Annotated in this window: 56 protein-coding genes and 1 riboswitch (2 of these 57 running past the window's edge); of the genes, 30 read left to right on the top strand and 26 right to left on the bottom strand. The window is 71.3% G+C overall.

The annotated features are described in order from the left end of the window. Together ACWH95_RS05785 and ACWH95_RS05780 are read right to left on the bottom strand one after the other, a co-directional pair. Window positions 1–809: the 5' portion of a hypothetical protein gene (locus tag ACWH95_RS05785; RefSeq protein WP_454120338.1), read on the bottom strand. 187 nt of this gene lie to the left of the window's left edge; the window shows 809 of its 996 coding nt (coding positions 1–809); the start codon lies at window positions 807–809; its stop codon lies off the left edge, out of view. A 115-nt stretch (window positions 810–924) separates the two neighbouring features. After that, window positions 925–1,893: an alpha/beta hydrolase gene (locus ACWH95_RS05780; protein WP_378803130.1), complete on the bottom strand. Its 969-nt coding sequence runs from the start codon at window positions 1,891–1,893 to the stop codon at window positions 925–927. Between the two features lie 139 nt (window positions 1,894–2,032). Here ACWH95_RS05780 and ACWH95_RS05775 point away from each other — a divergent pair, with 139 nt between their 5' ends. Continuing rightward, the gene (locus ACWH95_RS05775; protein WP_378803129.1) at window positions 2,033–2,731 is read left to right on the top strand and encodes a phosphotransferase family protein; all 699 of its coding nucleotides are present in this window, start codon (window positions 2,033–2,035) and stop codon (window positions 2,729–2,731) included. A 103-nt stretch (window positions 2,732–2,834) separates the two neighbouring features. After that, a complete protein-coding gene (locus ACWH95_RS05770; protein ID WP_136029637.1) occupies window positions 2,835–3,242 on the top strand; it encodes a pyridoxamine 5'-phosphate oxidase family protein in 408 nt (135 codons plus the stop codon). A gap of 7 nt (window positions 3,243–3,249) precedes the next feature. On the opposite strand, the gene ACWH95_RS05765 is transcribed toward ACWH95_RS05770, so the two are convergent. Then, window positions 3,250–3,957, bottom strand: a complete 708-nt coding sequence (locus ACWH95_RS05765; RefSeq protein ID WP_136029639.1) for a ZIP family metal transporter — start codon at window positions 3,955–3,957, stop codon at window positions 3,250–3,252. 209 nt (window positions 3,958–4,166) lie between these two features. Between ACWH95_RS05765 and argG the strand changes: the two genes are divergently transcribed. Then, window positions 4,167–5,612 carry an argininosuccinate synthase gene (gene argG / locus ACWH95_RS05760; protein ID WP_206252100.1) on the top strand — a complete coding sequence of 482 codons (1,446 nt, stop codon included), beginning with the start codon at window positions 4,167–4,169 and terminating at the stop codon, window positions 5,610–5,612. A gap of 49 nt (window positions 5,613–5,661) precedes the next feature. Here the strand turns inward: argG and ACWH95_RS05755 are convergent, their stop codons facing one another. Then, window positions 5,662–6,321, bottom strand: coding sequence for a GntR family transcriptional regulator (locus tag ACWH95_RS05755; RefSeq protein ID WP_136029643.1), 660 nt, complete (start codon window positions 6,319–6,321; stop codon window positions 5,662–5,664). Window positions 6,322–6,577: 256 nt separating this feature from the next. Between ACWH95_RS05755 and ACWH95_RS05750 the strand changes: the two genes are divergently transcribed. The 5 genes from ACWH95_RS05750 to ACWH95_RS05730 all read left to right on the top strand — a co-directional run bounded on the left by ACWH95_RS05750 (window position 6,578) and on the right by ACWH95_RS05730 (window position 13,474). Then, window positions 6,578–7,204: a TetR/AcrR family transcriptional regulator gene (locus ACWH95_RS05750; RefSeq protein WP_136029645.1), complete on the top strand. Its 627-nt coding sequence runs from the start codon at window positions 6,578–6,580 to the stop codon at window positions 7,202–7,204. Continuing rightward, entirely contained in the window at window positions 7,201–8,070 is an 870-nt protein-coding gene (locus tag ACWH95_RS05745) for a hypothetical protein (protein ID WP_454120337.1), read from the top strand. The genes ACWH95_RS05750 and ACWH95_RS05745 overlap by 4 nt, the downstream gene beginning before the upstream one ends. Beyond that, complete coding sequence (locus tag ACWH95_RS05740) at window positions 8,067–9,902, top strand: YhgE/Pip family protein (protein WP_378803125.1); 1,836 nt, start codon at window positions 8,067–8,069, stop codon at window positions 9,900–9,902. The genes ACWH95_RS05745 and ACWH95_RS05740 overlap by 4 nt, the downstream gene beginning before the upstream one ends. Window positions 9,903–10,034: 132 nt before the next feature. After that, window positions 10,035–12,677, top strand: coding sequence for a penicillin acylase family protein (locus tag ACWH95_RS05735; RefSeq protein WP_378803847.1), 2,643 nt, complete (start codon window positions 10,035–10,037; stop codon window positions 12,675–12,677). 35 nt (window positions 12,678–12,712) lie between these two features. Then, window positions 12,713–13,474 (top strand): alpha/beta fold hydrolase, encoded by a 762-nt coding sequence (locus tag ACWH95_RS05730; RefSeq protein WP_136033106.1) that lies wholly within the window; start codon window positions 12,713–12,715, stop codon window positions 13,472–13,474. Window positions 13,475–13,487: 13 nt separating this feature from the next. On the opposite strand, the gene mnhG is transcribed toward ACWH95_RS05730, so the two are convergent. From mnhG to ACWH95_RS05700, 6 genes are read right to left on the bottom strand one after another with little or no spacing between them, the layout of a single operon-like run. Continuing rightward, complete coding sequence (mnhG, locus tag ACWH95_RS05725) at window positions 13,488–13,877, bottom strand: monovalent cation/H(+) antiporter subunit G (protein ID WP_136036515.1); 390 nt, start codon at window positions 13,875–13,877, stop codon at window positions 13,488–13,490. Next, window positions 13,874–14,143 carry a monovalent cation/H+ antiporter complex subunit F gene (locus ACWH95_RS05720; RefSeq protein ID WP_136033102.1) on the bottom strand — a complete coding sequence of 90 codons (270 nt, stop codon included), beginning with the start codon at window positions 14,141–14,143 and terminating at the stop codon, window positions 13,874–13,876. The genes mnhG and ACWH95_RS05720 overlap by 4 nt, the downstream gene beginning before the upstream one ends. Next, complete coding sequence (locus ACWH95_RS05715; RefSeq protein WP_136033099.1) at window positions 14,140–14,733, bottom strand: Na+/H+ antiporter subunit E; 594 nt, start codon at window positions 14,731–14,733, stop codon at window positions 14,140–14,142. Before ACWH95_RS05715 ends, ACWH95_RS05720 begins: the two co-directional genes overlap by 4 nt. Beyond that, complete coding sequence (locus tag ACWH95_RS05710; protein WP_136033097.1) at window positions 14,730–16,283, bottom strand: Na+/H+ antiporter subunit D; 1,554 nt, start codon at window positions 16,281–16,283, stop codon at window positions 14,730–14,732. The genes ACWH95_RS05715 and ACWH95_RS05710 overlap by 4 nt, the downstream gene beginning before the upstream one ends. Next, window positions 16,280–16,867 carry a Na(+)/H(+) antiporter subunit C gene (locus tag ACWH95_RS05705; protein WP_206252106.1) on the bottom strand — a complete coding sequence of 196 codons (588 nt, stop codon included), beginning with the start codon at window positions 16,865–16,867 and terminating at the stop codon, window positions 16,280–16,282. Before ACWH95_RS05705 ends, ACWH95_RS05710 begins: the two co-directional genes overlap by 4 nt. Next, window positions 16,867–19,839: a Na+/H+ antiporter subunit A gene (locus ACWH95_RS05700; RefSeq protein ID WP_378803846.1), complete on the bottom strand. Its 2,973-nt coding sequence runs from the start codon at window positions 19,837–19,839 to the stop codon at window positions 16,867–16,869. Before ACWH95_RS05700 ends, ACWH95_RS05705 begins: the two co-directional genes overlap by 1 nt. A 118-nt stretch (window positions 19,840–19,957) precedes the next feature. Here ACWH95_RS05700 and ACWH95_RS05695 point away from each other — a divergent pair, with 118 nt between their 5' ends. Beyond that, window positions 19,958–21,460: a hypothetical protein gene (locus tag ACWH95_RS05695; RefSeq protein ID WP_454120336.1), complete on the top strand. Its 1,503-nt coding sequence runs from the start codon at window positions 19,958–19,960 to the stop codon at window positions 21,458–21,460. Between the two features lie 11 nt (window positions 21,461–21,471). Here ACWH95_RS05695 and ACWH95_RS05690 read toward each other — a convergent pair whose 3' ends face one another. Next, a complete protein-coding gene (locus ACWH95_RS05690) occupies window positions 21,472–22,536 on the bottom strand; it encodes a LacI family DNA-binding transcriptional regulator (RefSeq protein ID WP_136033091.1) in 1,065 nt (354 codons plus the stop codon). Between the two features lie 62 nt (window positions 22,537–22,598). On the opposite strand from ACWH95_RS05690, the gene ACWH95_RS05685 reads away from it, so the two are divergent. Then, complete coding sequence (locus tag ACWH95_RS05685; protein WP_454120335.1) at window positions 22,599–23,837, top strand: MFS transporter; 1,239 nt, start codon at window positions 22,599–22,601, stop codon at window positions 23,835–23,837. Between the two features lie 3 nt (window positions 23,838–23,840). On the opposite strand, the gene ACWH95_RS05680 is transcribed toward ACWH95_RS05685, so the two are convergent. Further along, entirely contained in the window at window positions 23,841–24,488 is a 648-nt protein-coding gene (locus ACWH95_RS05680; protein ID WP_240744621.1) for a response regulator, read from the bottom strand. After that, window positions 24,485–25,693 (bottom strand): sensor histidine kinase, encoded by a 1,209-nt coding sequence (locus ACWH95_RS05675; RefSeq protein WP_454120334.1) that lies wholly within the window; start codon window positions 25,691–25,693, stop codon window positions 24,485–24,487. The genes ACWH95_RS05680 and ACWH95_RS05675 overlap by 4 nt, the downstream gene beginning before the upstream one ends. 115 nt (window positions 25,694–25,808) lie before the next feature. Between ACWH95_RS05675 and ACWH95_RS05670 the strand changes: the two genes are divergently transcribed. Beyond that, the gene (locus tag ACWH95_RS05670) at window positions 25,809–26,768 is read left to right on the top strand and encodes a GAP family protein (protein WP_454120333.1); all 960 of its coding nucleotides are present in this window, start codon (window positions 25,809–25,811) and stop codon (window positions 26,766–26,768) included. A 40-nt stretch (window positions 26,769–26,808) separates the two neighbouring features. After that, the gene (nucS, locus tag ACWH95_RS05665; RefSeq protein WP_136030957.1) at window positions 26,809–27,504 is read left to right on the top strand and encodes an endonuclease NucS; all 696 of its coding nucleotides are present in this window, start codon (window positions 26,809–26,811) and stop codon (window positions 27,502–27,504) included. Window positions 27,505–27,519: 15 nt separating this feature from the next. On the opposite strand, the gene ACWH95_RS05660 is transcribed toward nucS, so the two are convergent. Further along, the gene (locus ACWH95_RS05660; RefSeq protein ID WP_454120332.1) at window positions 27,520–27,972 is read right to left on the bottom strand and encodes a response regulator; all 453 of its coding nucleotides are present in this window, start codon (window positions 27,970–27,972) and stop codon (window positions 27,520–27,522) included. Between the two features lie 156 nt (window positions 27,973–28,128). On the opposite strand from ACWH95_RS05660, the gene ACWH95_RS05655 reads away from it, so the two are divergent. After that, window positions 28,129–28,794 carry an HAD hydrolase-like protein gene (locus tag ACWH95_RS05655; protein ID WP_136034353.1) on the top strand — a complete coding sequence of 222 codons (666 nt, stop codon included), beginning with the start codon at window positions 28,129–28,131 and terminating at the stop codon, window positions 28,792–28,794. Between the two features lie 90 nt (window positions 28,795–28,884). On the opposite strand, the gene ACWH95_RS05650 is transcribed toward ACWH95_RS05655, so the two are convergent. After that, a complete protein-coding gene (locus ACWH95_RS05650) occupies window positions 28,885–29,091 on the bottom strand; it encodes a cold-shock protein (RefSeq protein ID WP_136034351.1) in 207 nt (68 codons plus the stop codon). Between the two features lie 504 nt (window positions 29,092–29,595). On the opposite strand from ACWH95_RS05650, the gene ACWH95_RS05645 reads away from it, so the two are divergent. Beyond that, window positions 29,596–30,417, top strand: coding sequence for a shikimate 5-dehydrogenase (locus ACWH95_RS05645; protein WP_454120331.1), 822 nt, complete (start codon window positions 29,596–29,598; stop codon window positions 30,415–30,417). A 16-nt stretch (window positions 30,418–30,433) separates the two neighbouring features. Here the strand turns inward: ACWH95_RS05645 and ACWH95_RS05640 are convergent, their stop codons facing one another. Beyond that, window positions 30,434–30,871 carry an SRPBCC family protein gene (locus tag ACWH95_RS05640; protein ID WP_136036882.1) on the bottom strand — a complete coding sequence of 146 codons (438 nt, stop codon included), beginning with the start codon at window positions 30,869–30,871 and terminating at the stop codon, window positions 30,434–30,436. A 145-nt stretch (window positions 30,872–31,016) separates the two neighbouring features. On the opposite strand from ACWH95_RS05640, the gene ACWH95_RS05635 reads away from it, so the two are divergent. Together ACWH95_RS05635 and ACWH95_RS05630 are read left to right on the top strand one after the other, a co-directional pair. After that, window positions 31,017–32,345 (top strand): cytochrome P450, encoded by a 1,329-nt coding sequence (locus tag ACWH95_RS05635; RefSeq protein ID WP_454120330.1) that lies wholly within the window; start codon window positions 31,017–31,019, stop codon window positions 32,343–32,345. A gap of 101 nt (window positions 32,346–32,446) precedes the next feature. Continuing rightward, window positions 32,447–33,631 (top strand): zinc-dependent alcohol dehydrogenase, encoded by a 1,185-nt coding sequence (locus tag ACWH95_RS05630; RefSeq protein WP_454120329.1) that lies wholly within the window; start codon window positions 32,447–32,449, stop codon window positions 33,629–33,631. Window positions 33,632–33,642: 11 nt separating this feature from the next. On the opposite strand, the gene ACWH95_RS05625 is transcribed toward ACWH95_RS05630, so the two are convergent. Together ACWH95_RS05625 and ACWH95_RS05620 are read right to left on the bottom strand one after the other, a co-directional pair. Next, window positions 33,643–33,975: a hypothetical protein gene (locus tag ACWH95_RS05625; protein ID WP_136036885.1), complete on the bottom strand. Its 333-nt coding sequence runs from the start codon at window positions 33,973–33,975 to the stop codon at window positions 33,643–33,645. 152 nt (window positions 33,976–34,127) lie between these two features. Continuing rightward, window positions 34,128–34,262: a hypothetical protein gene (locus ACWH95_RS05620; protein ID WP_275089379.1), complete on the bottom strand. Its 135-nt coding sequence runs from the start codon at window positions 34,260–34,262 to the stop codon at window positions 34,128–34,130. A gap of 186 nt (window positions 34,263–34,448) precedes the next feature. Here ACWH95_RS05620 and ACWH95_RS05615 point away from each other — a divergent pair, with 186 nt between their 5' ends. From ACWH95_RS05615 to ACWH95_RS05585, 7 genes are all read left to right on the top strand, one after another. Beyond that, window positions 34,449–35,561: an aminotransferase class V-fold PLP-dependent enzyme gene (locus ACWH95_RS05615; protein WP_454120328.1), complete on the top strand. Its 1,113-nt coding sequence runs from the start codon at window positions 34,449–34,451 to the stop codon at window positions 35,559–35,561. A gap of 66 nt (window positions 35,562–35,627) precedes the next feature. Beyond that, window positions 35,628–37,142 carry a glycoside hydrolase family 3 N-terminal domain-containing protein gene (locus ACWH95_RS05610; protein WP_454120327.1) on the top strand — a complete coding sequence of 505 codons (1,515 nt, stop codon included), beginning with the start codon at window positions 35,628–35,630 and terminating at the stop codon, window positions 37,140–37,142. A 240-nt stretch (window positions 37,143–37,382) separates the two neighbouring features. Continuing rightward, on the top strand, window positions 37,383–37,649 hold the full coding sequence (locus ACWH95_RS05605; protein ID WP_378822250.1) for a hypothetical protein: 267 nt from the start codon (window positions 37,383–37,385) through the stop codon (window positions 37,647–37,649). Next, the gene (locus tag ACWH95_RS05600; protein ID WP_136036217.1) at window positions 37,646–37,993 is read left to right on the top strand and encodes a hypothetical protein; all 348 of its coding nucleotides are present in this window, start codon (window positions 37,646–37,648) and stop codon (window positions 37,991–37,993) included. The genes ACWH95_RS05605 and ACWH95_RS05600 overlap by 4 nt, the downstream gene beginning before the upstream one ends. A 9-nt stretch (window positions 37,994–38,002) precedes the next feature. After that, complete coding sequence (locus tag ACWH95_RS05595) at window positions 38,003–38,476, top strand: MarR family winged helix-turn-helix transcriptional regulator (RefSeq protein ID WP_454120326.1); 474 nt, start codon at window positions 38,003–38,005, stop codon at window positions 38,474–38,476. Beyond that, window positions 38,473–39,276 (top strand): SDR family oxidoreductase, encoded by an 804-nt coding sequence (locus tag ACWH95_RS05590; RefSeq protein ID WP_136044313.1) that lies wholly within the window; start codon window positions 38,473–38,475, stop codon window positions 39,274–39,276. Before ACWH95_RS05595 ends, ACWH95_RS05590 begins: the two co-directional genes overlap by 4 nt. Window positions 39,277–39,321: 45 nt before the next feature. Further along, window positions 39,322–40,251, top strand: coding sequence for a methyltransferase family protein (locus ACWH95_RS05585; RefSeq protein ID WP_240744660.1), 930 nt, complete (start codon window positions 39,322–39,324; stop codon window positions 40,249–40,251). Here ACWH95_RS05585 and ACWH95_RS05580 read toward each other — a convergent pair. From ACWH95_RS05580 to ACWH95_RS05570, 3 genes are all read right to left on the bottom strand, one after another. Then, window positions 40,241–40,861 carry a hypothetical protein gene (locus ACWH95_RS05580; protein WP_136034329.1) on the bottom strand — a complete coding sequence of 207 codons (621 nt, stop codon included), beginning with the start codon at window positions 40,859–40,861 and terminating at the stop codon, window positions 40,241–40,243. The two genes, ACWH95_RS05585 and ACWH95_RS05580, sit on opposite strands and share 11 nt — an antisense overlap. Beyond that, a complete protein-coding gene (gene qcrB, locus ACWH95_RS05575; RefSeq protein WP_454120325.1) occupies window positions 40,839–42,548 on the bottom strand; it encodes a cytochrome bc1 complex cytochrome b subunit in 1,710 nt (569 codons plus the stop codon). The genes ACWH95_RS05580 and qcrB overlap by 23 nt, the downstream gene beginning before the upstream one ends. 62 nt (window positions 42,549–42,610) lie before the next feature. Continuing rightward, a complete protein-coding gene (locus ACWH95_RS05570) occupies window positions 42,611–42,868 on the bottom strand; it encodes a hypothetical protein (protein WP_136033285.1) in 258 nt (85 codons plus the stop codon). Between the two features lie 127 nt (window positions 42,869–42,995). Next, window positions 42,996–43,060: riboswitch (guanidine-III (ykkC-III) riboswitch) on the bottom strand. A 195-nt stretch (window positions 43,061–43,255) separates the two neighbouring features. On the opposite strand from ACWH95_RS05570, the gene ACWH95_RS05565 reads away from it, so the two are divergent. From ACWH95_RS05565 to ACWH95_RS05535, 7 genes are all read left to right on the top strand, one after another. Beyond that, window positions 43,256–44,398 (top strand): calcium:proton antiporter, encoded by a 1,143-nt coding sequence (locus ACWH95_RS05565; protein WP_136033284.1) that lies wholly within the window; start codon window positions 43,256–43,258, stop codon window positions 44,396–44,398. Window positions 44,399–44,534: 136 nt separating this feature from the next. Continuing rightward, a complete protein-coding gene (locus ACWH95_RS05560; protein WP_454120324.1) occupies window positions 44,535–44,990 on the top strand; it encodes a hypothetical protein in 456 nt (151 codons plus the stop codon). Between the two features lie 49 nt (window positions 44,991–45,039). Next, entirely contained in the window at window positions 45,040–45,663 is a 624-nt protein-coding gene (locus tag ACWH95_RS05555) for an RNA polymerase sigma factor (protein WP_454120323.1), read from the top strand. After that, window positions 45,660–46,649, top strand: a complete 990-nt coding sequence (locus ACWH95_RS05550; protein WP_136035613.1) for a hypothetical protein — start codon at window positions 45,660–45,662, stop codon at window positions 46,647–46,649. Before ACWH95_RS05555 ends, ACWH95_RS05550 begins: the two co-directional genes overlap by 4 nt. A gap of 228 nt (window positions 46,650–46,877) precedes the next feature. After that, on the top strand, window positions 46,878–47,780 hold the full coding sequence (locus ACWH95_RS05545) for a hypothetical protein (protein ID WP_168387128.1): 903 nt from the start codon (window positions 46,878–46,880) through the stop codon (window positions 47,778–47,780). A 7-nt stretch (window positions 47,781–47,787) separates the two neighbouring features. Beyond that, window positions 47,788–48,957, top strand: a complete 1,170-nt coding sequence (locus tag ACWH95_RS05540; RefSeq protein ID WP_168443065.1) for a peptidoglycan-binding domain-containing protein — start codon at window positions 47,788–47,790, stop codon at window positions 48,955–48,957. Further along, entirely contained in the window at window positions 48,957–50,861 is a 1,905-nt protein-coding gene (locus ACWH95_RS05535; RefSeq protein ID WP_136035617.1) for an ABC transporter ATP-binding protein/permease, read from the top strand. The genes ACWH95_RS05540 and ACWH95_RS05535 overlap by 1 nt, the downstream gene beginning before the upstream one ends. 286 nt (window positions 50,862–51,147) lie before the next feature. Here ACWH95_RS05535 and ACWH95_RS05530 read toward each other — a convergent pair whose 3' ends face one another. The 5 genes from ACWH95_RS05530 to ACWH95_RS05510 form a co-directional block, all read right to left on the bottom strand. Further along, window positions 51,148–52,218, bottom strand: coding sequence for a hypothetical protein (locus tag ACWH95_RS05530; protein ID WP_136035618.1), 1,071 nt, complete (start codon window positions 52,216–52,218; stop codon window positions 51,148–51,150). After that, window positions 52,215–52,835 carry an ATP-binding cassette domain-containing protein gene (locus tag ACWH95_RS05525; protein ID WP_136033269.1) on the bottom strand — a complete coding sequence of 207 codons (621 nt, stop codon included), beginning with the start codon at window positions 52,833–52,835 and terminating at the stop codon, window positions 52,215–52,217. The genes ACWH95_RS05530 and ACWH95_RS05525 overlap by 4 nt, the downstream gene beginning before the upstream one ends. After that, the gene (locus tag ACWH95_RS05520; protein WP_454120322.1) at window positions 52,826–53,842 is read right to left on the bottom strand and encodes a hypothetical protein; all 1,017 of its coding nucleotides are present in this window, start codon (window positions 53,840–53,842) and stop codon (window positions 52,826–52,828) included. The genes ACWH95_RS05525 and ACWH95_RS05520 overlap by 10 nt, the downstream gene beginning before the upstream one ends. 20 nt (window positions 53,843–53,862) lie before the next feature. Then, window positions 53,863–54,483, bottom strand: a complete 621-nt coding sequence (locus ACWH95_RS05515; RefSeq protein WP_136033265.1) for a hypothetical protein — start codon at window positions 54,481–54,483, stop codon at window positions 53,863–53,865. A 214-nt stretch (window positions 54,484–54,697) separates the two neighbouring features. After that, window positions 54,698–54,768: the end of a lactococcin 972 family bacteriocin gene (locus ACWH95_RS05510; protein ID WP_136033263.1), read on the bottom strand. It continues 283 nt past the right edge of the window; 71 of the gene's 354 nt are visible here — the last part of the coding sequence; its start codon lies off the right edge, out of view; the stop codon is at window positions 54,698–54,700.

Here is a 54,768-nt window from a genome sequence, read left to right as displayed (position 1 = left end):
CGATTGCGGGCGTCGATGCGGCTGAGGGCCACCACGTCGGGATGCCGGGAATCGCCGTCCGCGGTCTGCGCGACCAGGAGCAGGGCGCCCAGGTCGGTCGCGTCGACGAACGGTCGCTCATCGCTGGTCAGCCGGACGGCCACGAGCGCCGCCGACCAGGACGAAGGCAGGTTCTCTGCACGCGCGACCGTGCCCGCACCGAGCCGCACCGCCCCGGAGGCCTCCCATGCGGACGCCGGCTCGACGTCGGCGGGGAGAATCGTCGCGCGCGTGAGGCCGTGGCGAGTGGCGACGATCGCCGACGGGTGCGCGGGCGACGGCGACGGATCGGGCGGCGACGCCACCACCCGCAGTGCTCCCGGGGCGAGACGCAGTCGGGGCAGCACCGCCGCCCGCTCGTCGACGGCCGCGTAGGAGCTGATGGCGAGCTCGACGGCGCCGTCCTCGCCGACCCGTCGCCGAGCGCGGATGATGCCGAGCGCGAGAGCGAGGCGTTCCAGGATCATCGCGTCGTTCGTGTGCGGCTCACCCTCCCGCTCGATCCAGACCACCGCGTCCGGGCCGCTCTCGCGCGTCGGCCAGGTCGAGGACAGCACGACGGGATCGATGCGGACGCCGTCGGCGCGGACGCGCACGACCTGCGCACCATCCCTCTGGCCGACCGTCGCGCCGCTGAGCACGGCCGCACCCCTGAGCATGCTTTCCACGCCGACGGAGCGGGAGACCAGCGCGTCGAAGTACGTCACGACCTTCAGAGTCTCGCTGGCATCGGGATCGAGGGCGGTGATCCGCCCCAGCAGATCTTGCATGTCGGGCTCCATCGCGCGGGGGTTCCACCCTACTGCGGCCGCTCCCGTCGCCGTCTCCTCGCTCCCGGCGCTGGCGGGCGACGGAACGGGCGACGGGAGCGGGTCGAGCAGGGGCTCAGGCGAGCAGGCGGTTCACCCAGTTGTCGCGGGCGGCCAGCATGGCCTGCGCGACGGCGGCGTGCGGGGCGAACATGTCGAAGCCGTGGAAGCCCCCGGCCCAGACGTGCAGCTCGGCGTGCACGCCCGCTTCCCAGAGCTTCGTGGCGTAGGCGACGTCCTCGTCGCGGAAGACCTCCGCGCTGCCGCAGTCGATGAACGCGGGCGGGAGACCGCTGAGGTCGGTGGCCCTGGCCGGTGCCGCGTAGATCGAGACGTCGTCGCCGCCCCGGCGGTCACCCAGGAGCGCCGTCCATCCGGTGAGGTTGGAGCCGCGGTCCCACACCCCGATGCCGTCGATCTGCCGCGTCGAGACGGTGGCGTCGCGGTCGTCGAGCATCGGGTAGATCAGCAGCTGCCCGATCAGCTCGGGGCCGCGCCGGTCTCGGGCGAGGAGCGCCGTGCCGGCCGCCAGGCCTCCGCCGGCGCTGCCTCCGCCGATCAGCAGGCGGGTCGGGTCGATGCCGAGCTCGTCCGCGTGGTCGGCCGCCCAGCGCAGCCCCGCGTAGCAGTCCTCCACCGGGTAGGGATCCGGGAACTCGGGGGCCAGCCGGTACTCGACGGTCACGATGACGCCGTTGTAACGCTCGGCCCAGTCCAGGAAGCCGACCACGCCGAGCCAGCGGTTCCCGATGATCATGCCGCCGCCGTGGGTGTGGAAGAAGCCGGGCCCGGTGCCGGTGCGGCCCTGCTTCTCGATCACCGACACCACGATCTCTCCGTCGTCGTGGCCGGTGATCGACACGTCGCGCCAGGTGAAGCCGCGCTCCGAGAGCACCGAGAAGATCTCGTCCTCGCCGCTGACGGGGCTCTCGCGCAGGAGCGGGATCATGTCGGCGGTGAGCGTGGGGGGCAGTTGGTCGCCGACCAGGGCGAGGGCCGCCTCCAGCTCGGGGTCGAACGGGGGACGGGCGAGCGTGTCGGTCATCAGAACTCCTTTGTCCTCGCCACCGACGCGGTGGCATGCCCCCAGGATCGTGCGGGCCGCACCCGAGGGTAACCCGCCACCTGCGGCGGATACGGGCCGATCACTCCGCCGTCCGTCGGGGTGCTGCGAGGATGGCGGGATGCGGCAGGGTGCGGTCGGGACGGTGCGGCTGGTCGAGCGCGACGGGCGCCGGCTGGTCGAGAAGCGGTTGTCCGACCCGGCGCGTCACGACACCGAGGTGCGCGCGCTGCGTGCCCTCGCGGATTCGGGGCTGCCGGTGCCACAGGTCGTGGAGGAGCGCGCCGGAGTGATCCTGATGACCGAGCTGCCCGGCGCCCGACTGGACGAGGGTGATGCGGACACGCGGCTCGCCGCACTGCGGGCGTCGGCCGTCCTCCTCCGGCGGCTGCACGACCTCGTCGCCCCGGAGGACCTGCCGCCCGCGCCCGACGACGCCGCGATCATCGCCCGGTACCGCGCCGCCGACGGTCCTGCCCTTCCCCTGGCGATCCCGCCCTCGGCCGGCGTCGTCTTCTGCCACGGGGACTGGACCGACGGCAACGTGCTCGCGGCGGACGGCCGCATCACCGGTGTCGTGGACTGGGAGGCCGCGCACGCGGGCGATCCGGTGCGCGAGCTGTCCCGCGCGGCATGGGGCGCCGCGCGCAAGGATCCCCGCTCGGCCGATGCGCTGATCGAGGGGTACGGCGCCGACCCCGCGGCGGTGCGGGCGTGGTTCCCGATCCATGCCGCGGAGCTCTGGTTGTGGTTCGCCGAGGCCGGTCCACCCGAGTACTTCGCGCAGCTCACGGCCGAGTTGCGCGCCTGGCCGGGCTGAACGAAGCCGGGCCGAACGAAGGAGCCTCGTCCGGTCCGGGCGATGGCCCTCGAACATCCACCGGCCGCTGGCTACACTGGCGCCAGACGGAGGGAGCATCCGCATGATCCGAGAGCTCGAGCCCGATCAGTCCTACGAACTGCTGACCACCACCACGGTCGGCCGCATCGGCTTCCTGCACGACGGCCGCGTGCACATCCACCCGGTCAATTACGCCCTGTCCGGCCGCGACATCCTGTTGCGCACCTCGGCGGAGGGGCTGCTGGCCGCCGTGACGACGGTGCCGGCGGCGGTCGCGTTCGAGGTCGACTATCACGACCCGCTGGGCGCCACGGCGTGGAGCGTGCTGATGCACGGCACCCTGTCGCGCGCGCCCGAGGAGGATGCGGCCGGCATCTCGGCCCGCGTGCACCCGTGGGCCGGAGAGGACCGCGACCTGGCCCTGCTGCTGCACATCGAGACGATGTCGGGCCGCAGCGTGCAGCGCGACAGCCGCACCCCGAAGGTCTGACCCCGCGTCAGGACGCGAAGGCGAGCCCCGCGGCGAGCGCGAAGCCGAGCACGGTCGCGAGCCCCGTCGACTCCTTGGCCTTGGACTGCGCCTCGGGCACCATCGAGTCGACGAGCATGACCAGCAGCGCGCCGGCCGCGAAGCCGCTCGCCCCGGAGCGGAAGACATCGCCGGTCACACTGGCGAGGGCGAACCCGGCGACCGTGGCGGCGGCGCACGCCACCGCGACCCCCAGCCACAGCAGCAGCACGCGCGACTTCGCCATCCCGCCGTCGAGCAGGTCGGCGGCGGACCCGATTGACTCCGGCAGGTTCGACACCAGGATGGCGACCACGAGCGCGATGCTCACAGGCTCCCCCGAGGCCAGACCGATGCCGAGCACGAGCTGCTCGGGAATGCCGTCCAGCAGAGCGCCGACGGCGAGCTGCCCGCCCCCGGCCTGCCCCTTCGTGCGGGCGGCGCGGGCGTCGAGGATGCGGGCGGCGACGTAGTAGCTGAGGGCGCCGAGCGCGACACCGGCCACGAGAGGGAGCGGTCCGCCGCGGTCCAGCCCCTCCTCCCACAGCTCGAACGCGATGGAGGCCATGAGGGCGCCCGCACCGAAGCCAAGCACGATGCCGAGCCAGCGCGGCGGCCAGGTGCGCAGCAGGGCCAGAACCGCACCGACGAACAGCGGCGCCGCGGCGACGGCTCCCCACAGGATCGCTCCACCCATACGCACCTCCGGCCCCACTCTGGCACGGGAAGACGACTTCGGACGCCAAGCCCCGGCGTGGCCGTCCACGACCAGAACCCGGCGCACGGCGATGCGCTCGACGTCACGCGCGGGCGGGCGCTGGGACTGGCGGGCGGCACTCGGTGTGCAGATACGCCTGATCTGACGCACGGAAAGGCGACACGCCGCCCGCCGATAGACTGGAAGGCATGTCCAAGGTCCTCCAGTCCCTGCCCGTCGGCGAGCGCGTCGGCATCGCCTTCTCCGGAGGACTCGACACCTCCGTCGCCGTCGCCTGGATGCGCGACAAGGGTGCGGTGCCGTTCACCTACACGGGCGACCTGGGGCAGTACGACGAAGACGACATCGCATCGATCCCCGGCCGCGCGCTGGAGTACGGCGCCGAGGCCTCCCGGCTGATCGACTGCAAGACCGCGCTGGTCGAGGAGGGCTTCGTCGCGCTGTCGTGCGGCGCGTTCCACATCCGCTCCGGCGGCAAGACCTACTTCAACACCACGCCCCTGGGCCGCGCCGTGACGGGCACGCTCCTGGTGCGCGCGATGCGCGAGGACGGCGTCGACATCTGGGGCGACGGCTCCACCTACAAGGGCAACGACATCGAGCGGTTCTACCGCTACGGCCTGCTGGCCAACCCGCGTCTGCGCATCTACAAGCCGTGGCTCGACGCCGACTTCGTGACCGAGCTCGGCGGACGCAAGGAGATGAGCGACTGGCTCGTCGCCCACGACTTCCCGTACCGCGACTCCGCCGAGAAGGCGTACTCGACCGACGCGAACATCTGGGGCGCGACGCACGAGGCGAAGACGCTGGAGCACCTGGACGTGTCGCTGGAGACCGTCGACCCGATCATGGGCGTGAAGTTCTGGGACCCGTCCGTCGCGATCGAGTCCGAGGACGTGTCGGTCACGTTCGAGGGCGGCCGTCCCGTCGCGATCAACGGCGTCGAGTTCGCCGACCCGGTGGCGCTCGTGGTGGAGGCGAACGCGATCGGCGGACGTCACGGCCTGGGCATGAGCGACCAGATCGAGAACCGCATCATCGAGGCGAAGTCGCGCGGCATCTACGAGGCCCCGGCCATGGCGCTGCTCTTCATCGCGTACGAGCGCCTGGTCAACGGCATCCTCAACGAGGACACCCTCGCGACCTACCACGAGCAGGGCCGCCGCCTCGGCCGCCTCATGTACGAGGGCCGCTGGCTCGAGCCGCAGTCGCTCATGCTGCGCGAGTCCATCCAGCGCTGGGTCGGCTCGACGATCTCCGGCACGGTCACGATCCGCCTGCGCCGCGGCGACGACTGGACGATCCTCGACACGGTGTCGCCGAACCTGTCGTACGGCCCGGAGAAGCTGTCGATGGAGCGCGTCGGCGACGCCGCGTTCGGTCCGGTCGACCGCATCGGTCAGCTCACGATGCGCAACCTCGACATCGCCGACTCGCGCGCACGCCTCGAGCAGTACGCGGGACTCGGCCTCGTCGGCGGCGCCACGGGCGAGCTCGTCGGTCGCGTGACCGCGGGCGAGTCCGCCGAGATCACGGGCGCCGTCGAGGGTTCGGTCTCCGAGGCCGACGAGACGCTGGCCGATGCGGTGGACACGGCATCGGAGCGCGCGGCCTTCGACTCCGGCACCGACTGAGCACGGTCACGGCGAAGGGGCGCTCCACGCGGAGCGCCCCTTCGTCGTGTCAGGCGTCGGCCGGCGGCACGTCCACGTGGCGGCTGCGCTCCTCGGCGCGGTCGATGACCGCCGGGAGCACGGTGTCGAACAGGGTGATGAGAGCGGCGCGCGTGCCGACCGCGTCGCGCTGCGTCATGGCGAGACCGATCCCGGCGGTGGCCGAGCGGAGTGCCGCGAAATCGAAGTCGCCCCTCGCCTGCGCGCTGAAGCGACGGATCTGCGGGCCGAGGAACTCGATCACGTTCGAGCGCGTGGCGTTTCCCTCGATGCGCGCGTACGCCACCGCGATCGTGCGCAGGGCGGCGCTGAACGCGGCGACGTCGGACGCATCGACGGCAGACGTCATGTCCTCCAGCAGCTCCGACAGATAGGTCACGTCGTCGTCGCCCATGAGCGGGGTGGCGTGTCGCACCGAGCCGATCCAGACGTCGCCGAACAGGGCGATCGCGTCGCGCACGTCGTCGAGGTCGATCGGAGCGACCCGGGTGAAGCGATTGCGCTGCATGTCCACGAGGCCCAGCTCGGCAAGGCGGTCGAGCGCATGCCGCACGGGCGTCTTCGAGGTCCCGAGAGCGTCGGCGAGCTCGTGATCCCGCAGCCGCTCCCCCGGTCGCAGCTCGCCCGTCACGATCGCTTCGCGCAATCGGTCGTACACGTCGTCGCTCATCGTCCGCCGCTCCAGCGGACTGTCCATCCCAGGCACACCGCACCCCTCTCCGTCATGGCGGTTCCCCCCGCCTCCTCGGACACCGCTGCCGTCGGATTCGCTCCGATCCACAGGGCCCCCCTGAATCCGCGCCCGAGCGCAACGCGTAACATAACACAGTTGAAATGGGAAGGACCGACATGTCAGCGCGGCCGTAGTGACCAGCAATCCGAGAACTATCTTGCACAACCTTGTGCATGAAAAGTATCCTGGATGCATGACCACCCGTGCCCCCCGCCGCGACGCCGTGGAGAACCGCGCCGGCATCCTCGCCGCCGCCCGCGCCGCCCTCGCCCTGGACCCGCACGCCTCGATCGACGCCATCGCCCGCAGCGCCGGCCTGTCGCGCCGCACGCTCTACGGCCACTTCGACGACCGCGAGGCACTGATCCGCGAACTCGTCTCCAGCGGCGCGCAGCGCTTCAACGCCATCGCCGCCTCGGTCGACGACGCCGACCCCCGCGTCGCCCTCGCCCGCCTCGCCTCCCTGCTGTGGCGGGAGGCCGTGCACGTGCAGGTCGCCGCGGCCCTCGCCCTCGACGAGGCGCACGTCACCCACACGGCCGCGGCGCTCTCCCCGCTTCGCGACACCCTGGCGGCCCTGGTGCGGTCGGGGCAGGACGCCGGCAGCTTCCGCACCGACCTGAGCGGACCGACGCTGGCGCGGCTCATCGAAGAGATCGCCCGCACCGTCGTCTCGCGCACCGAGGCCGCCGACCCCGCCACGGGCGACCTCGCCGTGCGCGCGGTCCTGAGCATCGCCGGGCTGTCGTGGCGTGAGGTCGACGAGCTGCTCTCCGACCACCCGGAGCTCGCCGCGACCGGGCAGGAGGTCCGCGCATGAGAATCGCCCTGCACGAGGTGAGCAAGGGCCGCAACGGCCAGGCGCTCCCGGTCACGAGTCTGGAGTTCCACACGGGGGCCGTGCGCTACGCCCTCGCTGAGACCGAGCAACGGCCCACCGTGCTGGGCCTCATCGCGAGCGGGCGCATGCGCCCCGACAGCGGGCGGGTGAGCATCGACGGGGCGAGCGACGCCAAAGACCTGCGCCACCGCGTCGCCCTCGTCGACGCCCCCGACGTCAGCGACCCCCACCCCGACATCACGCTCGCGGGGGTCGTGGGCGAGGAGCTGATGTTCGCCGGGGCGGGTGCCACCCCGCTGCACGCGCGGCGCTGGCTCGCGCGACTCGGGTTCGAGGAGCTCGCGTCGGTCCCCATCGGGAACATCGACCCTGCCGCGCGCGTGCGCCTGCTGTGCGAGCTCGCAGTCCTGCGGCGCGGTGTGGAGGGCATCGTGCTCGTCGCCCCCGACCGCCACGGCGGAAGCCCGGACGGCTGGTGGCGCATCGCGGGCGAGTTCGCCGACCGCGGCTACGCGATGCTCGTGATCGTCGGGGGCTCGGCCGCCGTGGCCCTCGAGCGCATGCACGAGCTCGACGCCGTCAACGCCTCCGGCCCCGTCGAGCCGCTGGTCCTCGCCGCACCCGAGCCCACACCCGAGGCCGAGCCAGCACCCGAACCCGAACCCGAGCCCGCACCCGAGCCAGCACCCGAACCCGAAACCGAGCCGGCACCTGCACCCGAGCCAGCACCCGAGGCCGAACCCGAGGCCGAAGCCGAGCTCGAGGCCGCACCCGAACCCGAACCCGCACCCGAACCCGAACCCGCACCCGAACCCGAGGCCGAGGAGAGAGGAGACGCGCGATGAAGGTCCCGTCCATGATCGCCGCCGAGCTCCGGCGTCTCACCGCCAGCCGGATGGGCATCCTCGCCCTGGTCGCCCTGGTCTGCGTGCCCATCCTCTACGGCGGCCTGTACCTGTGGGCCAACCAGGACCCGTACGCCAAGTTCCCCGAGGTGCCCGTGGCCCTCGTGGTCGACGACGAGGGCGCCCCCGCCCCCACGACGGGCACGGAGTCCGCGACCGGCGAGACCGTGAACTACGGCGAGGAGGTGGCCGAGAACCTCCTCGACGGCAACGCGTTCGACTGGCAGCGGATGACCGCCGATGAGGCCGCCGACGCACTGCGCCACGGCACGGTCGACTTCACCGTCACCATCCCGTCGGACTTCTCCGCCGCCCTCACCTCGGCCGCGGGCACCGACCCGCACCAGGCGCGCATCGAGCTGGAGACCAACGACGCCAACAACTACCTCGCTTCCTCCATGGGCACGCAGGCGGTCGAGAAGATCCGCAGCTCCGTCGCCGAGATGGTCGGCAGCGAGGCCGCCGAACGGCTGCTCACCGGGCTGAGCGACATCCGCGACAGCCTCGTGTCGGCGACCGACGGCGCGAGCCAGCTCGCCGACGGCGCCGGAACCGCCGCGTCGGGGAGCTCCGCCCTCGCCGACGGCACCGCCCAGCTCGCCGACGGCACGGCGCAGCTCGCGAGCGGCGCCCAGACCCTCGCGAACGGCGCGCAGCAGGTCAGCGCGGGCAACCGCCAGCTCGCCGACGTGGCCGACCGTGCGGGCGCCGCCGTGCAGGAGGCCACCGCCGCCCTGCCGCAGGTGCGCTCCGACATCGCCACGGCCCTCGCCGACCAGGGCCTCACCCCCGAGGAGATCGACCGGGTGCTGGCGCGGCTCGACCCGCTCGGCACCCGCCTGGAGGAGGGCAACGCGCAGGTGCAGGCCGCGGTCGGCAAGGTCGACCAGCTCGCGGCCGGCGCCGCCGCCCTCGCCTCCGGTGCCACGGACCTCGCGAGCGGCGCGGGGACGGTCGCGACCGGCGCCGCCTCCGCGAACGCCGGCGCCGCCCAGCTGCGCGACGGTCTCGCCACCCTCTCGTCCGGCACCGTCGAACTCCGCGACGGCCTCGCCGACGGGGTGCAGCAGATCCCGGAGTCCACCCCGGAGCTTCGCAGCCAGCAGGCCGACACCATCGCCGACCCCGTGAAGGTGTCGAGCGACAAGGTGGCGTCCGCGGAGGACTACGGCGCCGGACTGGCCCCCTTCTTCGCAGCACTGTCGGCCTGGATCGGCATCTACGCGCTGTTCCTCATCGTGAAGCCCATCTCGCGCCGCGCCGTCACCGCCCTGCACTCCCCCGTGCGCATCACGCTCGCCGGCTGGCTCACACCCGCCATGCTCGGCGCCGTGCAGATGCTCGGGCTCATGGGCATCCTGGCGCTCACGCTCGGCTTCACGTTCGACCACCCCCTCGGCACGCTCGGGGTGTTGATGTTCGCTTCTGCCACGTTCGCGGCGATCATCCTGGCGCTGAACGTCTGGCTGGGCTCGGTCGGACAGTTCCTCGGCCTCGTGCTCATGGTGCTGCAGCTGGTCACCGCCGGCGGCACGTTCCCCTGGCAGACGCTGCCCACCCCGCTCGCCGCCCTGCACCACGTGCTGCCGCTCGGCTACGTGGTCGACGCGATGCGGCAGCTGATGTACGGCGGCGACTACGCCCGCGCCGGGTGGGATCTGGCCGTGCTCGGGGTGTGGCTCGTCGGTGCCCTCGTGCTCGCGGCGATCGGGGTGACGCGCATGACGCATCGCCGCACGCTGCGCGATCTGCAGCCCAGCCTGATCGGCTGACGCGGTCGCTCGCCGCGGGACGTGCCGCGGCGAGCGCGGGCGGGCTAGGATGCGAGAGCGCGGCCCTGAAACGTGCACCGGGGCTCGGTGGGACTGAGTCCCAACCGCGACCCGAAAGAGTTCTCGACGATGATGACCGTTTCGCCGGTGTCACCCGCACCCTCCCGCCAGTCGCTCGGTGTCCGCATCGGGCGCATCGCGTTCCTCGTCGTCGCCGCGATCGTGGTGATCGCGGTGGCCGCGGCGTTCTTCGTGACATGGACCATCCAGCGCTCGTTCCCGCAGACCTCGGGCACCCTGCGGCTGGACGGCCTCGCCGCCGAGGTGACCGTGCAGCGCGACGCGAGCGGGATCCCGACCATCACCGCCGACTCCTCGGAAGACCTGTTCTTCGCGCAGGGGTTCGTGCACGCGCAGGACCGCTTCTTCGAGATGGACTTCCGTCGGCACGTGACGTCGGGCCGCGTGGCCGAGCTGTTCGGTGCGTCCCAGGCCGGCACCGATGCGTTCCTGCGCACGCTCGGCTGGCGCAAGGTCGCCGAGGCCGAGGTCGAGGCGATGGACGACACGACCCGCGGCTACTACGAGGCGTACGCCGACGGTGTGAACGCCTACCTGTCGTCCCGGTCCGGAGCGGAGCTGTCGCTCGAGTACGCGGTGCTGGGCCTGCAGAACCCCGACTACGAACCGGAGCCGTGGGAGCCGGCCGACTCCGTCGCGTGGCTCAAGGCCATGGCCTGGGACCTCCGCACCAACGTCGAGGATGAGACGGAGCGCGCGCTGCTCGCGGGCGCCCTCGCCGACGGCGGCGACCCGGAGGACACGCACGCCCTGCTCGCGAAGCTGTACCCCTCCTACCCGTTCGACCGGAACCCGGTGATCGTGCCGCAGATCTCCACGGTGGAGCCGCTCGACACCACCGCAGACGCCGCCGCGTTCAGCCTGCCGCCGAAGGACGGCGAGGTGCAGCAGGCCGTCACCACGATCGAGTGGCAGGAGACGGCGAACGTGATCGAAGCCGCGAGCGTCCTGGTCGGAGACGCCGGCGAGGGCATCGGCTCCAACTCCTGGGTCGTCTCGGGAGAGCTGACCGCGTCGGGCATGCCGCTGCTGGCGAACGACCCGCACCTCGGCGCCTCCCTGCCCTCGGTCTGGTACCAGGTGCAGCTGAAGTGCTCGACGGTCGACGCCGACTGCCCGTTCGACGTGGGGGGCTTCTCGTTCTCCGGTCTCCCGGGCATCGTGATCGGCCACAACCAGCGCGTCGCATGGGGCTTCACCAACCTCACCACCGACGTGACCGACCTGTACGTCGAGCGCATCGAGGGCGACGCGTACTGGCGCGACGGCGCGCTCGTGCCGCTCGAGGAGACCACCGAGACCATCGCGGTCGCTGGTGGCGACGACATCGAGCTCACGATCCGCTCCACCGTGCACGGCCCCATCATCTCCGGCCTCACCGACGACTTCACCGCGATCGCCGACGCGCCGGACCCCGCGCTCCGGGCCGAGGGCACCGCCCCCGCTCCACCGGGAAGCGACGCCGCCGAATACGCCCTGAGCCTGCGCTGGACGGCCCTCGACCCCGGCACCACCGCGACCGCGATCTTCGCCCTCTCCACCGCGCAGGACTTCGACGACTTCCGCGCCGCCGCCGCCCTGTTCGACGTTCCGGCGCAGAACCTCATCTACGCCGACGTCGACGGCAACATCGGCTACCAGACGCCGGGGCGGCTGCCCATCCGCGGGGCCGGCGACGGGTGGATGCCGCAGCCGGGGTGGGACAGCGGCTACGACTGGACCGGCTACATCCCGTTCGAGGAGCTGCCCGTGGCGTACAACCCCGCGTCCGGCTACATCGTGACCGCGAACAACGCGATCGTCACCGACGACTACGAGTACTTCCTGTCGCGCGACTGGGACCAGGGGTACCGCGCTGCCCGCATCGCCCACCTGATCGAGCGCCGCGCGGCCGCCGCGCCGCTGACCGCGGAGGACCTGCGCGACATCCAGATGGACGGTGAGATGTGGATCGGCAAGCAGCTGGTCAGCGCCATGGGCGACGTCGAGGTCGACGGTACCGGACCGCGGACGGCCGTCGAGCTGCTCCGCACGTGGGACGCGCAGAACGACAAGACCTCCGCGGCCGCCGCGTACGCGAACGTGCTGTGGTCGCGCCTCGTGCAGAACCTCTTCGCCGAGCGCGCCGTGCCCCTGCCCACCGACGGCCAGGGACGGCTGTTCACCGTGGTCGGCGACCTGCTCGAAGACCCGTCCGACCCGCTGTGGCGCAACGACCGCATCGACGTCGACGGCATGCCCCAGATGCTGGCCCGGTCGGCCGAGGAGGCGTACGACGAGCTCGCCGCGCTGCAGGGCACCGACACGACGCGCTGGAACTGGGGCGACCTGCACGCCATCACGCTCCGTAGCGGCACGTTCGGCTCGTCCGGAATCGCCCCGATCGAGGCACTGTTCAACCGCGGACCCTACCCGGTCGGCGGCGGCGCATCGGTGGTGGACGCGACCGGCTGGACCATCGGCGAGTCGTACGCCACCACGACCGTGCCCTCCATGCGGATGGTGGTCGACCTCGACGACCTCGACGCCTCCACGTGGATCCATCTGACGGGTGCCTCCGGTCACGCCTACCACGAGCACTACGTCGACCAGACGGAGGACTGGGCCTCGGGCGTGCAGCGCCCCTGGGCGTTCACACCGGGCGCGGTCGGCCGGTCCGCGCGCGACACTTTGATCCTGGCCCCCGCCGGCTGAGAGACCCGCAGAGGTTCCTCGGCTAGCGTGGACCGGTGCCCTCCAGTTATCTCGCCCCGAAGGGGACGACCGCGACGCTGCTGGAGTTCGAGCACGGCGGCGCGACCCTCATCGCGGAGAGCTTCGGCGAGGGGCCGCACACCTACCTGCTGCTGCACGGCATCGGCATGGGCCGCAGCGTGTACCTCGACCTCACCCAGCGGCTGAACGGACGCGTGATCGCGCTCGACCTCCCCGGGTTCGGCGAAGCGCCCGAGCCCACGCGCACCCTCACCATGCAGCGCCACGCCGACCTGGTCGCCGCGTATCTGCGCCACGTCGACGCGGAACCCGTGGTGGTGATCGGGCACTCGATGGGCAGCCAGATCGCGGCCGAGCTCGCCGCCCGGCACCCCGAGCTCGTGGCGGGGGTGGTGCTCGCGGGACCGACGGTCGACAAGGCCGCGCGCAACATCGGGGCCCAGGCGCGCTACCTGCTGCAGGACCTCGTGGGCGAGCGGCCGCTCGTCATCTGGCGCGGCGCGCGCGAGTACCTCCGCGGCGGTCCGCACCTGATCCGCAAGATGCGGGCGACCATCGTGCATCAGCCCGAGAAGGCCTTCCGCCGCATCCACTGCCCCGTGCTCGTGCTGCGCGGGGAAGACGACCCGCTGGCCCCGATGAGCTGGTGTCAGGTCATCCTCGACGCCATCCCCGGCGCGGAGCTCTCCGTGATCCCCGACCACGGGCACGGCACCCTCATCAGCGACTCCGAACCCGCCGCACGCCTGATCGAGGCGTTCGCCGACCGTACCTGACGCGCGGGCGAGGTCAGCCCGCGGCGGGCGGCGTCTGCTTGGACTCGGCGAGCTCGTCCACCACGAGCCCGCGCTGCTCGATCGTGCCGTTGCGATACGCCTGCCGTCCGACCATGTGCGCGGACAGGGGCGCCGTGGCGAACTGCATCAGCACCACCGGGGCGACCAGCACCAGGCCGAACAGCACGCCGCCGATCGACCGCTGCGACAGCGCGATCGCCACGCAGATCACCAGCAGCCCGAGCACCTGCGGCTTGGTCGCGGCGTGCAACCGCGTCGGCACGTCGCGGAAGTGCAGCAGCCCCACCGCGGCGGAGAGGCACAGCAGCGCACCGATCAGGATCAGCACCAGCACCGCGACGTCGATCACGGCGTCGGGGATCATCAGGCCGAACACGTTCATGGCGTCGTGTTGTCCCTTCTCGCGACGAACCGGGCGACCGCGATCGACCCGAACACGCCGACGGCGGCGATGATCAGCAGCACCGGGATGTTGCGGGTGTGACCGTTGATCGCCATCTCCGCGCCCAGCACGCACATGACCTCGGTGAGCAGCACGTCGGCGGCGACCGCGCGGTCGAGGATCGACGGACCACGCACGATGCGGATGACGGCGAGGATCGCGGCGACACCGAACACCGCCATGATCACCAGGAGCAGCACGTTCATCGGGCACCCCCCACCCTGGCCGGATCGATGCGACCCGCGCGCTCGTCGGCCTTGAGGCGGCGGTACTGCGACGGGTCGCCCAGCGCGCGCACGACCCGCTTCTCCCAGCCGAGCACCCCCTGCCGCTGCTCCTCGACGTCTTCCTTGCTGCGCACGCCGATCACGTGCAGGTAGAGGATGCGCCGGTCGCGGTCGGCCTCCACCACGAGCGAACCGGGGATCAGCGACGACACCACCGCGACGTGCGTCATGACGAGGTCGTCCGCGTACCGCAGCGGCACGGCGACGATCGCGGTGCCCGGCTGCCGGCGGAAGTCGAACACCTGCACCGTGACCGACAGGGCGCCGCGCAGCACTGCCCAGAGGAACTGCACGATGAACAGCGCGGCGTACCAGAGGTTCACGCGGCCGGACAGCTCGACCGTCGGCAGCCGGAACACGCGCGTCACGAAGATCGCGACCACGAGCCCGGTCAGGAACGAGAGCACGGTGAACTGCGCCCACAGCAGCATCCACAGCACGATCAGCCAGGCGAGGAACGGCAGCTGCATGCCGATGTCGCGCCACAGGCGCCGCGTCTCCGGCCTCATCCCTCCACCTCGTCTTCCAGTTGGACGAGGTTGACCGGCTGCAGCAGGCCAGCCCCGATGCGATCGCACAGAGCGTACAGCGGACCGGCGAAGATCGTCAGGGCCACCGTGACCGTGACCATGCCCGCGGTGGCGACCGTCATGATCTTCGGGATGCGCCTGGTCTCCTGCTGCTCGTCGGCCGCGGGTGCGCCCGTCAGGTAGGAGATGCGTCCCTCGGTCTCGGTGGAGTCCTCCTCCTCGCGCCAGAACGCCAGGTTCCACGCCCGCATGAGCGCGTACAGCGTGAGCAGCGAGGTGATGATGCCGCCGAAGATCAGCACGATCATCAGGGGCGTGCCCACGGAGGCGGCGGCCTCGAACAGCGCGAACTTGCCGATGAACCCGGAGAACGGGGGCAGACCGCCGAGGTTGATCGCGGGGATGAAGTACAGCACCGCGATCACGGGCGCGATCTTGAGCAGCCCCTTCACCCGCAGGATCGAGGTGCTTCCCGCCCGACGCTCGATGAGTCCCACGGCGAGGAAGAGGGTGGTCTGCACCACGATGTGGTGCACGATGTAGTACACGGTGGCGCCGATCGCCGCGGGCGTCGCGATCGCCAGGCCGAAGATCATGTAGCCCACGTGGCTCACGAGGGTGAACGACAGGATCCGTTTCAGCTCCGCCTGCGCCACGGCACCCAGCACCCCGACGACCATGGTCGCCAGCGCGATGATGAGCAGCAGCGTGTCGATGCTGTTGGAGGCGAAGAGCTGCGTCTCGGTGCGGATCAGCGCGTACACGCCGACCTTCGTCAGCAGTCCGGCGAACACCGCCGTGACCGGGGCCGGCGCGGTCGGGTAGGAGTCGGGCAGCCAGAAGGAGACGGGGAAGATGGCGGCCTTGATGCCGAAGGCGACCACGAGCATCAGGTGCAGCACGAGCTGCGTGTCCTGCGGCAGCTCCGACATGCGCTCGGCGATCTGCGCCATGTTCACGGTGCCGAGGGCGCCGTAGATCATCGCGATCGAGGCGAGGAACAGGATCGACGACACGAGCGAGACGACGATGTACACCGCACCCGTGCGGATGCGCGACTCGGTGCTGCCCAGCGTGATCAGCACGTACGACGCGACGAGCAGGATCTCGAAGCCGACGTAGAGGTTGAACAGGTCGCCCGCGATGAAGGCGTTGAAGATGCCGGCCGCGAGGATCAGGTAGGAGGGGTTGAAGATCGAGATCGGGGTCTCGTCCGCGCCGTCTGCGACGCCCTGACCGATCGAGAAGAGGAGGACCGCGAGCAGCACGACGCTCGACACGAGCACGAGCAGCGCGGCGAGCCGGTCGACGTAGAGCACGATGCCGAACGGCACCGGCCACCCGCCGACCGAGACCGCGAGCGGGGATCCCGCATCGACCACGACCAGCAGCACCGCGGCGATGACCGAGACGATCGCGAGGGTGGCGACCGTGACGAGCACCTGGAGCCGGGCATTGCGCCCGAACACGAGGGTGACCGCGGCGCCCAGCAGCGGCAGGGCGACCAGGAGCGGGACGAGCGTGGTCATGACCTGCCCTCCCCGTCTGTCGTGTGGTCGTGGTCTGGATCCTCGTCGGCCTCGGGTTCGGGTTCGTCCTCCCGCTGCGCGCTGTACGGCGAGTCGTAGGGGGCGTCGTCGTGGATGTCGGGGTGGTCCCGCATGTGCAGCACCGTGATGGGCGCGGTCTGCACGCCGACGAAGTCGGTGGTCGCCTCGTCGTCGTCGGTCTCCGACTCGTCGTCCATGAGGTCTTCGTCGGCGTCGGTGCGCTCGCGCAGGGCGATGTCGGCCTCGTCGTCCTCGACCGTGTCGGCCTGGCCGAGCTGCCAGGAGCGGTAGATGAGGGCGAGCAGGAACGCCGACACCGCGAAGGTGATCACGATGGCGGTGAGGGTCAGCGCCTGCGGGAGCGGATCGCTGAGGTCGCCGTTCGTGCCGAAGAAGGGGGCGTTGCCCGGCACGCCCATCACGATCAGCAGCAGCAGGTTCGTGGCGTTGCCGAGCAGCAGGAAGCCGATCAGCACCCGGGTCAGGCTGCGCTCGAGCATCGCGTAGACGCCGCACGCGAAGAGCACGGCCATGATCGCGATGAGGGCCAGGGAGACGTCCATCAGCCGTTCCCCCCTGTCCGTGAGGTGAAGTCGATCGCGGTGCTCTGACCGGGGCGGAGCGCGGACTGCCGGTCCACCTCGGCGCCGAGGCTGCGCAGCACGTCGAGCACGAGCCCGATCACCACGAGGTACACACCCACGTCGAAGATCGTCGAGGTGACGAACTCCATGTGACCGATGCCCGGGATCTCCCACTCCCAGAAGGTGCTGGTGAGCGGCGCCATCCCGAAGAACAGCGGCACCACGGCCGTGCCGACCGCGAGGATGAGGCCCGCCCCGAGCAGGCGTCCGGCGTCGGTGGGTGCGGCGGCACCGAGCTCCCAGCGGCCGCCGGCGATGTAGCGCATCACGAGCGCCATGCCCGCGACGAGTCCGCCGGCGAAGCCGCCGCCCGGCAGGTTGTGACCCGCGAACAGCAGGAAGATCGACACCACGATGATGGTGTGGAACAGGATGCGCACGATGACCTCGAGCAGGATCGACCTGTTCTCCGGCTTCATCTTCTGTCCGCCGACCAGCCAGGCGCGCGGGGCGCTGCGGTTCTCGGACGTCTGGAAGCGCACGCCGTCGGTGGTCTCGACGAGCGGACGGCTGCGGGCGGCCTTGCGCACGGAGCGCGGCAGGGTCTTGGTCGCGGCGAGCAGATCGGCGCGGTGGGTCACGAAGACGAGGGAGGCGACACCGGTCGCCGCGAGCACGAGAACCGACAGCTCGCCCATCGTGTCCCAGCCGCGCAGGTCGACCAGGGCCACGTTCACCACGTTCTTGCCGTGGCCGATCTCGTAGGCGATCTGCGGGAAGATCTCCGAGATCGGGTCGGCGACGCGCGACTGGGTGGCCACGATCGCGACGAACGCCATGGTGAGGCCGACGCCGATGCCGAGCAGCGCCCGGGGGATGCGGCTGACCGAGGCGTTGTGCTCGCCCATCCGCGCGGGGAGCCGCCGCAGCACCAGGGCGAACGTGACCATGGTGACCGTCTCGACGAGGATCTGCGTGAGCGCGAGGTCGGGTGCGCCGCTGGTCGCGAAGAGCACGACCATGCCGAGACCCGTGACCGAGGCCAGCACGACGCCGGTGTACCGCTTCCTAGCGCGCACCGCCACCACGCCCGCGACCGCCATGATCGGCGCGACCGCGAGCTGTGCCGGGGTGTGCCAGAGCGACAGCTGGTAGCGGTCGATGTCGCTCGCGATGAGCGCGGTGACCTCGGCCGCGACGAACACCACGAAGATCGTGCCGACGTAGACGGGCAGCGAGCCGCGCTGCGTGAGGGTGGTGCTGAGCACGGACAGCCGGTCGATGCCGCGCATCACGAGGTAGTAGGCGTCGGCGGCGGTGAAGGGCAGCAGGCGCGGGCGACGGTCCCAGCCGCTGCGTCGCGTGAGCAGGAACAGCCCGATGCCCAGCAGGACCGTGAGGATCGAGATCCCGAGCGCTGGTTCGAACCCGTGCCAGAGCGCGAGGTGACCGGGGCCTTCGACGGCGGCGCCCTCGTGGTCGAGGCCGGGGTTCGCGGTGAGCGCGTAGGGCTGCAGGGCGATGTCGAGCGCGGGGGCGCCGATGCCCGCCGCGAGGGTGACCCCGGCGAGGATGATCGGCGCGGAGAGGAAGCCGACGGGCGGGTCGGGCCACGCGGTGTCGGGCAGCCGCTCGCCGCGGTCGTCGCGTTTGGTCCAGAACGCTCCCCACAGGAAGCGCACGCCATATGCCGCGGTGAGCATGGAACCGAGGACGACGCCGATCAGCGCCACGAGTCCCCAGATCGAGCCGCCCTGCGCGTCATCCAGGAGCGCCGTGAGCGTGGACTCCTTGGCGACGAAGCCGATGGTGGGCGCGATGCCCGCCATCGACGCGACCGAGATGAAGGCCGCGGTCGCCATGACCGGCGCCTGCCGTCCGACCCCGGAGAGCTCGGTGATGTCACGCGTGGAGAGCTGCCGGTCGATCACGCCGACGATCAGGAACAGCGCCGACTTGAACAGGGCGTGCCCGATCACGAGCGCGAGTCCGGCGAGGGCGGCGGCCTGCGTGCCGTAGCCGACCACGACGGCGAAGAACCCCAGCTGGCTGACGGTGCCGAAGGCGAGCACGCGCTTGAGGTCGGTCTCGCGCAGCGCCTGGATCCCGCCGAGCAGCATGGTGAGGATGCCGAGGCTGATGATGATCGGTCGCCAGGTGGCGCTCAGCGCGAAGATCGGGGCGAAGCGCGCGATGAGGTAGATGCCGGCCTTCACCATCGCGGCGGCGTGCAGGTAGGCGCTGACCGGCGTGGGGGCGGCCATCGCACCGGGGAGCCAGAAGTGGAACGGGAACAGCGCCGACTTGCTGATGGCGCCGATCAGCAGCATCACGATGGCGGCGTCGACCAGGGGCCCGGTGGGGGCGAGCGCGAGGATCTCGCGGATGCTCGACGTGCCGGCGTCTACGACGAGCAGCACGACGCCGACGAACATCACCAGGCCGCCGAGGGTCGTCACCAGCAGAGCCTGGAGCGCGGCTCGACGGCTGGCGGCGCGGCGGCGGTAGTGCCCGATCAGGAGGTACGAGAGGATGCTCGTCACCTCCCAGAACATCACGAGCATCACCAGGTCGTCGGTGAGCACGAGGCCGTACATCGCGCCGGCGAAGCCGAGCAGCACCCCGGCGAACTGGCCGATGCCGGCCGCGTCGTCGTGGAAGTACCAGCGGCAGTAGAGCAGCACGAGCGCGCCGACGCCGGTCACGATCAGGGTGAGGACCCACCCGAGCACGTCCATGTTCATGGAGAGCGAGAGCCCGAGCTGCGGGATCCACGGCACGGATTCGAACGGCACAGGGCCGTCGAGCACCTGCGGCGTGAGCACCAGCGCGTGCACGAACGCGGCGGCGGGGACGAGCGCGGCGACGGCGAAAGCCTGTGCTCCCAGCCAGCGCACCAGAACGGGCAACAGCAGCGACCCGAGGAGGAACACGGCGAGGAGCATCAGCATATACGCGGCTCCTCGGGGCTCGTCGGCCTTGCGGCTCAGGCGGGCGGTGTCCGTCCAGTTTACCGGGATGATGGGGCCGGGCGGTTCGCGGGTCTGCGCGACGTGCCAGAGTGTTCGCATGCACGGGGGCGCACGGAGGGAGCTGGCGGGGTGGCTCACGGCCCTCGCGATCGCCCTCGTCGCGGCGGGTCAGCTCGCCGCATCGCCCCGCTCCTCGCTGCTCTTCCGTGACGGGGATTCCCTGGTCGTGGGACTGATCTCGCGCGCGATCCTCGATGGCGGCGGGGTCGGCGAGTGGGCGCTGTCGAGCGTGCTGTTCCTTCCGGAGTCCGCCGTGCACGTCGCCCTCGGCGCGCTGCTGCCGCTCGACGTCGGTGGCCTGCTCGCGGTGAACGCGGTGGTCAACCTGCTCGGGTTCTACGGCGTGGCGCGGCTCGTCGCCGGTCGTCGCCGCGCGGGTGCCGCCCCGGTCGCGTGGTCGCTCGCGGCGCTCGGGGTGTTCGCGCTTCTCGTGTTCACCGAGGTGTCGCCGTCGCGCGATGCCCTCGAGCTCGCGTCGCTCTCGCTCACGACCACCTACTACGCCGCGACCACGATCGGAGCGGTCGCCGCGGTCGGTCTGGCCCGCCGCTTCCTCGACCGCCCGGGCGGCGGGGTCGTGCTGCTCTGGGCCCTCGGCGCGACGGCCGCCGTGTCCACGCTGACCAATCCGCTGTTCGCGGCCTGGGCCACGGTGCCGCTGCTGGCCGTGCTGGTCGTGCTCGGGTTCTCCGTCCGGAGCCGGCGGTCCGCGCTGCTGCTCGGCGCTGCCCTGCTCGGCGGCACGCTGCTCGGCTTCCTCTGTCGCATTCCGTTCTCGGCATGGATCGCGAACACGGGCGCCGGCTACGTGCAGCCGTGGCGCTGGCGGGAGTCGCTCGAGCTGTACGCCGGGCTGTTCGCGGGCCGGCTCTCGACGCCGCCGGGGGTGCTCGCGCTGGTCGTGGTCGCCGCCCTCCTCGCCCTCGCGGTGGTGCGCATGCGGCGGGCATCGGCGCCCGGCGCGCGGCTCGTCGCCGCGGTCGCGTGGGTTGCTCCCGCCCTGGTGCTGCTCGGGGCGGTGGCGCTCGGCACCCAGGCCGCGCGATACCTCCAGCCGCTGGCGTTCGCGCCGGTCCTGGCCCTGGTCGCCGATCCGCGCGCCGTGCTGCCGTCGTCTCGGCTCGTGCGCGGTGCGGTCGCGGCGCTGGGTGCCCTGCTGCTCCTCGCCGCCGGACTGAGCGTGCCGCGACTGGCGGCCGCCGCGCAGGCACCCGACGCCGACCTGACGTGCGTCACCGACTGGGTCGACGCATCGGGGCGCACGGGTGCCGGGCAGTTCTGGACCGTGCGGCTGCCCAAGCTGCACCTCGACGACCCGTCACGCCTGGTGCAGGTCGACCACGCGCTGAACGGCTACGCCTGGCTGGTCGACCGGCGGGACTTCGCGGTGGGCGAGGTGTCGTTCCTGGTGGAGGACGCGCAGACCGTGCCGTGGCAGCTGCCCGCCGGGGTCGAACCGGTGGCGACGATCGAGTGCGGGCGGTACCGCATCCTGGACTTCGGCGAGACGGCGCTGCGCCTCGGTCCCGCGCACTCCTGAGGGCAGGCGGCTCAGCGCGCGGGGGGCGGCGCGGTCGTGGTGCCCGCGCGGAAGCGGCACGAGAGGTCCTGCGTCTCGCCCGGCTCCCCGCGGAGCATGCGCGCCACCTGCTCCCCCGCCGCGCGACCCTTCTCGACCGCGGGCTGCACGCTCGTGGTGAGCGTGAGGTCGCCCAGGCCGTCCAGCGCGATGCCGTCGAACCCCGCCACCGACAGGTCTTCCGGCACGCGCAGCCCGAGCTCCTCCGCCGCGCGGATCACGCCGACCGCGAGCAGGTCGCTCTGCGCGAGCACGGCCGTCGGACGCTTCTCCGGGTCGGACAGCAGCATGCGGCCCACCAGGATGCCCTCGTCGATCAGGCTGCCCGACGCGGAGATCGCCGGGGCGTCGGGGAAGATCTCGCGCATGCCCCGGAGCCGGTCGACCGTGACGTCGACGGTCGCGGTGGCGAGTCGCTCCGGCGTGATGAGGGTGCGCTCGCGGTCGGCGTCGAGCGCGAGCGTGACCAGTGCGACGTCGCGGTGCCCGAGGTCGCGGACGTGCCGGGCGACGTCGGCGGAGGCGGCCACGTTGTCGAGTGTGATGCGCGGCACGTCGAGCCCGGCGTCGCCCTCGATCACGACCACGGGGAGGCCGCGCCCCCGCACGATCTCGAGTGAGGCCCGCGTGCGCCCGGAGCACCCGATCAGCACGACCGCGTCGACCGGGGCGCTCGCGATCGCGGACCCGTCCTCGCCCGGCTCGTCGCGCATCAGCAGGATCCCGGCGCTGAGGTCGGCGAGTCCATCGGTGAGGCCGTCCATCATCGCGGTCGTCACCGGGTCGAGGAACGCGGCGCGCAGGTGGCCCTCCAGCACGACCGCGACGATGCCGCTGCGGCCGCGACGGAGCGAGGCGGCGCGGGGGTCGGGTCCGGTGTAGCCGAGCTCGGTCGCCGCGGCGAGAACGCGGTCGCGCGTGGCGGGGGCGACCTTGGCCTTGCCGCTGAAGACCACGGACGCGGTGGAGGTCGCGACCCCCGCCTCGCGCGCGACATCCGCGATCGTGGGTCGGCGCGGGGTCTCCCTGCTGCTCATACTCCGAGGATAGCCGGGATCTGTACTCCGGCGTCGAATCGATTCGATATAGGCTGTGGGTCATGGACACCGCCCTCACCCGTTCGCAGTTCGTGCGCTGGCGCACCGCGATCTTCGCTATCTTCCTCGCCAGCGGCCTCTCGATCGCGACCTGGGCATCGCGCGTGCCGGGTATCAAGGAGGCCCTCGGTCTCGACAACGCGCAGGTCGGACTGATCCTGCTCGACATGGGCATCGCCTCCATCCTCGGCATCTCCACGAGCCCCGCGGTCATGGCGCGTACGGGTGCGCGTCGCGGCATGCTCCTGTCGATGCTCACGTTCGCCGCCGGCATCGCGCTCGTCGGACTCGGAGCCACCGTGTTCGCCTCTGTCCCCCTGGTGCTGGTCGGCATGGTGCTGTTCGGCTTCGGCAACGGCTGCGTCGACGTGATGATGAACGTCGAGGCCACCGCGATCGAACAGCAGATGGGCCGCACGATCCTTCCCGTCTTCCACGCGTTCTTCAGCTTCGGCACCGTCCTGGGCGCCGGTATCGGTGCGCTCGCGGCGCACCTTCGCATCGACGTCGGCACGCACGCGATCTCCGTCGGGGTCTTGATCGCCGTGATCGCGGTGATCTGCTTCTTCCAGGTGCCGGTGCGAGAGGCGGCCCTCGACCCGGAGGAGCACGAGAAGCCGCCGTTCCGCCAGCGCCTGCACACCGCGCTGGAGGCGTGGCGCGAACCGCGCACCTACCTGCTCGGCACCGTCATGCTCGGCATGTCGTTCGCCGAGGGCGGCGCGAACGACTGGATCGCTCTCGGCACCGAGCAGGGACACGGTCTCGCCGAGGGTTCCGGTGCCGTCGCCCTCGCCGTGTTCTCGACCGGCATGACCGTCGTGCGCCTGTTCGGCGGCCCCCTGGTCGACCGCTTCGGCCGGGTGCTGGTGCTGCGCATCCTCGCCGCGACGGCCGCCAGCGGCATCCTGCTGTTCATCCTCGCGCCGACGCTGCCGCTCGTGCTGCTCGGCGCCGCGCTCTGGGGTGTCGGCGCCTCGCTCGGGTTCCCGCTCGGAATGTCGGCCGCGGCCGACGACCCGGCCAAGGCCGCCGCCCGCGTGAGCGCCGCGGCCACGATCGGCTACGTCGCGTTCCTCGGCGGCCCGCCCGTGCTCGGCGTGATCAGCGAGCACATCGGCCTGCTCAACACGCTGTTCATCCTCGTCGCGCTGGTCGTGGTCTCCGGGCTGTTCTCCGGGGCCGCCCGCCCGCTGCGCGACGACGAGAAGACCCCCGCCACGACCGCCGCCCGGAGCTGAGGCTCAGCCGCCGCGCGCCCGGACGAGTGCCGCCGCGTGCGAGCGGCTGCGCGCGCCCAGCTTCGCGAGCACGTTCGACACGTGCGTCTTCACCGTGGGCACCGAGATGCGCAGCCGGGCGGCGAGCTGCGCGTTCGACCAGCCCTGCAGGATCCCGTCGAGCACCTCCTGCTCCCGCGCGGTGAGCTCGCCCAGGGCGGGGGTGGCGGCGGCGGGCGGACCGTCGACCGCGGACTCCGCCACCGCGGCGAGCGCACGCCGGGTCACGCGCGGGTCGAGGGCGCCCTCGCCCGCCGCGACCCCGCGCACCGCCTGCACCAGCGTCGGCGCATCCACGGTCTTGAGCAGGAACCCCACGGCCCCGGCGCGGATCGCCGCGAGCACGAGCTCGTCCTCGTCGAAGCTGGTGAGCACCAGCACGTCCGCCAGACCCCGGTCGACGATCTCCCTCGTGGCCGAGACGCCGTCGCGCCCCGGCATGCGCAGATCCATCAGCACCACGTCGGGGCGCAGGGCGGCGGCGTTGCGCACGGCCACCTCGCCATCGGCCGCTTCGCCCGCCACCACGATGTCGTGCGTCTCGAGCATGATGCGCAGTCCCGCGCGGATCGCGCCGTGGTCGTCCGCCAGCAGCACCGTCGGGGCGCTCACGACCGCGCTCCCGCCGGCAGCCGCGCCTCCACGGTCCAGCCGTCGCCGTCGGGCCCCGCCTGGAACGCGCCCCCCAGCGCCGCCACCCGCTCCCGCAGCATCTGCAACCCCCACCCCTCGCTGTCGTGCCGCATCGGGGCGACCGCTGCCGTCCCGCCGAGCGACCGCACCCGCACCAGCGCCTCGTCGCCGGAGCGTGCGATCCGCACCTCGACCTGCGCACCCCGCGCGTGCCGCACGCAGTTGCCGAGCGCCTCCCGCACCACCCGCACGACCGCCTGCTCGCCGCCCCCGCCGAGATCGCCGAGGTCGCCGAGCTCCGCCGCGTCGAGGCGGACCGTCAGCCCCGACCGCTGCGCCTCCTGCACGATGCCGTCGAGGTCGGCCCAGCTCGGCGTGGGCATGAGCGGGCCGCCGCCGCGGCGCAGCACCGAGATCATCGACCGCAACGCACCGTGCGCGTCGAGGCCCGCGTCGCGCACGGCCCGCAGCGCCGCCCGGTCGTCGGAGCGGTCCGGACGCGTCGCGAGCGCCGCCTCGGCCCGGATCGCCATCGCCAGCACGTGCCCGGCCACCACATCGTGCAGCTCGCGCGCCATGGCCTCCCGCTCCCGCTGCACGGCCTCGGTGCGGTCGCGTTCCGCGGCGGCGGCAGCGTCCTCGGCGCGTTGACGATGCAGCTCCGCCAGCTCGTGCGCCTGCGAGACCGCGACCGCCCACCAGTAGTCGGTTCCGAATATGGCCCCGAACTGCACGCCGAACAGCACGGCCACCGGCACGTCGACGTCGGCGAACAGCAGTGCGGCGAAGAACAGCGCCGCGGTCGCCGTGCCCAGAGAGATCAGGAGCACGCGGCGGCCGCGCGGTCCGGCGCGGAACGCCGCCATCCACAGCACGTCCAGCAGCACGACCAGGGTGCCGACGCCCCCCACGGTGAGCAGGTCGGCGAGGAACAGCACCGTCACGAGCACCAGCACTGTCCACGGCCGTCGTGCCTTGCCGAGCGAGAGCACGCATGCCGGAACCGCGAGCACCAGCGCCCACCACGGCGACACGTCGTCCGACAGCAGCGAGAACGGACCCCAGAGCCCGTGGAAGCCGAAGGCGGCCATGACCACGGAGAGCACCAGCGCCCCGAGCGGATCTGCCCACCAGCGGTGGCGCCGATACCAGGCGCCGAGACCGCCCTCGCCCGGTTCGTGCATGACCTCATGCAACCACGGTGACCGCGGGGTCGCATCCGACGAAGGGATGAGGGTCGTGCGGCAGACGGTACTTTCGCCCGATCCGCCCGGCCGCGCCGGCCGTGACGGTGGAGGCATGGAACTCTTCGGCGGACTCCCCCTCCCCCTGTCGCTCGCGGTACTGGCGCTCATCGACGGGCTCAGCGTGGGCACCCTGCTGATCCCCGTCTTCCTGCTGCTGCACCCGGGGCGCGTGCGCGCCGGTCGCATCGTGCTGTATCTGGTGACGATCGCGGGGTTCTACCTGGCGGTCGGGCTGCTGTTCCTGTGGGGACTGGTGAACCTGGCGGACGTCGCCTCCGACTTCCTCGCGTCCCCGGCGGGGATGATCACGCGGCTGCTGGTGGGCGTCGCGCTGCTGATCACCGCGTTCGCGATGCCCACCTCGAAGCCCGCAGCGGTCGGCGATGGGGAGCGGCAGCCTCCGCGGGTGTCGCCGTGGACCGGCAGGCCGTCCGCCTCCGGTCGCGCCTCCGCGGCGACACCCGACCCGGCCCCGCTGTTTCGAGCGGCCGCCTCCGACCCGGAGCCCGAACCGCGATGGACCGGCGCGTCGTCCGATTCGCCCGTCGCCGCCACGGGTTCCGCTCTCGAACGCCCCGAGTCCGCGACCACGGGGCACGCACCCGCGCGCCCTGGACGCCTCATGCGGTGGCGCGAACGCCTGCTCGACCCGCGCACGCGAGGGTTCGCGGTGATGGCGGTCGCGATCGCCGCGGGGCTCGTCGAGGTCGCCACGATGCTCCCCTACCTCGTGGCCATGGCGATGCTCGCCGACGCGGGTGTCGACACCCCGTTCCGCGTGCTCGCGCTGGTCGGCTATTGCGCGCTCATGATCGCGCCCGCCCTCGTCCTCCTGGTGCTGCGGCTCGTGGCGGCGCCGCTCGTGCAGCGCCCGCTGGAGCGCTTCGCGGCGTGGATGGAGCGCACGGGCGCCGAGAACACGGCATGGATCATCGGCATCATCGGGTTCCTGATCACGCGGTCGGCCGCCACCGAGCTCGGGCTGTTCGACGCGCTCGGCGCGATCCTCTGAGCCGGTCGGCGCAGCGTCGGCGACGAAGTAGGCTCGTCGGGTGCGTCTCGTCATCGCCCGCTGCTCGGTGGACTACTCCGGCCGGCTCAACGCCCATCTCCCGCTCGCCACGCGCCTGCTCGTGCACAAGGGCGACGGGAGCCTGCTCGTGCACTCCGATGGGGGAAGCTACAAGCCCCTCAACTGGATGAGCCCGCCCTGCTCCCTCGCCACGGAGGTCCCGGGCGAGGAGGAGGCGACCGCCGGCGTCGTCGAGGTGTGGCGCGTCACGCACAAGAAGACGGGCGATGCGCTGCGTGTGCAGATCTACGAGATCATCCACGACTCGCAGCACGAACTGGGCATCGACCCCGGGCTGCAGAAGGACGGCGTCGAGGCCGACCTGCAGCGCCTGCTGGCCGAGCAGGTCGAGCTCATCGCCGAGGGCGCGACCCTGGTGCGCCGGGAGTATCCGACCGCCATCGGTCCGGTCGACCTGCTGGTGCGTGACGCGGAGGGCGCTGCGATCGCCGTGGAGGTCAAGCGCCGGGGCGACATCGACGGCGTGGAGCAGCTGACGCGCTACCTGGAGCTGCTGGGCCGCGACCCCCACCTCTCCCCCGTGCAGGGCGTCTTCGCCGCGCAGGAGATCAAGCCGCAAGCCCGCGTGCTCGCCGAAGACCGCGGCATCCGCTGCCTGGTGCTCGACTACGACGACATGAAGGGCATCGAGTCGGGCATCCCCCGGCTGTTCTGACGCCGCTCGCCGCGGTCAGCGCACGGAGATCAGCCGTCGCGGTGGCCCTTCCAGCCGGGCGACCGCGATCCTGACCTCGGTCACCTCGTGCTCGATCCCCGTCAGCCGTTCCTCCAGGGCCCCGAAGCGCGCGCCCATGCCGGAGAATCGCTCCTCCACCATGGCGAACCGCGCATCCGACGCCGCGAACCGCGCATCCATCCGCTCTTCCATGCCCGAGAATCGCCCCTCGACCATCGCGAACCGCTCATCCATCCGCGCATCCGACGCCGCGAACCGCGCATCCATCCGCTCTTCCATGCCCGAGAATCGCCCCTCGACCATCGCGAACCGCTCAGCCATCCGCGCATCCGATGCCGCAAACCGCGAATCCATCCGCGTGACGAGCCAGCCGAAGCCGCTTGCCATCGCGACGATGATCGTCACCGTCGACCCCAGGATGGTGATCACTTCCATCGACACGAACATCTCCCCAGTCTCACTCGCGTTCCCGCCGCTGTCACGACCCTACGGTGCAGCATTCCGCCGTTCGCGCCGCGGCCACGCGATCCGGGGAGCACGCGTGAGACTGCACACCCGTGCAGCAGGACCGGGCAGGCGTCCGCGGACCCATAGGCTGGAGAGATGGCCCCCTCCCCTTACACCTGCGTGCTCTGGGACGTCGACGGCACGATCGTCGACGCCTCGGTCGGCATCCTCCGTCGGCTGCACGTCGCCCTCACGCACTTCGGCCGTCCCGCCCCGACGCGGGAGGAACTGGTGCACTGGATCGGGCCGCCCATGTTCCAGTCGTTCCAGGACCAGGCCGGCATGACGCCCGCGGAGTCCGCCGAGGCCGTGGCGTTCTACCGCACGCTGGGAAAGGCCGACGGTTACACCACGGACGTGCGCACGTATCCCGGTGTCGCCGAGCTCATCCACGACCTGCATGCCGCGGGAGTGCCGCAGGCGACCGCGAGCTCCAAGCCGGAGAACCAGGTCGATGCGCTGGTCGACCACTTCGGTCTCCGGCCCGCCTTCCTCACGACCGTCGGCGCGACTCCGGACGAGGCGACGCTCGCGTCGAAGACCGACATCGTCGCCGAAGCCCTGCGCCGCCTGGGCGCGCTCGGCGTCGACACGTCACGCCCCGTCCTCGTCGGCGACCGCCATCACGATGTCGAGGGCGGCAAGGCCAACGGCGTCCCCGTGATCTTCGTCGAGTGGGGCTTCAGCGACCCGCACGAGGGAGACGACGCGGCGTTCCGCGTCGCCTCGGTCGACGAACTGCGGGCTCTGCTGCTCGGCTGAGCCCGTCACCACTGACGCAGAAAACGGAACTCCCCGTCGAAAGGACGCTCGAGTGCGTTCTTCAGACGGGGAGTCCCGGTGTCGTCCGCGTCAGAGCGGACGGATGTTCTCTGCCTGCAGGCCCTTCGGACCCTGCGCCACATCGAACTCGACTCGCTGGTTCTCGTCGAGAGACCGGTAGCCGGATGACTGGATGGCGGAGTAGTGCGCGAAGACGTCAGCGCCTCCGTCGTCGGGGGAGATGAAGCCGAAGCCCTTCTCCGAGTTGAACCACTTGACCGTGCCCTGGGTGCTCATGTACTGCCTGTTCTGCTGATCTAGAAGCCGACGCAGGGGTGCACCGACATCGCTAACGCTAGTGGAGGCGACCCCGGCGGCAATAGGAGAGGCAAGAAGGTAATCCAAATGTTGCATGAGCGTCATGCGACCAGCGCGGCGGGGCTCTCTATCCGCTCCCGGAAAATGGTGTGGCCCTCACCGCGGGGGGAGCGATGAGGGCCGAAGACGACCGGAGGGTGCGTCAGAGACAGCCTAGCCCCTTTCGGACCTCCTTGTCCCCCTTTTGGGGGACAAATCCGAAAATTGGTGGGAGAATGAACGAGAGCGGCCCCCTCGAGTAGCCCATTGGGGACTGAACTACTCGAGAGGGCCCAATCGCATACACGGATCGTCGTGCCCCTGGGGTGGGCCGTCCGTCTCCTGGGGAGAGACGGAGACGATCAATCCCCTGTGCATGCACCTTCACCATAGGGGAGGACGACCGTTCCCGCCACGGATCCTCGCCGCCGGTAGCCTGAGGCGGTGACGATGCTGAACAAGGACATGACGCTGTGCATCTCGCTGTCCGCGCGACCCAGCAACAACGGAACCCGCTTCCACAACCACCTCTACGAGGCACTGGGGCTCAACTGGATCTACAAGGCCTTCGCGCCGACCGATCTGGCCCAGGCGATCGCCGGTGTCCGCGGACTCGGCATCCGCGGATGCGCGATCTCCATGCCCTATAAGGAGGATGTCATCGCCCTCGTCGATCGGATGGACGCCTCCGCGCGCGCGATCGACTCCGTCAACACCATCGTGAACGACGACGGGGTACTGACCGCCTACAACACCGACTACTCGGCGATCGCGACCCTGATCGCCCGCAACGGCATCGACCCGCGGTCGTCTGTGCTGCTGCGGGGTTCGGGCGGCATGGCGAAGGCGACCGCTGCGGCCCTCCGCGACGGGGGCTTCACCGACCTCACGATCGTCGCCCGCAACGAAGCCCGCGGGCGTGCCCTCGCGGACCAGTACGGATTCGACTGGCGTCCGGAGCCCGGCGACGCGACAGCGGACGTGCTCGTCAACGTCACGCCGATCGGCATGGCGGGCGGGGGCGAGGAGCACGCGCTCTCGTTCAGCGAGCAGGCGATCGCGGCATCGACGGTGGTGTTCGATGTTGTCGCGCTGCCGGCGGAGACCCCCGTGGTGGCTGCGGGGCGTGCGGCGGGCGCCACGGTCATCACCGGTGCCGAGGTCGCGACCCTGCAGGCGCTCGAGCAGTTCGTGCTCTACACCGGTGTGCGTCCGACACCGGCCCAGGTCCAGGCCGCCGAAGACTATATGCGATCCGGGGCATGAATCCCCGCGCAACCGATCACCCGGCACGCCCTTCGGCCAGATAGGCCAACCGGTGCAGCGTCTCGGCGTTGCGCCACCGCAGGATCGGGGCGGTCAGGAAGCGGGGGAGCAGGGTCGCGGGGCCCTTCACGGGTTCCTCGTCGATGCGCACCTGGCAGCCGGTCGCCGTCGACCTCGCCCGCAGGGTGACCTGCGCCTCGCCGACCGGCCAGCCACGCGCACGCAGCACCGCCCGGTGCGGCGGATGCCACTGCAGCAGTTCGGTCGTATCGTCGAGCAGCGCGGGCCACACGCCGACCGAATGGTGCAGCTGCGCGCCCGGAGCGGGCCAGGCCGCGTCGACATCGCGCATGCGCGACGCTCCGACGACCCAGGCGGGGTACAGCCAGCCGTCCGCCAGCACACGGAACACGTCCTCGGTGGTGCACGCCAGGTCTCGGGTGTTCGTCGCCATGGTTCCTCCGTTCCGCCGCCAGTGTGACGGGTGCGCACACCGCCTGCACAGGCGCTTGACAAGCGTCGTCCCCTCACCGCTAGCACAGTCCATCGCCGAACGCTCCCCCCTGGAGGACCGGTCCCAGCGCTGCGAGGGTCAAGTCATGCTCCACAGACTCACCGGCCGGATCTCGCACGGCGTCGAGACGATCGTGCGCGACGACTCCCCGTTCCTCCTGACCCGCGGCTACGACTTCGGAGCCCGCATCTGGCGGCGTGCACGACCGGGCGCCCGGTCTGCCCCGATGCGCCTGCTCGGCGACGAGGCCGCCCTCGTCCGCGGCGCCGAGGGCATCGACCTGTTCTACGACGAGAGTCGCATCGTCCGGCACGGCGCGATGCCCGCGATCGTGCAGGAGACGCTGTTCGGGCACGGCTCCGTGCACAGCCTCGACGGCGACGCCCACCGTCACCGCAAAGCGACGTTCGTCGCGGTCGCCTACGAGGACGAGCAGGTCGCTCGGCTCACGCCCTGGCTCGAGCGGGAGTGGGCGCGGGAGCGCGACGCCTGGCTCGACGGCGGCACCCGCAGCGCCTATGACGCGGCCGTCGGGGCGTTCGGACGCGCGATCATGGGCTGGGCGGGCCTTCCGGGGACGCCCGCCGCGAAGACGCGCTGGGCCGCTCGGCTGGCCCAGATCGTCGACGGGTTCGGCGCGCCGTACTCGCCCGCCTACCTCGCCGCGACCGCGAACCGGATGTGGTCCGACCGGCACGCTCAGCGCCTCATCGAGGCCGTCCGCGCCGGAACGCTCGCGGCTCCCGAGAGCACCGCGCTCGCGCTGTGGGCCGCGCACCGCAGCGCCGACGGCACCCTGCTTCCCGCCAGGACCGCGGGCATCGAACTGCAGAACAGCATCCGGCCGATGATCGCCGCCGCCCGGTTCGTGGCGTTCGCGGCGAAGCAGCTCCACGACCACCCGGAGTGGCGCGCCCGCATCGCGGCCGAGACCGCGGAACGGCAGGCTCTCGTGGGCGGCGCTCTCGCCACCCGGTTCGCGCAGGAGGTGCGGCGCACGGGACTGTTCGTGCCGATGCTCCCGGGTCGTGCGCTCACCGACATCGAGATCGACGGCGTGCGCGTGCCGAAGGGCGGTCGCGTGGTGCTCGACATCCTCGGCACCGACACCGACGAGCAGTCGTGGGCGCACGCGCACCGCTTCGCCCCGGAGCGCTTCACCGACGTGACTGACCACGAAGAGGTGAAGACGTTCATCCCGCAGGGCGGGGCCGACGTCGCCTCGGGACACCGCTGCCCCGGCGAGAAGCTCGTGGTCGCGGGACTCACGGCTGCGATCGCGGTGCTCAGCGACCCGCGGCTGCGCGTGCTCGACGAGGGCCTCGCGGTGAACCGACGACGGCTGCCCACCAAGCCCGCGTCCGGCGGACGGGTGCGCGCGGCCGGCTCCGGCCGCGGCTGCCCCTTCCACTGAGCGCGGGATCGCATGCGCCACGGCACCTGTCAACCGGGTGTTCACACCGACCGGCGACGCGGAGGCTGGGACGACCACAGTCGACCGGAGCAGAGGACATCATGAAGGCACTGACCTGGCAGGGCAAGCGCACGGTGACGGTCGAGGAGGTCCCCGACCCGCAGATCCAGCAGCCGGAGGACGCGATCATCCGCGTCACCTCATCGGCGATCTGCGGCTCCGACCTGCATCTGTACGAGCTGCTCGGTCCATTCCTGGATCGCGGCGACATCCTCGGGCACGAGCCCATGGGTGTGGTGGTCGAGGTGGGCGCGAACGTCACCTCGCTGCAGCCCGGAGATCGCGTCGTCATCCCGTTCAACATCGCGTGCGGGGAGTGCTTCTTCTGCCGTCGCGGCCTGCAGTCGCAGTGCGAGACCACGCAGGTGCGCGAGTACGGCAGCGGAGCAGCCCTGTTCGGCTACACCAAGCTCTACGGCCAGGTGCCGGGCGGACAGGCGGAGTACCTGCGGGTGCCGCTTGCGGACTACAACCACATCAAGGTCGCGCCCGACCTTCCCGACGAGCGCTACCTGTTCCTCAGCGACATCCTCCCCACCGCGTGGCAGGGCGTGGAGTACGCGCAGGTGCCGGAGGGCGGCACCCTCGCCGTGATGGGCCTCGGCCCGGTCGGGCAGTTCGTCGCCAGGGTGGGCCGTCACCGCGGGCACCGCGTCATCGCCGTCGACCCGGTGCCCGAGCGGCGGGCCATGGCCGAACGGCACGGCATCGAGACGCTCGACCTCACCGACACCGTCGTCGCCGAGATCCGCGACACCACCGAGGGCCGCGGGGCCGACTCCGTGGTCGACGCGGTGGGGCTCGAAGCCCACGGGAACGGCGGCATCGAGTTCGTGCAGAAGGCCGTGGGGCTGCTGCCCGATCCCGCCGCGCGACAGCTGCTCGACAAGGCGGGGATCGACCGCCTCGCCGCGGTCTACGCCTCGATCGACGCGGTGCGACGGGGCGGGACCGTGTCGCTGAGCGGCGTCTATGCGGGTGACGCCGACATCCTGCCGATGAAGACGATGTTCGACAAGCAGGTCACGCTGCGGATGGGGCAGTGCAACGTCAAGAACTGGATCGACGACCTGCTGCCGCTCGTGGAGGACGCCGCCGATCCGCTCGGCGTGATGGACCTCACCACGCATCACGCCCCGCTCGACGACGCACCCGACCTCTACCGCACGTTCCAGCAGAAGGAGGACGGCTGCATCAAGGTCGTGCTGCATCCGTCCACGGTGTGACCGTGGGGTGATCAGTCCTCCGGGCGCCGAGTGCCGATGCCGGGCTCGTCGTTGTGCTCGGACTCGTCCGGCACGGAGGCGTCGGATGACGGGTCCACGCGGGCGGCCTGCCCGGCGCCCGCGTCGGCCCCCGCACCGCCCGCCGGCACGTTCTCGATGAGGTCGGCGTCGTCCCCGCCCCGCTCGGCGAGGTGCTCCGAGATCGGACCGGCACCGGGTCGGGCGGACCCGGCATCGGGGGACGGATACGTGGGGTCGGTGGGCTCCGCGCCGGACTCGACCCTGTCCTCCTCCTCCGGCTGCATGCGCTCCGGATCGTTCAGGTGGCCCTCGTCGTGCGTCATGGCGTGCTCCTCTCGTCGGATGAGACGTCCAGGGTGCGCCGGATGCCGCGCGAGGGGAGGGCCGTTGACAGCACCTCGTCGCGCGGGTATCCGGCGCACCTCTCGGACGCGCATCCGCAGCGTCCGCCGCGATGCCGCCGTCCGGGGAGTCCTCAGCCCTTCGCGCCCTTGCGGGGCTTGAGGAACTCGTCTGGAGCGTTCTTGGCCTTCTTGGCGGCCCGCTTCTCCTTGAGTGAGAGCTGCGGGGCCTTCTTGCTCGCTCGACCCTGGGTGGACTTTCCGGACATGTGCGCTTCCCCTTTTCGTGGCTGGCGTAACCCCTGACCATACCCGGAACGGCATAGAAGTCAAATTTCCTGCTGAGCGGCAAAAAAAGCGTCGCCGTCGGCCGGTCGGGAACGGCGTCTCGCGAGGGAGCGGTCGGGGTGATGGCACGGCCGCCGGAAGCGATCGAGGCGCTAGCGTGTGCGCTCATGAGCGTCTACCGCGACCTGGGACTTCGACCGCTGATCAACGCGTGGGGCACGGTGACCGCGGTCGGCGGCTCGCTCCTGGCGCCCGAGGTGCTCGACGCGATGCGCGAGGCCGCCGGGGCCTACGTCGACCTGCACGCCCTGCAAGCTCGGGCGGGGGAACGCATCGCCGCCGCGCTCGATGTGGAGGCCGCCTGTGTCACTGCGGGAGCGGCCGCGGGGCTCACGGTCGCCACGGCCGCCGCGATGACCCGCGACCACCCGGAGCAGCGCGCCCGGCTGCCGCGCGCCTCCGGACTGCCGGACGAGTGCCTGATGCTGCGCGGCCATCGCAACCGCTACGACACGGCGGTGGCGGTCGCGGGTGCCCGCGTGGTCGAGGTGGAGGACGCGACGGGGGCGAGCGTGGAGGAGCTGCGCCGGGCCCTCAGCGACCGGACCGCGCTCCTGCTGTGGATGGCGGAGGCCCGGTCGCTGCCCGGCTCGCCGCCGCTCGCGGAGGTCGCCGCGGTGCTGCACGAGCACGGCATCCCGCTGGTGGTGGACGCCGCCGCCGAGGTGCCGCCGCGGGCGCTGGTGCGGCAGATGCTCGACGAGGGTGCCGACCTCGTGGTGCTCAGCGGTGGCAAGGAGGTCCGCGGACCGCAGTCGTCGGGGATGATCCTCGGTCGGCGCGAGCTGGTGGCCGCGTGCGCGGCCGTCGCCTATCCGCACCACGGTGTCGCCCGGGGGATGAAGACCGACAAGGAGACGATCGTGGGGCTGGTGGCGGCGGTCGAGCTGTTCGCTCGGCGGGACGAGGCCGTGGAGCAGGCCGCCCGGGAGCGGATGGTGTCGGAGCTGGTCGCGGGGCTCGCGGGGTGCGCGGATCTGCGCGTGCGGCGCCACGTGCTGGAGCGCCCCGGCATCCAGCCCGCCTCGATCCCGCGCGCCTACGTACGGCCGCTGCACGCGACGGCAGCGGCGGTTGCGGAGCGTCTGCGCTCCGGTGATCCCGCGGTCGTGGTGGGCGTGGACGGCGACGAGATCGCACTGAATCCGCAGTGCCTCACGCCGGAGCAGGTGCCGGTGGTGGTGCAGGCGGTCATCCGGGCGTGCGCGCTGGTGTCATGAATTTTCATTGACGGTCGCGCGTTCGTAGTTTAGTTTCGTCGTGAACAGGCCGCCCACGATCGAGAGATGCTCATGCCCGCGCTGCGCGACCCCGCCCTGAGCCGCCTCGCCCACAGCCTGCTGTGGCCCGGATTCGCCGGACGCACCGCCCCCGACTGGCTCCGGCGAGCGCTCGACCAGGGTCTCGCCGGCGTCGTGTACTTCGCGCAGAACCTCGATCCCGCCGACCCGGATCAGCCGCGCGCGCTCTCGGCGGAGATCCACGGACGACACCCCGGGGCGCTGATCGGCGTCGACGAGGAGGGCGGCATCGTCACCCGCCTGGAAGCGGCCGCGGGCTCATCAACGCCCGGCAACGCGGTGCTCGGCCGCCTCGACGACATCGACCTCACCGAGCGCGTCGCCGCCTGGACCGGGCGGCTCGTGGCCTCCGCGGGCATCGACGTCGACCTGGCGCCGACCGTCGACGTCAACGCCGACCCGCGCAACCCCGTGATCGGCGTCCGCTCGTTCGGCGCCGACCCCGACGTCGTCGCCCGCCATGCCGCCGCGGCCGTCCGGGGGATCCAGTCCGCCGGGGTCGCCGCGTGCCCCAAGCACTTCCCCGGTCACGGCGACACCGTCACCGACTCGCACCTGGCGCCGGCGACCGCCGATGTGACGCTCGAACAGCTGCACGCCGTGCATCTGCCGCCGTTCCGCGCCGCGATCGAGGCGGGCGCGAAGACCCTCATGACGGCGCACATCCGCGTGCCCGCGCTCGGCGACGCACCGGCGACCCTCAACCCGACGAGCCTGCGCCTGGCCCGCGACCTGGGCTTCGACGGGGTGCTCATCACCGACGCGGTCGACATGGCGGCGATCCGCGGCACGGTCGGCTCGGGGCCCGGCGCGGTCGGGGCCCTCGCCGCGGGCGCAGACCTCGTGTGCATCGGCAACCCCGCCCTCAACCCGCAGGTCGGCGGCGAGCGCACCGACCAGGTCGAGTTCGAGGAGGTGCTGCACGCCGTGTACGAGGCGCTGCGGTCGGGCGCGTTGCCTGTCGCGCGCGCGGAGGAGGCGGCGGCGCGGCTCGCCGAGCTCTCGGCCTGGCGCCGCGACCACGGGGACGACGCCGAGCGCCCGGCGGCCATTGAGGGCGCAGACCTCGTCGCCCGGGCGGCCACGGTGGTCGGTGATGTGCGCCTCGGCAGTGCGTCGGCGACGGTGGTCGACGCCCGCACGAAGCGCAGTGTCGCGGTGGGGGAGGCGTCGGACTTCTTCACCGTGGCGCTGCGCGAGCGGATGCCAGTGGAGCGCGCATCGCTCGCCGGACTCGATGCGACGGCGGCTGCCGCACGGGCGGCCGCGGTCGCCGCGGACCGGACGGAGGAGGTGGTGCTGCTGGTGAATCAGCCGCAGAGCAGTCCGTTCGAGGCGGCCGTGCAGGATGCGGTGCTCGCCGTGCGCCCCGACGCCGTGGTCGTGTACGCGGGGTGGCCCGCAGAGGGTGATGTGCGCGCGGGTCGGGCGGTGCTGGCGCTCGGGGCGTCGCGTGCGTCGGCGGTGTACGTCGCTCGGGTGTTGTCCGGAAGCGCCTGAGACGACACACCGCTCGGCATCCGTTGTTTTGAATGACTCAAAACAACGTGCTACGGTCGGAGGGAACCGGACGGCCAGACCGAGGCTCCCGCGCCGCACTCGACGGTGATCAGGGGAGCACCGCGGGCCGCAGAACCGCACGACCGCACAGGGGGCGAGACCCCCGCTCCGGCGTGCGCGCCGCCAGGGGCCGCCGGCCCCTCCGCGCGAGCCTGCCCTCCGGACGAGAGAGGAACACGCATGAAAGAGTCACGACCCGCCGCCCGCCCCGGCATCCGCTTCATTTCGATGCCGCACGCCCTGGGACGCGGCGCCCGCGAGGACATCGTGTGGGAGGCGCTCGAGCGCATCGACGGCAAGCCGACCCCGGACGTCGGCACGATGCAGGCCGCGATGGGCAACGAAGCTGAGATCCGGCTCGTGCACGACACGGTGCGCGCGTACCTCGACGCCCGTGGCGTGCGGGACACGGCCGCCTGGGCTGCGCGCATCGGAGCGGCGGAGTGAGGCCGCTGGGCCCGCGCGCCGCCGGCGCAGCGGTGCTGCAGGTGCGCGGCGAGTACGCACTGCCGGTGACGCCGATGGATCTGCACACGACACCTCCGCGACCGAACGACGGCGGGATCGTGGTGCAACTGCGGTCGTCGGGTCTCGGCGGCAGCTCCTACGTGGTGGCTCCCGCCGGTGCTGTGCCGAGCGCGATCGTGCTGGAGTACGGCGACGGCCGGGAGCGGCACTGGCGTCGTGGACGCGGGAGCTCCGCTGATGTGGTGCCGTATGTGCTGGTGGACGACTCGGGCTCGACCGGGTACGTGACGGAGAACAGTTGCCTCAAGCAACAAAAGGCGTAGACTGAGGGCATGGCGAACGCCCAGAGCATCGCCGACATCCACGTCGCCCTCGTGAACGTGGTGTCGACGTGGAGCGAGAGCGACGTGCAGACCCAGGTGGCCGAGAGCGTCGGCGTCGCCCTCGACCCCACCGCCATCCGCGCGGTGTATCTGCTCGGGCTGCACGGGGGGGCGCTGGGGTTCGGTGCCCTCGCCGAGCACGCCTCGATGTCGCGCCCGACCACGTCGAAGCTCGTCGCCCGCATGGCCGCGCAGGGCGTGGTCGACCCGATCCGCACCGGCCGCACGGTCGAGGTGCGCCTCGCACCCGCCGGCGAGCAGGCCTACGCACGCCTGGTCGACGCCGGTCACCGCCTGGTGGCAGACGCCCTCGCCGGCTGGGACGCGGACGAGATCTCCGCGTTCCGGCACCAGCTCACGCGCTTCGTCTTCGCCCTCGCCGGCACGCCGTCGGCACCGTCCATCCAGGAGGAATCATCATGACCCGCACCTACGTCGTCACCGGCTCGGCATCCGGAATCGGAGCCGCCACCACCTCGCTGCTGCGCGCCCAGGGGCACACCGTCATCGGTGTGGACCTCGCCGGCGCCGAAGTGGCGGGCGACCTCTCCACGCACGACGGCCGCATCGCCGCCGCGGAAGCCGCGATCGAAGCCGCGGACGGCAGCATCGACGCCGTGATCGCGTGCGCCGGCATCGCCGCCCCCATCGCGAAGACCATGGCGATCAACTTCTTCGGCGTGACCGAGTTCCTGGAGGCCCTGCGCCCCACGCTCAGCCTGGCCGACACTCCGCGTGCGGCCGTGGTGTCGTCGATGGCGTCGCTGCAGCCGGTGTCCGCCGAGCTCGTCGACGCCGCCCTGGCCGGTGACGAGGCCCGCGCGCTGGAGATCGGCGACCGGCTCGCCGCGACCCCCGAGGGCGGGTTCCTCAACTACTCGTCGAGCAAGCGCGCGGTGTCGCGGTGGGTGCGCCGCGAGTCGGTGACGCCCGCGTGGGCCGGAGCCGGCATCCCCCTCAACGCCGTCGCCCCCGGCACCGTGATCACCGCCATGACCGCCGGTCTGCTCGGGTCGCCCGAGGGCCTGGCGCAGGTGGACGCCGCCGTGCCGATGCCGCTCAACTACCACCAGCCGGCGTCGTCCATCGCAGAACTGCTGGTGTGGCTGACCAGCCCGGCGAACACGCACATGGCCGGTCAGACGATCTACTGCGACGGCGGGGCCGACGCGGTGCTGCGCGGCGACGACATCTGGTCGTGGAACGACGCCCCGCAGAGCTGACGCGACACCGCCGGCGGGAGCCGCGGCCTGACCTAGACTGACCGCATGGGGGAGTTGTGGCGCCGGATGTCGCCGCGCTCCTGGGGTCGTCTGTTCTTCGGAGCGCAGGCCCTCGCCGGCGCCGCGTGGTGGATCGCGGTGTTCGTGTGGCCCGGCATCCGCACCGCGACCCTCGGCTCTCTCGACGCGCCGCTCGTCGCGCTGCTCGACATCCCGCTGTTCGTGCTCGGGTCGGCCCTCGCGGCAGCGGGACTGCGCGCCGCGGTGTGGTCGACCACCGGCTGGACGACCCTGGTCGCGGCCGGCATGGCGCTGTACGCCACCGTCACGGGCGCGGCCGGATGGGGCGCGCTGCTCATGGCGGCCGCGGCGCTGGGGTCGATCGGCGCCGCCGTGCTCGTGCTCACCGGCCGGGTTCCGTCCGAGTGGCTGCTGCGGGGGCCGTTCCGGTTCCGGCTCGCGGCGACCGCCCGGCCCGTGGCGCATCTGTCCCGCACGGCCGTGCAGATCCTCGTGTTCTCCGCCGTGTTCCTGGTGGCACTGCCCGCCGTGATCGTCGTCGCCGAGCATCGGTGGGGGCTGCACGTGCCGTTCCCCGTGGCCGTGCGCATCGCCGGTGCGGTGCTGTTCGCGCTCGCGTTCGCGCTGTCGATGTGGTCGGCCGCCTCCATGTCGGTGCGGGGCGAGGGCACCCCCCTGCCCTCGGCGATGCCCCGGCGGCTGGTGGTCGCCGGGCCCTACCGCTTCGTGCGCAACCCGATGGCGGTCGGCGGCATCGCGCAGGGCGTGGCGGTCGGCCTGATGGCGGGCTCGTGGCTCGTGGTGCTGTACGCCCTGTGCGGGTCGCTGGTGTGGAACGCGCTCGTGCGACCACTGGAGGAAGCCGACCTGGAGGCGCGGTTCGGTGCCGACTTCCGCGCCTACCGCGACCGCGTGGCCTGCTGGATCCCGCGGCGTCCGCGCATCACCGCCTGACCGATCCCGCGGGGGAACCTCCCGCCCGGGAGCCGTGCAGCAACCCGTACGCGCCGAGCACCGGCGAGCGCACTGTGCGGTCGGGGTCGAGCGGCCACGCCTGCTCCGGCACCGCGAGCAGCAGCACCCACCCCGTCCGCTCGGCGGCCGCACCCCACCCGCCCGGCACGGCCCCCCGGCGCATCGCCTCGGCGTAGGCGGGCCCGGGCACCCCGAGGTCGCGCAGCCGCAGGCCGTCGTCGCCGCGGAACTCCACGCCCACCCGCCGCACCGGTGCGACCGGACCGTTGACGGGCGGCTCCAGGGTGCTCCACCCGTGCGCACGCAGCACCTCCGCCACGGTCTCGTCCGCGTCGGGCGGCAGAGACAGCAGCAGGCACGGGGCGCCGTCGCCGCCGACATCGACCACGGCGAACGTGAACGTCAGGCGGGGTAGTCGCTCCGGGCGGCGCCGGGCACGGCGGACCGCGCCGAACCCGACCACGACGGCGAACGCCCCCAGGGCCGCCGGTGTGCCAGCGACGAGGAACGCGACCACGACCACCCCCGCGCCCAGGGCCACCCGCGCCCCGCGGTGCCTGTCGGCGTCAACGGTCGGTGTGTGCGCCATGCTCCGGGCCGTCCCCCGCGGTGCCGTCCGCGTCCGGAGCCTCCACCGCCGCGTGCGACCCGTGGGCGCTGTCGGCCGCGTGCACCTCAGCCCTGGTGAGCGGCAGCAGCCTGTCTTCGAAGAACCACCGGGACACGGCGGCGCGCAGGTTCTGATGCCACGGGATGCGCCCCTTCGCGTTCGGCCGTACGACCAGCGGCTGATACGACTCCACGTCGATGAGTTTCCAGCGCTCGTACTCGTCGACGGGCTCGTGCACCTCGACGAACTCGCCGCCGGGCAGTCGCACGATGCGACCCGTCTCGAAGCCGTGCAGCACGATCTCGCGGTCCTTCTTCTGCAGCGCCAGGCAGATCCGCTTCGTCAGGACGTACCCGAGCACGGGACCGAGGATCAGCAGCGCCTGGAGTGTGTGGATCACGCCCTCCATCGTGAGCATGAAGTGCGTGGCGATGAGGTCGGACGACGCCGCCGCCCACAGCACCGCATAGAAGAGGACGCCCGCGACACCGATCGCCGTGCGCGTGGCCGCGTTGCGCGGTCGTTCTGCGATGTGGTGCTCGCGCTTGTCGCCCGTGACCCACGCCTCGATGAACGGATAGAACAGCACGGTGAGGATGAACAGCCCCATCACGGCCACCGGCACGATGATGCCGAACGACCAGGTGCGGTCGAACAGCACCACGTCCCAGTTCGGCGGGGCGAGGCGCAGCGCACCGTCCGCGAAGCCGATGTACCAGTCCGGCTGCGTGCCCGCCGAGATGGGCGAGGGGTCGTACGGCCCGTACACCCAGAACGGCAGGATCTGGAAGAAGGTGCCCAGCAGCGCGATCACGCCGAACACGAGGAAGAAGAACCCGCCCATCTTCGCCGCGTAGACCGGCATGATCGGGTAGCCCACGACGTTCGCGTTCGTGCGGCCGGGGCCGGCGAACTGGGTGTGCTTGTTCACGATCATCAGGATCAGGTGAAGGGCGATCAGCGCGATGACGAGCATCGGCAGGATCAGGATGTGCAGCGTGTAGAGCCGTCCGATGATGTCGGTGCCGGGGAACTCGCCGCCGAAGAGGAGGAACGAGGTCCAGGTGCCGATCAGGGGCAGTCCCTTGATCATGCCGTCGATGATGCGCAGACCGTTGCCGGAGAGCAGGTCGTCGGGGAGCGAGTAGCCGGTGAAGCCCTCCGCCATCGCCAGGATGAACAGCGCGAAGCCGATCACCCAGTTGAGCTCGCGCGGCTTGCGGAACGCGCCGGTGAAGAACACCCGCAGCATGTGCAGGCCGATCCCGGCGACGAACACCAGCGCCGCCCAGTGGTGCATCTGCCGCACGAGCAGCCCACCGCGGATGTCGAACGAGATCCGCAGGGCCGAGTCGAACGCGCCCGTCATCTCCATGCCGCGCATCGGGGCGTACGCACCGGTGTAGTGCGTGGGGACCATCGACGCCTGGAAGAAGAACGTGAGGAACGTGCCCGTGATGAACACCACGACGAACGCCCACAGGGCGATCTCGCCCAGCATGAACGACCAGTGGTCGGGGAACACCTTGCGCCCCAGCTCCTTCATCAGTCCAGAGATGCTGGTGCGCTCGTCGAGGTAGTTGGCGGCGGAACCGACGAAACGGCCTCCGAGGGGTCGTCGGGAGGTGTCGTGGTCTGCCTGGTCGCGAGTGCGCGTCGTGGCCATGGGGTCCTCTTCGGGTGGTCAGGTGAGCGGGAGCCGGGGAAGGAGAAGGGGGCGGGCGGGCGTCAGTGGTCGGCCCGGAGCTGGGCGGCCCGGCGGCGCAGGCCGCTCATGCGCCGCTCCAGGGCGCGCAGGCGTAGCCACGCGTCCACGTCGCGCGTCTCGAGCGCCGCGAGATCGCCCTCCGTCAGGGCATGCAGCCGGTCGACCGTCAGATCGTCGTAGCGCACCCCGTGGCGGTATCCGCGTGCGAACGCCCGCGAGATCCCGAGGATGACGAGGAGGATGATCACGCCGATGATGGATCCGAAGAGCGCGTCCACGGAGTCTCCCTTCGCTGTGTGCCGGAGGCACGTCGGCGGGAGAGCGCGGCGCCAAGAGGGTCGCGGTGTGCGGCGAAGCGGAGGCGGGGACGGTTCCACCGGCAAGAAGCGACACGAGACGACCTTCATGGTCAGTCTTGTCGCTTTGCGGGTACTGCGCCCTCGTCCGCAGGTCCGGAACTCGGACCTGCGGCCACCGTAGCAGAGGTCGTGGAGGCCCGGCCAACCCGGGTCGCGCGTGCACAGGTGCTGTTGCGGTTCCGCCGCTACCCTGGGAGTGTCCCCGGTCACCGGGGCGGCGGACGAGGGAGCAGTACCCGCACACGACGACTGACTCATGAGGGAGTCGTCATGTCCAGGGAGAGGCCGACCGGCGAGGAGCCGACCATGAGCCGACCGTCGATCAGGCAGCTGGTCACCCCCGTCGATGTGGTCCGCGTGGTGCTCGGCTGGGGTGCGTTCGGTGCGCTGCTGATCGCCCACCCGTTGCTCGCGCCGCCCGTGCCCGGTCCGCTGCTGGTGGTCGCGCTCGTCGGCATCGTCGCGGTGATCCTGGTGTGCGCGTTCGGCGTGGTGAAGCAGGCGGAGGCCCTCGCGCACCGGCTGGGCGACCCCTACGGCTCGCTCGTGCTCACCCTGTCGATCGTGCTGATCGAGGTGATCCTGATCTCCGCGGTCATGCTCGGTCCCGGCGAGCACGCCACGATCGCCCGCGACTCGGTGATGGCCGTGTCGATGATCATCTTGAACCTCGTGATCGGGCTCGCGCTGCTGCTGGGCGGGCTGCGTCACCGCGGGATGGCGCACAACCGCACCGGCACGTCGGCGTACCTGGCGATGCTGGTGGTGCTCGTGGCGCTCGGGATCGCCCTGCCCGGGCTCATCGGCGACGACGGCGCGTACACGGTGGGGCAGGAGATCCCGATCATCGTGCTGACGCTCGCGCTGTACGCGTTCTTCCTGTTCCGGCAGATGGGCGCGCAGGCGGAGGACTTCACGGAGGTCGACGAGCGACTGCGGACCGCGGCTCGTACGGAGGAGCCGCGCCCCGGCATCCGGGAGGTGCTCGCCGCGCATCGCACCGAGGTCGTGACGCGGCTGCTCCTGCTCGTGGTCACGGTGGTGCCGATCGTGCTGCTGTCGCACGACATGGCCGCGCTGCTCGACGACGGTCTCGCCAGGGTCGGGGCGCCCGTGGCCCTCGCGGGGCTCCTCATCGCGGGCATCGTGTTCCTGCCCGAGTCGATCACGGCCGTGCGGGCCGCCCTGAACGGTGAGGCGCAGCGCGTCACGAACCTCTGCCACGGCGCGCTCGTGTCGACCGTGGGGCTCACGATCCCCGCGGTGCTGGTGATCGGCATGCTCACGGGGCAGACGGTGGTGCTGGCCGAGTCCCCCGCGAACCTGCTGATGCTCGGCGTCACGCTGCTGCTGTCGGTCACGACCTTCTCCGCGAAGCGCGTGACGGCGATGCACGGCGCCGCACACCTCGCGACCTTCGCCGTATACGTCCTCATCCTGTTCAGCTGACGGGGGGGGTCGCGGCCGGAAAGAAGTGTGTAAGGAACTCCCCGGAGCGGCAAGGCGCGGTCGGCGGTCGACGGGGACGGCGGCGACACCCGAGATTGGAGGGACACACCCCTTCCTCCACACCCGGACGGTCCGCATGAAGACGAAGCTCCTTGTCACCCTCGCCGCGACGGCGCTGCTCGTGGGGGGATCGCTCGCCCCCGCCCACGCCGACGAGAGTCTCCACCCGGATGTCGTCTACGCGCTCGAGCACGTCCCCGGGGGCGTCGTGGTGGACGCGTACACCGCGGAGTGGCCGGATCTCGGCATGGAACTCTCCGTCCCGTCGCCCTTCCAGCGGGCCGTGGGAAGTTGCGCGACCGGACAGTACTGCGCCTATTCGGAGCCGAACCGCGGAGGTACGCGCCTGAGCTTCAGCGTCTGCTCGATCGTCAGCACCGCCGGCCTCAGCACCGTTCGCTCGATCGCCAACGCCCGGTCCTCCGGGACCGTCCAGGCCCGCAACGCCGCGAGCACGGTGCTGGCGTCGGCGGGCGCGGGGGTCACGGCGAACGTCGTCGGTGCGGTCACGAACCTCCGTTGCCTGTTCTGATCGTGCCGCTACCCTGTTCACACCGGATCGCGGCGTGAGGGAGGGGCGCATGTTCCACTTCACGTTCACGCACCCGCTCGCGCTGGCGACCGCGGCGCCCGGTTCCGGCGATGCCGCCGGCTTCCTGCGCGTGGCACCCGGACGCGTTCGGCCCACGTCGCGCGCGGCAGAGCACGACGGCGCCGGCGCGAAGGCGGTGGTGTACCGAAAGCTGTTCGACCAGTACTGGCCCCGCATCCACCGCCACCTGGAGTGCTTCATCGACGACGCGGAGGAGGTCGAGGAGCTCACCGCCGAGGTGTTCCTGATCGCCTGGCGCAAACTCGACCCCGCGAGCCCCATGGGGTTGCGGTGGTTCCTGCGCACCGCCGACAACAAGCTCCGTGATCGCAGTCGGCGTGCGCGCTCCCGCGCCAGTGCGATCGACGCGCTCACGCGCGGGCTCAGCAACCCGGCCGAGCCGCTCGACCCGATGGAGGCACTGGCGCTGCGGCGCGCCCTCCGGTCGCTGAGCGCCAGGGAGCGGCAGGTCGTGGTGCTCACGTACTGGGACGAGCTCAGCGCCGGTGAGGTGGCCGAGGCGCTGCACACCAGCCCCGGAGCCGTGTGGACCACCCTGACGCGGGCACGCACCAAGCTGCGCGCCCGGCTCGAGACGGGACGGGCGCGATGAACATCTCCGACACCGAGCTCGACCGCCTGTTCCGTGCGGCGAACCCGGCGCCGCGGACGACCGACGACAGCGGCCTCACCGCGGCCGAGATCGCGATCCGCGAGGGCATCATCCGCGGCGACTACCGCCCGCAGAGGCGCCGCCGCCGCCCGGCCCTGGTGTGGGCCGGAGTGGTCACGGCGACAGCGGCCGTCGCGGCTGCCACGGTCGTCGCGGTGTCGGTGCTGGTGCCCACGCAACCCGCGGTGGCGCTCACCCCGCCCGCCCTGCACTACACGGCAGCCGGTACCGCGGCGGAGGTGTTCGCCGACGCGGAGCGCACCCTGATGGTCGACGCCGCGGTCGCGCAGGCCCCGGTCGTGCACTCGGTGTCGTGGAACTGGAGCGTCGACCTGGCGGACGAGCACGTCGAGGTCGTGCCCCAGGAGATCACCCTGGAGTGGGGTCCCGGTCAGCCGACCGTCTCGACCATCGTCGCGGGGGAGCCGTACTGGCCCGACGGCGAGCGTCCGGATGGCATCGCCGCGAGCCCGTACGCGCCCGGCGAGCTCATCGACACCGTGGCCCTGTCACCGGAGGAGTTCGCTCTGCCGACCGCGGTCGCCGGACTCTCCGGAAGCTCGCGCGCCGAGCTCGACGCGGCCCTCGGTGCATTCGGGGCCACGTCGGCGTCGTCGTCCGGGGAGCTGCTGGCCGCGATCACCGGCTTGCTGCAGTACTGGACGCTGACGGACGCCCAGCACGCGGCGCTGCTGGAGCTGCTCGACGAGGCAGGGGGCGTGACCGTGCGGGGCGAGACGACCGACCGCCTGGGGCGCGACGTGATCGGCGTGCAGGTGTCCTCGGTGGTGCCCGAGCGGGTGGAGACCGCGTTCATCTCCGTCGAGTCGGGCCGGATCGTCGGTGTGGAGAGCGAGCTCGTGGCGCCGCTGGAGGGTCTGCCGGCCGGCGTGGTGTCGTACACGATGTGGGATGCCGCGCGCTGAGAGGCGGCCGTCGCGACCCTCCGGAGAAGCCGTGTAAGGAACACGGCACTCGTGCAAAAGGGCTTCCCGTGCACGCCCCGATCCGCGCGCACACTGAAAGCTCGCGGTAAGGACATCGGCGTCAGGGCGACGGCAACATCGAGAACAACTCGGGCCTCGTGTACGGCGTCACGTGGGATCCCGCGTCGGCGAAGTTCATCTGACCCCTCACCCCTGGAGCGTTCACCCGTGTCGAAACACCTTCGTCTCGGCGGCGCGATGCTGGTGGCGGCTGCGACTCTCGCAGCCGCCACCGGCTGCGTCTCCGACACCCCCGCCGCCGAACAGACGCCGACGGGCAGCGTGGAGAAGAACATCTCCGCGTGGACGCTGCCGCTGGACCCCTACGTCCTGACCGACAAGATGCTCAAGAAGGCCGCCTACGCGGGTGCGCTCGTGATCGCCGAATGCCTGGAGGAGAAGGGCACGCCGCTGCCGGTGCCGTACGTCGACTTCGACAGCGCTTACGAGGGCCGCGAGACCACGCGTTCCGCGCTGACCGAGGAGGTCGCGAGCACGTACGGATACCACCTCCCGCAGGAGGCGCTGCCCCTCGAGGTGCTGCCGTGGGAGGCGTATCGCACCGCCGACCTCGATGCGGCGACCGCCGCGGTGAGCGACGAGTGCTCGGCCGAGCTGCAGGGGCGGATCCCCGGGTACTCCTCCGACATGATGAACTTCTCCTCCATGTTCGTCGGGTCGGCGTTCGAGGGCGCCCTGGCCGACCCGGCCGTGAGGGAAGCGGCCGATCGGTGGAACGAGTGCATGGTGCCCCTCGGTGTGGAGGATCTTCCCGCCCTTCCGATCGACATGCCGTCCGACTCGGTGCGGCAACGGTTCACCACGAGCCCCCTCAGCGGAGACGACCCGAGCACGGGCGACATCACGCGTGAGGAGGTGCGGCTCGCGCTGGAGGATGTGGATTGCCGGGAGTCGTCGGGCTTCCAGCAGGCGTTCTACGACGCGCTGTGGGAGCGGGAGGCCGCGTCGTACGAGCAGAACGCGGAGGCCTTCGAGTCGCTGCGGGCGAAGGTCGCCACGGTGTCGGCGGAGATCGACGCGACGATCGCCGAGCTCGCGACGGCGGAGTGACGGCCGGATGGTGAAGGAGGCCGCCGTCCCCCGCCGGTCACGTCGCGTCGTCCTGATCACGGCGTCCGTGCTGGTTGCCGGTGCCCTGTTCGCCGGCGGATGGGCGGCGGCGCTCGTCTTCCGGTCTCCCGCGCAGATCGACGCGGCCGCTCAGCCCCCCGATCCCTCCCTCATCACCGCGACGGTGGTCCGCGGTCAGCTCGCCGATGTGATCAACGCCCAGGGCACCGTCGCCAACGTCGATGAGATCTCCACCGCGGTGCCGACGCCGGACGGCGGCGGGAGCGTGACGCTGTCTCCCGTCACACCGGGGCAGCAGGCCTCGGCGGGGACGCTGCTGCTGGAGGTGAACAACCAACCCCTGTTCGCGATGCCCGGGTCGTTCCCCTTCTTCCGCGACATGAAGACGGGCGACACGGGGCGCGACGTCCTCCAGCTGCAGAACGGCCTGATCGCGGCGGGCTATGCGCTCACGGCGGACGGTGCGTTCGGACGCGCGACCGCGGAGGCGGTGGCCGGACTGTTCCGGGCGAACGGCTACGCGGTGCCCCTGGTCGACCCGGCGGCGGATGCCACGGACGGCGATGCCGCTCCGGTGGTCCCGGCGACGCCGGCTCCTCCGTCCACGAAGGTGGTGTCGGCGCCCGCTGCCGCGTTTCTGGTGGTGCCGCAGCTTCCAGCCGCGGTGCTGGCGATCCCGGCGACCGGCGCGCTGCCCGAGAAGGCGGCCGTGGTGACGTCGTCCGGAGAGACCGTGGTCAAGGCGACGGTCGTCCCGGCGGTCGCCGCTCAACTCGAGGAGGGGATGTCGGCCACGATGCTCGCGGGCTCGACCACGGTCGCGCTCACGCTGCTGCGCATCGTCGAGGTCGAGAACGAGGACGGCGAGAGCTCGTTCGACGTGCTGTTCGCGTACACCGACGCGAGCCAGCGCCCGCAGCAGGCCGGAGCAGAGGGGCTCGTCAGCATCACGCGGGAGATCGTGGCGGAGGAGTCGCTGCTCGTGCCGTCCCGCGCCGTCCTGTCGCGCGGGGAGAGCCGCTACGTGCTCGTCGCGAGGGAGGGCGGGTTCGTCGAGGTCGCGGTCTCTGAGCGGGGGGCTCTGGACGGCACGAGTGCGGTGACGGCGGTCGACGACGGCGAGCTCGACGCGGGCGACGAAGTGCGGGTGCAGTAGTGCCGACGCTGTCGCTCGACCGCGTCTCGCGGGTGTTCCCGACGACGCCGCCGGTCGTGGCGCTCGACGGGGTGGACGTCGTCTTCGCGCAGGGCGAGTACGTGGCCGTGGAGGGCGAGTCCGGCGGGGGGAAGTCGACGCTGCTGGGAATCGTCGGACTCCTGGACCGTCCGTCGTCCGGCCGCTACCTGATCGACGGGGACGATGTGGCGGGGCTCTCCGATCGTGCTGCTGCCGCGGCCCGATCGGACCTGCTCGGCTACATCTTCCAGAGCTTCCATCTGCTCGACCGGCGCACCGTGGTCGAGAACGTCGAGCTGCCGCTGCACTATCGGGCCGTGGACCGCGACGAGCGGCGTGGGCTCGCGCTGCGCGCGCTGCAGGATGTCGGGCTCGGGGAGTTCGCGCAGAGCCGTCCCGGCGTGCTGTCGGGCGGGCAGCGGCAGCGGGTGGCGATCGCGCGGGCGATGGCGGCGCGGACACCGATCCTCCTGGCGGACGAGCCGACGGGAAACCTGGACTCGGAGAACAGTGCCGCGGTGCTCGAGCTGTTCGACGAGGTGCGGCGGTCGGGCACGACCCTGATCGTGGTGACGCATTCCGCTGTGGTCGCCGAGCGGGCGGACCGGCGGGTGCGGGTGGCGGACGGGCGGGTGGTGTCCGATGGGTCGCGGCGTGCACCCGTGGGGGAGGACGGCGCACGCCGCCACCCGCCCGTCAGCGGACCGCATCCCCCGGGCCGCGCCTCGACCGTGCGGTTCGGCGACCTCGTTCGCGACGCCTGGCGCAACGTGACGAGTCGCCCTGGTCGCACCCTGGCCCTGGTCGCCGCCCTCGCGGTCCCCCTGGCACTCGCACTGACGACACTGGGGCTGGCGTCGTCCGCGAGCGTGCAGGTGTCGAGCGATTTCGACACCGTCGCCGCACGGGAGGTCGCGGTGCAGGCGCCGGGCGACGGGGTGTCGCCCACGCTGACGACGTCGCTCGACGCTGCGGCGACCGAGCTCACGGAGTTGAACGGGGTCACCTCGGCCGCTGTCGTGGAAGACTCCGGCACCCACGCGGTGCGGGTGGGTGCGCCGCGGCCTGAGGTCGAGACGGGGGTGTTCGCGGCGGCCGGTGATCCGGTCGCCGCGCTGCGGCTCGAGGTCGACTGGGCGGAGGGGGCGGACGCCCTTGGTCCCGGCGAGGTGCTGGTGGGCACGCACCTCGCGGCGAACCTGGGCCTCGGCCCGGTCGAGCGGGCGCCCACCGTGAGCATCGACGGGGAGACGTTCGTGGTGGCCGGGGTCGTGTCGTCGTCGCCACGGCGCACGGATCTGCTGGGCAAGGCGATGATCCTCGCGGCGGCCGACGCGGCACCCCCCGTCGGCTCGGTGTCGGGCTACCTCGTGACGCGCGCGGGTGCTGCCGGCCAGGTCGCGGCGGAGGCCCCGGTGGCGTTGGATGCGTTCCGGCCGGAGCGCTTCGACGTGTCGCAGCCGCCGGCGCCGAGTGCGACCCGCGAGAAGGTGGAGGCCAGCGTCGGCATGAGTCTGGCGGTGCTCACGGCCGTGGCACTGGTCGGCGGCGTGCTGTCGATCGTGCTGGCGACGGTGAGCTCGGTCGCGGAGCGGCGCGCGGAGATCGGACTGCGGCGAGCGCTGGGGGCCAGACGGCTGCACGTGAGTGCGATGCTGGTGGCGGAGTCGATGCTGCTCGGCGTGCTCGGCGGGCTGGTGGGGGTGGTCCTGGGGATGTCGGCGATCCTGGCCGTCACGCTGGCGCGGCAGTGGACGCCGGTGTTCGACGTGCGACTCGCGCTCCTCGCCTTGGGCGGCGGTGTCGCGATCGCCTGTCTGGGCGCGATCGCCGGGGCCGTGCGAGCCGGGGCGGTCCTTCCGAACGCGGCCCTGCGCTCGTGAGCGTGTGCCCGAGTCCGCGACGCTCTCAGTGTTGCGTTCGCGGGTGCGTCGCCCGCTGCATCACCCGCGCGCGCATCGAAGGCGGCGATCACCGCGATCATGTCCTGTCCGCCCAGCCCCGCCCGATTGGCCTCGTCGAACAGGTCGCGGCTCGCGTGGATGAGGGGGTGCGCGGTCCCGGCGGCGATGAAGCCCACGGTGCGTGTGTCCATCCCCGCCTCCTCTCAGGTCAGCCGGTCGGCGCAGTGGACCATTTGTTGCGTTCCGCATGAAGAGTTCGCGCTGGCTAACGGCCCTTCACATAGTGGCCGAGCCGCCCTTCACGAACCAGGAAGAAGCCGAACGCCGTTCCCGTAAGCGTGCCCACGGAGAAGGAAAGCGCGATCTCCGCGGATCGGAGCGCCAGGCTGGGCAGCTCAGTGGGCGCGGTGATCGTCGCCGTAAGGAATCCCGCCATCCATGCCGCCGCGACAGCGGGCAGCGACCAGGCCACGCTCTCGATGAGGTGCTGAAGGTAGAGAGTTCCACGGCTCGCGCCAGCGTGCAGATTGGATGCGATCTCTACGCGACGGAACCAGACGGCCATGGCCGACAAGACGAAGCCGACCAGCGCTGCAAGGTAAGGCGCGTACCGGGTGATCCGAGACTCGTACTCGGTGGACCCAGCGAACGTGAGACCGTACTTCGTGTTCAGCTGAGAGACGATGGGTTGCTCGCTGGCCGCGGCGCCAGCTGCCGCAGGCGTGACGGAGGTGAGAAGCAGCTGTCGGAGGTCAGACCGTTGCGGCCAGGACAGCACCCAGCACTCGTCGAATGCCCCATCGCTTGCGCTGGTCGGCGACAGCACCGCCCAGCCGAAGCCCGCGCGGCGACCGTCCGGCGGGTACGGGTAGGTGCCGCGGACAGGCGTGGGAGCGCCCGCCGTCAGAGGCAGAGCAGTCGACCCGAGATTCGAGGCGACATCCGTGCTGACATAGACTCCAGAGCCGCCGTCCTCCGCTCCAAGTACCCGTGCGAACGCAGGGGTCGTCGTATACAGGTCGAGCGGCTCGCCAGGTAGGGTTCCGGCTGTCACCTTGCCTTCCGGGCGCATCGCGCCGGCGGCGAGAACGTTCGGGGTGTCGGCGAGCGCATCGCAGGATGCTCCGTTGATACGTCCGGGGAGCGCCAGAGTCATCACGGCCGCGCCGGAGCCGCGATACTCGATCGCGTCGTCCACCGTCCGCGAGATGGTGAGGACGTCGGAGAGAACGGCGACGGTCAGGGCCAGAGTTGAGATAAAGAACAGCGCCCCGAGGCGGGACGTGCCTGAGGTGAGGTTGCGGATGATCTCCCGAAGCAGCGCGTGTGCTCTCATTCGGCGAAGGCCCTCGGCGAGTACTGGGCGAGGTCAAGGTTGATGTCGCAGGCATCCCGCGTCTCCTCATCGTGTGTTGCGACGATGACGATGGTGCGGGAGGACGCGACGTTCGAGAGGACAGCGTTTACGACATGGGCGGTTGCGCGATCCAGCTGCGCGGTCGGTTCATCGACGAGGAGAAGGTCCGGTGATGAGGCGGCCGCCCGCGCCAGCATCAGTCGTTGCGCCTCGCCACCCGAGAGGTGGCGAAACTGTCTGTCGCGGACATCGTGCAAGTTGAATCGCCCGAGGAGCTCGAGGGCGCTCTCATCCGCCTCATCGGCGCGCATGCCGGAAGCGATGAACGGGAACGCGACGTGGTCGATCGCGGTTCGTTTCGCCACGCCGTAGGGGTTCTGGAAGACCCAACTGGTCGAGTCCACGCCGTCCATGCTCACGTGGCCGGCCGCTGGCGCGGTCCACCCCGCGAGGATCGCCATCAGCGTGCTCTTCCCCGACCCGGATGCACCGGTCAGCGCGTAGATGTGCCCCGGCGTGAACGTGTACGACAGCCCCCGGAACAGCCACGCATCACGCGAGTACGCGTGTCCCAGGTCCGACACCTCTACCCGCATGTCGGCCGTTTGCCGGGTTGCGCATCGACCGAGGCGGGCGATTCGTCTGCCGAGAAGACGACGAAGGAGTTGCCGAATTCCGACCCGACCACCGTGACGACCAACGGATCGTTGTCGACGAACACGCAGGAGGAGCCCGTGGAATCCGTCATGACAGCAGTTGCGGGGATGGCCGCGACCTGAACAGGTGTCTGCAGAACCACCGTGCCTTTGAGGGTCAGCGACGTTGCCTCCGGGGATGCGCTTGCCGCTTCCCGGAAAGCATCGGTGTTGCGGACGGCGTCGCTGGTCACCTCGGGCGGCAGTTCGCCCGCATCGCCCAGCGCTACCGGCTCCGGGAGGAGATCCAGATACCGTGCGCCGGGAAGCCGGCCTTCGGGGAGCGACACCGCAGAGATGACGACCCCGGAGTCGACCGTGGCGAGTGAGCCGCCCGGCGCCACGGAGCCACTCAACTGCGCGTCGCATTTCTCCACCGTCACGGCGGGAGAGGGGAGCCAGACGACGAGGTCTCGTGTCAGAGCCCCGTCGAGCTCGACGCCGACGGTCTTCGCGAGCGTGGTCAGCGTTCTCATCTCGTCGCGCGAGAGTGCGGAGTCGACGTTGGCAGGTTGCCCCAGACGAACGAGTTCCTCTTCGAGCGCCCGCACGTCCTGTCCTTTGTCTCCGGGAACGAGATCCCGCCACAGGGGTACAGAGGTCGAGAGGCTGAGCAGGTTGACGCCATCGACCGCCACAGACGACGTTGCCGAGCTCAAGGTCGTCCCTTGCGTGCACGCCCACGACGTCACGGTTCCGGGGCGGTTCACCGCGATACTCATCGGCGGCAAGATCTCCGCCGTGAGTTCGACGCTTCGCGGATCATCGAACTCCTGCATCGTCACGGCGATGGTGGAGAGTTCGTCCTCACCCTTCAATGTGCCCGGGGTGTTCGCGGTCAGAAGCGAATAGGCCAGGCCGATGCCGAGCGCCGCGCCCACGACGAGCGTGCACCCGACGATCGTCAAGCTCGAGGAGACGGAACCTCTCATTTGTTGAAGGAGAAGTCCGCGTTGCACGCTTCGAAGATCGCGAAGCCGTGTTCATCGGTGAAGGGGAACGCCAGGTTCGGGGCGTCCTCGAGGTACTGCTCCTCCGTGTAGGACGCGGGAACAGCCTTGTTGCGGATCAGGCACTCGGTGAGCAGCTGGGTCGCGGGAACGTTCTCCGGGTTGGACGTCTGGGAACGATAGAGGTACCCGACCCAGGCCTCGCCGCTTTCCTCTTCACACCCGCCCATTCTCTGATTGGCGATCTCGCCATCCATCCCACCAGCGTTCACCTCGTAGCTCCCGTTGGCCTTGTACTCCGTCAGGGAGATGCCGTTGTCGTCGAGGCACGTCTCAAGCGTTTTCAGTACCTGCGACCATTCCTGGTCCGTGATCTGCTCATCCTCGAGGATCGCCTTCACGTCGTCTGTCTTGCTCTTCTTCCACGCCTCTTGGTACTCGGCGGCGAAGTTTCCTTGAAAAGCCGGCACCCCTGCGGTGCTTTCCGCCTCGGTTGAACTCGATGAGTCGGGTGCCTCTCCCGCACTGCACCCTGTCATGAGCGCCATCAGCACGCTCGCCGTCATCACGAGCCGAAGCGAGCGGGACTTCATTCTCATCACATACCTCTTTACTGGGCGCCGGTCGTGGTTTCGGCTATGCGGTGGCCGCCGAACGGCCCCCGCAATACATCGCAGTCGCGAGGAGTCTCACACGACTACCTGACTGTTCGGATCGGACCGACGTGGATGTCGTCGGTCCGATCCTTGTGAGTTCAGCGAACACGACACGGTCGTGGCGGTGGGCTGAGAGACCGTGGCGGGCTGCGTCAGCTCAGTACGTGAACCAGTAGGCCTCGTTGCCGAACGCGGTTCCGGGCTGCCATGCGCGGGCCCAGATTCCGC

Source organism: Microbacterium sp. NPDC055502 (assembly GCF_053643635.1).
This window is presented reverse-complemented; position numbering and strand designations above follow the sequence as displayed.

Bases quoted from the DNA above. Each gene is read 5' to 3' on its own strand.
- ACWH95_RS05620 (WP_275089379.1), bottom strand. From the start codon at position 34,262: ATGTCCGGAAAGTCCACCCAGGGTCGAGCGAGCAAGAAGGCCCCGCAG.
- ACWH95_RS05710 (WP_136033097.1), bottom strand. From the start codon at position 16,283: ATGACCACGCTCGTCCCGCTCCTGGTCGCCCTGCCGCTGCTGGGCGCC.
- ACWH95_RS05615 (WP_454120328.1), top strand. From the start codon at position 34,449: ATGAGCGTCTACCGCGACCTGGGACTTCGACCGCTGATCAACGCGTGG.
- ACWH95_RS05780 (WP_378803130.1), bottom strand. From the start codon at position 1,893: ATGACCGACACGCTCGCCCGTCCCCCGTTCGACCCCGAGCTGGAGGCG.
- ACWH95_RS05735 (WP_378803847.1), top strand. From the start codon at position 10,035: ATGACCGTTTCGCCGGTGTCACCCGCACCCTCCCGCCAGTCGCTCGGT.
- ACWH95_RS05585 (WP_240744660.1), top strand. From the start codon at position 39,322: ATGGGGGAGTTGTGGCGCCGGATGTCGCCGCGCTCCTGGGGTCGTCTG.
- ACWH95_RS05775 (WP_378803129.1), top strand. From the start codon at position 2,033: ATGCGGCAGGGTGCGGTCGGGACGGTGCGGCTGGTCGAGCGCGACGGG.
- ACWH95_RS05605 (WP_378822250.1), top strand. From the start codon at position 37,383: ATGAAAGAGTCACGACCCGCCGCCCGCCCCGGCATCCGCTTCATTTCG.
- ACWH95_RS05720 (WP_136033102.1), bottom strand. From the start codon at position 14,143: ATGAACGTGCTGCTCCTGGTGATCATGGCGGTGTTCGGTGTCGCCGCG.
- ACWH95_RS05655 (WP_136034353.1), top strand. From the start codon at position 28,129: ATGGCCCCCTCCCCTTACACCTGCGTGCTCTGGGACGTCGACGGCACG.
- ACWH95_RS05670 (WP_454120333.1), top strand. From the start codon at position 25,809: ATGGAACTCTTCGGCGGACTCCCCCTCCCCCTGTCGCTCGCGGTACTG.
- ACWH95_RS05700 (WP_378803846.1), bottom strand. From the start codon at position 19,839: ATGCTGATGCTCCTCGCCGTGTTCCTCCTCGGGTCGCTGCTGTTGCCC.
- ACWH95_RS05685 (WP_454120335.1), top strand. From the start codon at position 22,599: ATGGACACCGCCCTCACCCGTTCGCAGTTCGTGCGCTGGCGCACCGCG.
- ACWH95_RS05515 (WP_136033265.1), bottom strand. From the start codon at position 54,483: ATGAGAATGAAGTCCCGCTCGCTTCGGCTCGTGATGACGGCGAGCGTG.
- ACWH95_RS05755 (WP_136029643.1), bottom strand. From the start codon at position 6,321: ATGAGCGACGACGTGTACGACCGATTGCGCGAAGCGATCGTGACGGGC.
- ACWH95_RS05705 (WP_206252106.1), bottom strand. From the start codon at position 16,867: ATGGACGTCTCCCTGGCCCTCATCGCGATCATGGCCGTGCTCTTCGCG.
- mnhG (WP_136036515.1), bottom strand. From the start codon at position 13,877: ATGAACGTGTTCGGCCTGATGATCCCCGACGCCGTGATCGACGTCGCG.
- ACWH95_RS05630 (WP_454120329.1), top strand. From the start codon at position 32,447: ATGAAGGCACTGACCTGGCAGGGCAAGCGCACGGTGACGGTCGAGGAG.
- ACWH95_RS05550 (WP_136035613.1), top strand. From the start codon at position 45,660: ATGAACATCTCCGACACCGAGCTCGACCGCCTGTTCCGTGCGGCGAAC.
- ACWH95_RS05640 (WP_136036882.1), bottom strand. From the start codon at position 30,871: ATGGCGACGAACACCCGAGACCTGGCGTGCACCACCGAGGACGTGTTC.
- ACWH95_RS05660 (WP_454120332.1), bottom strand. From the start codon at position 27,972: ATGTTCGTGTCGATGGAAGTGATCACCATCCTGGGGTCGACGGTGACG.
- ACWH95_RS05560 (WP_454120324.1), top strand. From the start codon at position 44,535: ATGAAGACGAAGCTCCTTGTCACCCTCGCCGCGACGGCGCTGCTCGTG.
- ACWH95_RS05530 (WP_136035618.1), bottom strand. From the start codon at position 52,218: ATGAGAGCACACGCGCTGCTTCGGGAGATCATCCGCAACCTCACCTCA.
- ACWH95_RS05770 (WP_136029637.1), top strand. From the start codon at position 2,835: ATGATCCGAGAGCTCGAGCCCGATCAGTCCTACGAACTGCTGACCACC.
- ACWH95_RS05715 (WP_136033099.1), bottom strand. From the start codon at position 14,733: ATGAGGCCGGAGACGCGGCGCCTGTGGCGCGACATCGGCATGCAGCTG.
- argG (WP_206252100.1), top strand. From the start codon at position 4,167: ATGTCCAAGGTCCTCCAGTCCCTGCCCGTCGGCGAGCGCGTCGGCATC.
- qcrB (WP_454120325.1), bottom strand. From the start codon at position 42,548: ATGGCCACGACGCGCACTCGCGACCAGGCAGACCACGACACCTCCCGA.
- ACWH95_RS05695 (WP_454120336.1), top strand. From the start codon at position 19,958: ATGCACGGGGGCGCACGGAGGGAGCTGGCGGGGTGGCTCACGGCCCTC.
- ACWH95_RS05740 (WP_378803125.1), top strand. From the start codon at position 8,067: ATGAAGGTCCCGTCCATGATCGCCGCCGAGCTCCGGCGTCTCACCGCC.
- ACWH95_RS05690 (WP_136033091.1), bottom strand. From the start codon at position 22,536: ATGAGCAGCAGGGAGACCCCGCGCCGACCCACGATCGCGGATGTCGCG.
- ACWH95_RS05555 (WP_454120323.1), top strand. From the start codon at position 45,040: ATGTTCCACTTCACGTTCACGCACCCGCTCGCGCTGGCGACCGCGGCG.
- ACWH95_RS05675 (WP_454120334.1), bottom strand. From the start codon at position 25,693: ATGCACGAACCGGGCGAGGGCGGTCTCGGCGCCTGGTATCGGCGCCAC.
- ACWH95_RS05610 (WP_454120327.1), top strand. From the start codon at position 35,628: ATGCTCATGCCCGCGCTGCGCGACCCCGCCCTGAGCCGCCTCGCCCAC.
- ACWH95_RS05745 (WP_454120337.1), top strand. From the start codon at position 7,201: ATGAGAATCGCCCTGCACGAGGTGAGCAAGGGCCGCAACGGCCAGGCG.
- ACWH95_RS05580 (WP_136034329.1), bottom strand. From the start codon at position 40,861: ATGGCGCACACACCGACCGTTGACGCCGACAGGCACCGCGGGGCGCGG.
- ACWH95_RS05525 (WP_136033269.1), bottom strand. From the start codon at position 52,835: ATGCGGGTAGAGGTGTCGGACCTGGGACACGCGTACTCGCGTGATGCG.
- ACWH95_RS05765 (WP_136029639.1), bottom strand. From the start codon at position 3,957: ATGGGTGGAGCGATCCTGTGGGGAGCCGTCGCCGCGGCGCCGCTGTTC.
- ACWH95_RS05565 (WP_136033284.1), top strand. From the start codon at position 43,256: ATGAGCCGACCGTCGATCAGGCAGCTGGTCACCCCCGTCGATGTGGTC.
- ACWH95_RS05635 (WP_454120330.1), top strand. From the start codon at position 31,017: ATGCTCCACAGACTCACCGGCCGGATCTCGCACGGCGTCGAGACGATC.
- ACWH95_RS05625 (WP_136036885.1), bottom strand. From the start codon at position 33,975: ATGACGCACGACGAGGGCCACCTGAACGATCCGGAGCGCATGCAGCCG.
- ACWH95_RS05750 (WP_136029645.1), top strand. From the start codon at position 6,578: ATGACCACCCGTGCCCCCCGCCGCGACGCCGTGGAGAACCGCGCCGGC.
- ACWH95_RS05540 (WP_168443065.1), top strand. From the start codon at position 47,788: ATGGTGAAGGAGGCCGCCGTCCCCCGCCGGTCACGTCGCGTCGTCCTG.
- ACWH95_RS05590 (WP_136044313.1), top strand. From the start codon at position 38,473: ATGACCCGCACCTACGTCGTCACCGGCTCGGCATCCGGAATCGGAGCC.
- ACWH95_RS05650 (WP_136034351.1), bottom strand. From the start codon at position 29,091: ATGAGCACCCAGGGCACGGTCAAGTGGTTCAACTCGGAGAAGGGCTTC.
- ACWH95_RS05595 (WP_454120326.1), top strand. From the start codon at position 38,003: ATGGCGAACGCCCAGAGCATCGCCGACATCCACGTCGCCCTCGTGAAC.